Source organism: Mucilaginibacter sp. (assembly GCF_035492695.1).
Lineage (GTDB): Bacteria > Bacteroidota > Bacteroidia > Sphingobacteriales > Sphingobacteriaceae > Mucilaginibacter.
In genome coordinates, this window is the sequence record NZ_DATJJC010000015.1 from 173,015 (window position 1) to 219,568 (window position 46,554).

General features: G+C 44.5%; 54 protein-coding genes and 1 pseudogene (1 of these 55 running past the window's edge). 26 read left to right on the top strand and 29 right to left on the bottom strand.

What is annotated here, in order from left to right:
• The 7 genes from VL525_RS10590 to VL525_RS10620 all read left to right on the top strand — a co-directional run.
• Positions 1-1,037, top strand: partial view of a GlmU family protein gene (locus tag VL525_RS10590; protein WP_325386215.1) — the 3' portion only. The gene continues 148 nt to the left of window position 1, outside the view; the window shows 1,037 of its 1,185 coding nt (coding positions 149-1,185); its start codon lies off the left edge, out of view; its stop codon occupies positions 1,035-1,037.
• A gap of 138 nt (positions 1,038-1,175) precedes the next feature.
• Positions 1,176-1,940: a triose-phosphate isomerase gene (gene tpiA, locus VL525_RS10595; RefSeq protein ID WP_325386217.1), complete on the top strand. Its 765-nt coding sequence runs from the start codon at positions 1,176-1,178 to the stop codon at positions 1,938-1,940.
• A 108-nt stretch (positions 1,941-2,048) separates the two neighbouring features.
• On the top strand, positions 2,049-2,519 hold the full coding sequence (locus tag VL525_RS10600; RefSeq protein WP_325386219.1) for a hypothetical protein: 471 nt from the start codon (positions 2,049-2,051) through the stop codon (positions 2,517-2,519).
• Positions 2,516-3,352, top strand: a complete 837-nt coding sequence (gene prmA, locus VL525_RS10605) for a 50S ribosomal protein L11 methyltransferase (protein ID WP_325386221.1) — start codon at positions 2,516-2,518, stop codon at positions 3,350-3,352. Before VL525_RS10600 ends, prmA begins: the two co-directional genes overlap by 4 nt.
• Before the next feature lie 177 nt (positions 3,353-3,529).
• The gene (locus VL525_RS10610; protein WP_325386223.1) at positions 3,530-4,378 is read left to right on the top strand and encodes a universal stress protein; all 849 of its coding nucleotides are present in this window, start codon (positions 3,530-3,532) and stop codon (positions 4,376-4,378) included.
• Between the two features lie 56 nt (positions 4,379-4,434).
• Positions 4,435-5,790, top strand: a complete 1,356-nt coding sequence (locus VL525_RS10615; RefSeq protein WP_325386225.1) for a UDP-N-acetylmuramate--L-alanine ligase — start codon at positions 4,435-4,437, stop codon at positions 5,788-5,790.
• Between the two features lie 80 nt (positions 5,791-5,870).
• Positions 5,871-6,212, top strand: a complete 342-nt coding sequence (locus VL525_RS10620; RefSeq protein ID WP_147032477.1) for a helix-turn-helix domain-containing protein — start codon at positions 5,871-5,873, stop codon at positions 6,210-6,212.
• 23 nt (positions 6,213-6,235) lie between these two features.
• Here the strand turns inward: VL525_RS10620 and VL525_RS10625 are convergent, their stop codons facing one another.
• The 4 genes from VL525_RS10625 to mqnC all read right to left on the bottom strand — a co-directional run bounded on the left by VL525_RS10625 (position 6,236) and on the right by mqnC (position 9,818).
• On the bottom strand, positions 6,236-7,357 hold the full coding sequence (locus tag VL525_RS10625) for a GNAT family N-acetyltransferase (protein WP_325386229.1): 1,122 nt from the start codon (positions 7,355-7,357) through the stop codon (positions 6,236-6,238).
• An 88-nt stretch (positions 7,358-7,445) separates the two neighbouring features.
• Positions 7,446-7,646 (bottom strand): hypothetical protein, encoded by a 201-nt coding sequence (locus tag VL525_RS10630; protein WP_325386231.1) that lies wholly within the window; start codon positions 7,644-7,646, stop codon positions 7,446-7,448.
• 126 nt (positions 7,647-7,772) lie between these two features.
• Complete coding sequence (scpB, locus tag VL525_RS10635) at positions 7,773-8,333, bottom strand: SMC-Scp complex subunit ScpB (RefSeq protein WP_325386233.1); 561 nt, start codon at positions 8,331-8,333, stop codon at positions 7,773-7,775.
• A gap of 360 nt (positions 8,334-8,693) precedes the next feature.
• Positions 8,694-9,818: a cyclic dehypoxanthinyl futalosine synthase gene (gene mqnC / locus VL525_RS10640; RefSeq protein ID WP_325386235.1), complete on the bottom strand. Its 1,125-nt coding sequence runs from the start codon at positions 9,816-9,818 to the stop codon at positions 8,694-8,696.
• A 147-nt stretch (positions 9,819-9,965) separates the two neighbouring features.
• Here mqnC and VL525_RS10645 point away from each other — a divergent pair, with 147 nt between their 5' ends.
• On the top strand, positions 9,966-11,099 hold the full coding sequence (locus VL525_RS10645) for a glycosyltransferase family 2 protein (protein WP_325386237.1): 1,134 nt from the start codon (positions 9,966-9,968) through the stop codon (positions 11,097-11,099).
• A gap of 11 nt (positions 11,100-11,110) precedes the next feature.
• On the opposite strand, the gene VL525_RS10650 is transcribed toward VL525_RS10645, so the two are convergent.
• Complete coding sequence (locus VL525_RS10650; protein WP_325386239.1) at positions 11,111-12,613, bottom strand: ATP-binding cassette domain-containing protein; 1,503 nt, start codon at positions 12,611-12,613, stop codon at positions 11,111-11,113.
• A 92-nt stretch (positions 12,614-12,705) separates the two neighbouring features.
• Between VL525_RS10650 and VL525_RS10655 the strand changes: the two genes are divergently transcribed.
• Entirely contained in the window at positions 12,706-12,870 is a 165-nt protein-coding gene (locus VL525_RS10655; protein WP_325386241.1) for a hypothetical protein, read from the top strand.
• Between the two features lie 50 nt (positions 12,871-12,920).
• Here VL525_RS10655 and VL525_RS10660 read toward each other — a convergent pair whose 3' ends face one another.
• The 4 genes from VL525_RS10660 to VL525_RS10675 form a co-directional block, all read right to left on the bottom strand.
• The gene (locus VL525_RS10660) at positions 12,921-13,142 is read right to left on the bottom strand and encodes a hypothetical protein (RefSeq protein WP_325386243.1); all 222 of its coding nucleotides are present in this window, start codon (positions 13,140-13,142) and stop codon (positions 12,921-12,923) included.
• A 159-nt stretch (positions 13,143-13,301) separates the two neighbouring features.
• Positions 13,302-13,502, bottom strand: coding sequence for a hypothetical protein (locus tag VL525_RS10665; protein WP_325386245.1), 201 nt, complete (start codon positions 13,500-13,502; stop codon positions 13,302-13,304).
• A gap of 155 nt (positions 13,503-13,657) precedes the next feature.
• Complete coding sequence (locus VL525_RS10670; protein ID WP_325386247.1) at positions 13,658-13,846, bottom strand: hypothetical protein; 189 nt, start codon at positions 13,844-13,846, stop codon at positions 13,658-13,660.
• 128 nt (positions 13,847-13,974) lie between these two features.
• Positions 13,975-14,169 (bottom strand): hypothetical protein, encoded by a 195-nt coding sequence (locus VL525_RS10675; protein ID WP_325386249.1) that lies wholly within the window; start codon positions 14,167-14,169, stop codon positions 13,975-13,977.
• A gap of 124 nt (positions 14,170-14,293) precedes the next feature.
• On the opposite strand from VL525_RS10675, the gene VL525_RS10680 reads away from it, so the two are divergent.
• The 3 genes from VL525_RS10680 (at position 14,294) to VL525_RS10690 (ending at position 16,628) form a co-directional block, all read left to right on the top strand.
• Positions 14,294-14,863, top strand: a complete 570-nt coding sequence (locus tag VL525_RS10680) for a sigma-70 family RNA polymerase sigma factor (RefSeq protein WP_325386251.1) — start codon at positions 14,294-14,296, stop codon at positions 14,861-14,863.
• A 12-nt stretch (positions 14,864-14,875) separates the two neighbouring features.
• Positions 14,876-15,964 carry a trypsin-like peptidase domain-containing protein gene (locus tag VL525_RS10685; RefSeq protein ID WP_325386253.1) on the top strand — a complete coding sequence of 363 codons (1,089 nt, stop codon included), beginning with the start codon at positions 14,876-14,878 and terminating at the stop codon, positions 15,962-15,964.
• 193 nt (positions 15,965-16,157) lie between these two features.
• Positions 16,158-16,628, top strand: a complete 471-nt coding sequence (locus VL525_RS10690) for a hypothetical protein (RefSeq protein ID WP_325386255.1) — start codon at positions 16,158-16,160, stop codon at positions 16,626-16,628.
• Positions 16,629-16,698: 70 nt separating this feature from the next.
• Here the strand turns inward: VL525_RS10690 and VL525_RS10695 are convergent, their stop codons facing one another.
• The 4 genes from VL525_RS10695 to pdxH all read right to left on the bottom strand — a co-directional run bounded on the left by VL525_RS10695 (position 16,699) and on the right by pdxH (position 19,637).
• A complete protein-coding gene (locus VL525_RS10695; RefSeq protein ID WP_325386257.1) occupies positions 16,699-17,145 on the bottom strand; it encodes a hypothetical protein in 447 nt (148 codons plus the stop codon).
• Positions 17,146-17,160: 15 nt separating this feature from the next.
• A complete protein-coding gene (locus VL525_RS10700) occupies positions 17,161-18,363 on the bottom strand; it encodes an NADH-quinone oxidoreductase subunit D (protein WP_414684752.1) in 1,203 nt (400 codons plus the stop codon).
• Positions 18,364-18,492: 129 nt separating this feature from the next.
• Positions 18,493-18,993, bottom strand: a complete 501-nt coding sequence (locus VL525_RS10705) for an NADH-quinone oxidoreductase subunit C (protein ID WP_325386259.1) — start codon at positions 18,991-18,993, stop codon at positions 18,493-18,495.
• On the bottom strand, positions 18,990-19,637 hold the full coding sequence (gene pdxH, locus VL525_RS10710) for a pyridoxamine 5'-phosphate oxidase (protein WP_325386261.1): 648 nt from the start codon (positions 19,635-19,637) through the stop codon (positions 18,990-18,992). Before pdxH ends, VL525_RS10705 begins: the two co-directional genes overlap by 4 nt.
• A 109-nt stretch (positions 19,638-19,746) precedes the next feature.
• Between pdxH and VL525_RS10715 the strand changes: the two genes are divergently transcribed.
• Positions 19,747-20,310 (top strand): YqgE/AlgH family protein, encoded by a 564-nt coding sequence (locus VL525_RS10715; protein WP_325386263.1) that lies wholly within the window; start codon positions 19,747-19,749, stop codon positions 20,308-20,310.
• A gap of 127 nt (positions 20,311-20,437) precedes the next feature.
• Here the strand turns inward: VL525_RS10715 and VL525_RS10720 are convergent, their stop codons facing one another.
• From VL525_RS10720 to VL525_RS10740, 5 genes are all read right to left on the bottom strand, one after another.
• Complete coding sequence (locus VL525_RS10720) at positions 20,438-21,067, bottom strand: flavin reductase family protein (RefSeq protein WP_325386265.1); 630 nt, start codon at positions 21,065-21,067, stop codon at positions 20,438-20,440.
• Entirely contained in the window at positions 21,048-21,758 is a 711-nt protein-coding gene (locus VL525_RS10725) for a metalloregulator ArsR/SmtB family transcription factor (protein WP_325386267.1), read from the bottom strand. The genes VL525_RS10720 and VL525_RS10725 overlap by 20 nt, the downstream gene beginning before the upstream one ends.
• A gap of 182 nt (positions 21,759-21,940) precedes the next feature.
• Positions 21,941-22,441, bottom strand: coding sequence for a 5-(carboxyamino)imidazole ribonucleotide mutase (gene purE, locus VL525_RS10730; protein WP_325386269.1), 501 nt, complete (start codon positions 22,439-22,441; stop codon positions 21,941-21,943).
• Positions 22,442-22,475: 34 nt separating this feature from the next.
• Positions 22,476-23,615: a 5-(carboxyamino)imidazole ribonucleotide synthase gene (locus VL525_RS10735; protein WP_325386271.1), complete on the bottom strand. Its 1,140-nt coding sequence runs from the start codon at positions 23,613-23,615 to the stop codon at positions 22,476-22,478.
• Between the two features lie 89 nt (positions 23,616-23,704).
• Entirely contained in the window at positions 23,705-24,190 is a 486-nt protein-coding gene (locus VL525_RS10740; protein ID WP_325386273.1) for a hypothetical protein, read from the bottom strand.
• A 164-nt stretch (positions 24,191-24,354) separates the two neighbouring features.
• On the opposite strand from VL525_RS10740, the gene VL525_RS10745 reads away from it, so the two are divergent.
• The 3 genes from VL525_RS10745 (at position 24,355) to VL525_RS10755 (ending at position 26,676) form a co-directional block, all read left to right on the top strand.
• On the top strand, positions 24,355-24,789 hold the full coding sequence (locus VL525_RS10745; protein WP_325386275.1) for a hypothetical protein: 435 nt from the start codon (positions 24,355-24,357) through the stop codon (positions 24,787-24,789).
• Between the two features lie 254 nt (positions 24,790-25,043).
• Positions 25,044-25,565 carry a fasciclin domain-containing protein gene (locus tag VL525_RS10750; RefSeq protein ID WP_325386277.1) on the top strand — a complete coding sequence of 174 codons (522 nt, stop codon included), beginning with the start codon at positions 25,044-25,046 and terminating at the stop codon, positions 25,563-25,565.
• A 478-nt stretch (positions 25,566-26,043) separates the two neighbouring features.
• A complete protein-coding gene (locus VL525_RS10755) occupies positions 26,044-26,676 on the top strand; it encodes a hypothetical protein (protein WP_325386279.1) in 633 nt (210 codons plus the stop codon).
• 233 nt (positions 26,677-26,909) lie between these two features.
• Here VL525_RS10755 and VL525_RS10760 read toward each other — a convergent pair whose 3' ends face one another.
• The 3 genes from VL525_RS10760 to VL525_RS10770 form a co-directional block, all read right to left on the bottom strand.
• Positions 26,910-27,809 carry an alpha/beta hydrolase gene (locus tag VL525_RS10760; protein ID WP_325386281.1) on the bottom strand — a complete coding sequence of 300 codons (900 nt, stop codon included), beginning with the start codon at positions 27,807-27,809 and terminating at the stop codon, positions 26,910-26,912.
• A 324-nt stretch (positions 27,810-28,133) separates the two neighbouring features.
• Entirely contained in the window at positions 28,134-28,616 is a 483-nt protein-coding gene (locus VL525_RS10765) for an NADH-quinone oxidoreductase subunit B family protein (protein WP_325386283.1), read from the bottom strand.
• Positions 28,606-29,214 carry an NADH-quinone oxidoreductase subunit A gene (locus VL525_RS10770; protein ID WP_325386285.1) on the bottom strand — a complete coding sequence of 203 codons (609 nt, stop codon included), beginning with the start codon at positions 29,212-29,214 and terminating at the stop codon, positions 28,606-28,608. The genes VL525_RS10765 and VL525_RS10770 overlap by 11 nt, the downstream gene beginning before the upstream one ends.
• Between VL525_RS10770 and VL525_RS10775 the strand changes: the two genes are divergently transcribed.
• Positions 29,213-30,427, top strand: coding sequence for an NAD(P)/FAD-dependent oxidoreductase (locus VL525_RS10775; RefSeq protein ID WP_325386287.1), 1,215 nt, complete (start codon positions 29,213-29,215; stop codon positions 30,425-30,427). The genes VL525_RS10770 and VL525_RS10775 overlap by 2 nt on opposite strands.
• A 20-nt stretch (positions 30,428-30,447) precedes the next feature.
• On the opposite strand, the gene VL525_RS10780 is transcribed toward VL525_RS10775, so the two are convergent.
• The gene (locus VL525_RS10780) at positions 30,448-31,131 is read right to left on the bottom strand and encodes a hypothetical protein (RefSeq protein ID WP_325386289.1); all 684 of its coding nucleotides are present in this window, start codon (positions 31,129-31,131) and stop codon (positions 30,448-30,450) included.
• Positions 31,132-31,199: 68 nt separating this feature from the next.
• Between VL525_RS10780 and VL525_RS10785 the strand changes: the two genes are divergently transcribed.
• On the top strand, positions 31,200-32,213 hold the full coding sequence (locus tag VL525_RS10785) for a GntG family PLP-dependent aldolase (protein WP_325386291.1): 1,014 nt from the start codon (positions 31,200-31,202) through the stop codon (positions 32,211-32,213).
• Positions 32,214-32,300: 87 nt separating this feature from the next.
• Here the strand turns inward: VL525_RS10785 and VL525_RS10790 are convergent, their stop codons facing one another.
• The 3 genes from VL525_RS10790 to VL525_RS10800 form a co-directional block, all read right to left on the bottom strand.
• Entirely contained in the window at positions 32,301-33,326 is a 1,026-nt protein-coding gene (locus tag VL525_RS10790) for an aldo/keto reductase (RefSeq protein WP_325386293.1), read from the bottom strand.
• Positions 33,327-33,466: 140 nt separating this feature from the next.
• Positions 33,467-33,940, bottom strand: a complete 474-nt coding sequence (locus tag VL525_RS10795; protein ID WP_325386295.1) for a GNAT family protein — start codon at positions 33,938-33,940, stop codon at positions 33,467-33,469.
• Between the two features lie 65 nt (positions 33,941-34,005).
• Complete coding sequence (locus VL525_RS10800) at positions 34,006-34,782, bottom strand: NUDIX hydrolase (RefSeq protein WP_325386297.1); 777 nt, start codon at positions 34,780-34,782, stop codon at positions 34,006-34,008.
• A 123-nt stretch (positions 34,783-34,905) separates the two neighbouring features.
• Between VL525_RS10800 and VL525_RS10805 the strand changes: the two genes are divergently transcribed.
• The 4 genes from VL525_RS10805 to VL525_RS10820 all read left to right on the top strand — a co-directional run bounded on the left by VL525_RS10805 (position 34,906) and on the right by VL525_RS10820 (position 39,635).
• A complete protein-coding gene (locus VL525_RS10805; RefSeq protein ID WP_325386299.1) occupies positions 34,906-35,901 on the top strand; it encodes a TIM barrel protein in 996 nt (331 codons plus the stop codon).
• Positions 35,902-36,047: 146 nt separating this feature from the next.
• Positions 36,048-37,796 (top strand): GMC family oxidoreductase, encoded by a 1,749-nt coding sequence (locus VL525_RS10810; protein WP_325386301.1) that lies wholly within the window; start codon positions 36,048-36,050, stop codon positions 37,794-37,796.
• Between the two features lie 18 nt (positions 37,797-37,814).
• The gene (locus tag VL525_RS10815; protein ID WP_325386303.1) at positions 37,815-38,438 is read left to right on the top strand and encodes a gluconate 2-dehydrogenase subunit 3 family protein; all 624 of its coding nucleotides are present in this window, start codon (positions 37,815-37,817) and stop codon (positions 38,436-38,438) included.
• A gap of 111 nt (positions 38,439-38,549) precedes the next feature.
• Positions 38,550-39,635: a DNA topoisomerase IB gene (locus tag VL525_RS10820; RefSeq protein WP_325386305.1), complete on the top strand. Its 1,086-nt coding sequence runs from the start codon at positions 38,550-38,552 to the stop codon at positions 39,633-39,635.
• A 29-nt stretch (positions 39,636-39,664) separates the two neighbouring features.
• On the opposite strand, the gene VL525_RS10825 is transcribed toward VL525_RS10820, so the two are convergent.
• From VL525_RS10825 to VL525_RS10835, 3 genes are all read right to left on the bottom strand, one after another.
• Positions 39,665-40,606 carry a GGDEF domain-containing protein gene (locus VL525_RS10825; RefSeq protein ID WP_325386307.1) on the bottom strand — a complete coding sequence of 314 codons (942 nt, stop codon included), beginning with the start codon at positions 40,604-40,606 and terminating at the stop codon, positions 39,665-39,667.
• Between the two features lie 129 nt (positions 40,607-40,735).
• Positions 40,736-42,604 (bottom strand): M56 family metallopeptidase, encoded by a 1,869-nt coding sequence (locus VL525_RS10830; protein WP_325386309.1) that lies wholly within the window; start codon positions 42,602-42,604, stop codon positions 40,736-40,738.
• A gap of 5 nt (positions 42,605-42,609) precedes the next feature.
• Positions 42,610-42,972: a BlaI/MecI/CopY family transcriptional regulator gene (locus tag VL525_RS10835; RefSeq protein WP_325386311.1), complete on the bottom strand. Its 363-nt coding sequence runs from the start codon at positions 42,970-42,972 to the stop codon at positions 42,610-42,612.
• A gap of 167 nt (positions 42,973-43,139) precedes the next feature.
• Between VL525_RS10835 and VL525_RS10840 the strand changes: the two genes are divergently transcribed.
• The 4 genes from VL525_RS10840 to VL525_RS10855 all read left to right on the top strand — a co-directional run bounded on the left by VL525_RS10840 (position 43,140) and on the right by VL525_RS10855 (position 46,047).
• Positions 43,140-43,970 carry a hypothetical protein gene (locus tag VL525_RS10840; RefSeq protein WP_325386313.1) on the top strand — a complete coding sequence of 277 codons (831 nt, stop codon included), beginning with the start codon at positions 43,140-43,142 and terminating at the stop codon, positions 43,968-43,970.
• 69 nt (positions 43,971-44,039) lie between these two features.
• Positions 44,040-44,876, top strand: a complete 837-nt coding sequence (locus tag VL525_RS10845; RefSeq protein WP_325386315.1) for an SDR family oxidoreductase — start codon at positions 44,040-44,042, stop codon at positions 44,874-44,876.
• 89 nt (positions 44,877-44,965) lie between these two features.
• Entirely contained in the window at positions 44,966-45,460 is a 495-nt protein-coding gene (locus tag VL525_RS10850; RefSeq protein WP_325386317.1) for a c-type cytochrome, read from the top strand.
• An 83-nt stretch (positions 45,461-45,543) separates the two neighbouring features.
• Positions 45,544-46,047 (top strand): GNAT family N-acetyltransferase, encoded by a 504-nt coding sequence (locus tag VL525_RS10855; protein WP_325386319.1) that lies wholly within the window; start codon positions 45,544-45,546, stop codon positions 46,045-46,047.
• A gap of 208 nt (positions 46,048-46,255) precedes the next feature.
• Here the strand turns inward: VL525_RS10855 and VL525_RS10860 are convergent.
• A pseudogene (locus VL525_RS10860) lies at positions 46,256-46,554 on the bottom strand (DUF5009 domain-containing protein); the annotation flags it as partial.

Genomic DNA, 46,554 nt, shown 5'->3' on the forward strand with positions numbered 1-46,554 from the left:
AGGCTTACCTGGCCGAAAAATTCCCACAGAAAACCGAAGATAGAAACCTGTTTATCAATGGGGCCGTTTGCCCCGATGAACAATTGCTTGAAGCCATATATGAATTGCACGGCGACGAGGCATTGAAATATAACGGCCAATTGCTGGCTGTGAAACTTTCTCAGTCGGACGCGGAAAGCTTTGATCCGTCCACCGATTTTGGCAGCGAAGTAAATTATGACGGCGAGCCGCTAATGATCAAATACCCCGAAGATGTATTCAGGCTGAATGATATCGAACTTCGTAAAGATTTTCAATTGCTGACCAAAGGCCGTACAAGCGCCTCCATTAGCAATACCAATACGATATTGGGCAACGATTTTTTTGCAGAGGAAGGGGCAGTTGCCGAATGCTCCACGTTTAACACCGCACGAGGGCCTATTTACCTGGGTGCCGGCGCCGAGGTTTGGGAAGGCTGCCACATACGCGGCGGGTTTGCGCTTTGTGAGCATTCGCAGGTGAAAATGGGTGCCAAGGTATATGGTGCTACTACTATTGGTCCGTATTGCCGTGTTGGCGGCGAGATCAATAATGCAGTTATCTGGGGCTATTCGTCCAAAGGACATGAGGGGTACCTCGGTAACTCGGTATTAGGCGAATGGTGCAATATTGGCGCCGACAGCAATAACTCGAACCTAAAGAATAATTATGCCGAGGTGAAGTTGTGGGATTATACCACGCAGCGCTTTCGTAAAACAGGGTTGCAATTTTGCGGGTTGATCATGGCCGATCATGCCAAATGTGCCATCAACACCATGTTCAATACAGGTACGGTGGTAGGGGTAAGCGCTAATGTGTTTGGGGCGGGTTTCCCGCGTAATTTTGTACCCGACTTTTCGTGGGGCGGCGCACATGGTTATGAGGTATATACCCTGAAGAAGGCGTTTGAGACAACAGAAAAGGTTTTCGAGCGGCGGGACGACAGGGAATTTAACGAGGTGGAGCAGGACATACTGAAGAAGGTTTTTGAACTGACGGAAGAGTTCAGAAGATTTTAATTGTTGATTTACTGAATTATTGATTTATTGAATAAGGATATCGATAATTAATAACAGTGGTCAACAAAAGGTATATTAAGGTAACCAGAATAAACAATCAATAATTCAATCAATCGATAATTCAACAACTAAATACTCATGAGAAAAAAAATTGTTGCCGGTAACTGGAAGATGAACATGGATTACGAAGAAGGTTTATCCCTTTTTTCGGAAGTAGTAAATATGGTACATGATGAAGTTACCGGTAAGCAGCATGTGGTGGTTTGCAGTCCGTTTATTCACCTGCATAGTCTTGCTCAACTGGCAAAATCAAATACAAAGGTGTCCATAGGCGCGCAAAATGCCCACCAGGCCGAATCTGGTGCTTACACGGGCGAAACGTCGGCAAAGATGATCCATTCAACCGGCGCGGAATATGTTATCCTGGGTCACTCGGAACGCCGCCAGTATTTTGGTGAAACAAACGAATTGCTGGCAAAAAAAACGGACACCGCGTTAAAGAATTCACTAAAACCGATCTTCTGTATAGGCGAAACCTTGCAGGAGCGCGAAGCGAATGAGCATTTCGGCATTATCAAAACGCAATTGGCGGAAGGTGTATTTCACCTTGATGCTGCACAATTTGCACAGGTGGTGATTGCTTATGAGCCTGTTTGGGCCATAGGTACCGGTGTTACAGCAACATCGGCACAAGCGCAGGAGATACATGTGTTTATCCGTAAGGAGATCGCGGCGAAATATGGGCAGGAAGTGGCAGATAATACCACTATTCTTTATGGCGGCAGTTGCAACCCCAAAAATGCCGGCGAACTTTTTGCGCAGGGTGATATCGACGGCGGTTTAATCGGCGGTGCTTCTTTGAAATCGCGTGATTTCCTGGATATTGTGAAGGTGTTCAATTAATTTGGATGCGGCACGTGAGATTTGAGATATGAGTTGTAGTACGAAGTCAAAATTGACAATAACGTCCGCTGATCAATCTTATATCTCGAATCTCAAATCTCCTATCAGATGAGAAAGTTCCTGAAAGTTCTGTTGCCACCGTTGATAGGCTTTACAGTGCTTTTTATTGCGGTGAGGTATAGTTCGGAATATTACACGCTGAGAACTGATGAGATGGGCGAAGGGACGGTGAGAAGTTTTATGGCTTACTATCGTTTCTTCTGGCCGTTGTTATTTGTTGTCGGTCTGCTGACTCAATTCCTCATCATTGTCCCGGTTTGGTATAAAGTGAAGATCAAAGGCATTGGGGCGAAGCTGGCCGCTTTTTTCATTTTATGTTTTATTTGCCTATTATTCGCCTTTGGGATTAGTTATATTATATGGGAACAACGTTCGGGCTATTATCATTTACTGAAACTAATCATTTTCATGACGAGTATACAGATCGTTTACTGGGTAATGAATATCCTGGTGATGTCGTTATTAAATGTACGGCTGGACCAGGACGCAGAAAAAAAGGATATTGAACCAACAGAATGAATTACTACGAACTCCATTTTACTTTGATCGAACCCGAAAACTATCAGCAGGACCTGTTGATAAATGAATTGGCCGATATCGGTTTTGACACCTTCGAGGAAGCTGAATTCGGGTTTAAGGCTTATATTTCCGAAGCTGAATTTAATAAGGCATTGATGGACGAGAAGATAGCAGTTTTTCGTCCGCAATTCAGCTTTAGTTATGAGATCAACCTTATCCCGCAAAAGAATTGGAACGAGGTATGGGAAAGCAATTTTGAGCCGATACAGATAAGGGATAAAGTGTGGGTGCGTGCCACCTTTCATCAGCCTAAACCGGAGTTTCCATACGAAATCGTGATCGACCCAAAGATGGCCTTCGGTACTGGTCACCACGAAACCACCTCCATGATGATGGACATGATGCTGGACGCTGATTTCAAGGGTAAGAAAGTGTTGGACATGGGTTGCGGAACAGGTATTTTAGCTATCCTTGCTGAAAAGCTGGGTGCTTCGAGCCTGGCCGCGGTAGACAACGATATTGCTTGTTACGACAGCACGCTGGAAAATGCCCAATTGAACAATTGCGGGCACATCAGGGTATTCTGCGGCTCAAAGGAAGCTATTCCGATAGAACAGTTCGACATCATCCTTGCTAATATTAACCGGAACATCCTGATTGACCAGATGGACCGTTATGCATGGGTATTAAAGCCAGGCGGTGATATTTATTTCAGTGGCTTTTATGAAAGTCCCGATTTGGAGATCATTAAAGATGAAGCGTCCAAATATGGTTTAACGTATGTTAACCATCAACAGACCAAAGACTGGGTAGCTGCAAAATTCAGCAAATAGACCCCGACTTACTGCACATTTTTTCTTATCTTTCTTACTGAAACACAAGTTGCAATTTCTGGCGTTATAATATATGTTATAACTGACAATTGTAAACCGCACCGTCTGTAACGTTTTATATGAATTTACTTTTTGGATAAAATAGCCTGGAGTAAAGTCGACCTAAATGATGTTCTGATGAAAACTTATATTGTACCTGTTGATTTTTCGGCAACATCTGTACATGCCGCCGAATACGCCGCGCTGCTGAGCAGGCAAACCGATGTCAAGCTTATTTTATTGTTGCATTCCTATTATGTTTCGCTTTATCAAAGTGTTTTACCTACGCCTGATATGGTTATCATAACCGAGGAAGAAACAGAAGCGGAGGCAGAAGAAAGGCTTGGCCAATTAAAGCACCTGCGAAGCAAACTGCTCAAAACTGTCAGAGAGGGGGTCGAAATTGAAACCAAAGTCAGCAGGCAACCCCTTACCCGCTCAGTCCTTGAATCATTGGCCGACGATAACATACACATCGTAATTATAGGCAGCAACGGGTCAACCGACGAATGTGAGAGCCATGTAGGCCTGAATGCTATTAATATATCCAAACTAAGCCCTGCGCCTGTTATTGTGGTACCACCGGCTTGTTGTTATGAACCGGTGAAGCGGGTGGTAATGGCTTGTGATTTTCAAAAAATAACAGACAGGTTCCCGCTCGAAGGTTTGCAGCGGCTTTTACAAAGGCACGATGCCGAGCTGCTGGTGGTTAATATCGACCGGCAGGCAAAGCATAAAAATGCAGACCCGGAACAACTTGCCCAGGAATCGGTTTTGCATACGATGCTGAAAGATTATCATCCCAAATACTATTACAATGAGTCGGATGATGTTATCAATGGTATATTGGGGTTTGCTAAAAAGCATGGTGCTCAAATGGTTATTGCTTTGCCGCATAAATACAGCTTTTTCCAGTCGCTGCTTCATGATAGTGTATCCAAGGGTCTGACAGTGAGATCAGCGGTACCGGTGTTGCTGCTGAAATAGGAAAATTGCCATAAACACCGGGAATTTCCTTTTCTTTGTGGCAAGTTATTACCTGCATGAGAATACATTTTATAGCCATTGGCGGCAGTGCTATGCACAACCTGGCGATAGCGCTGCATAAGCGCGGACACGAGGTAAGCGGATCGGATGATGTGATGTTTGAACCCTCGGTATCGCGACTGGTGAAACATGGATTACTACCCGAAAAAATGGGATGGTACCCGGAAAAGATCAGCCCGGAAATTGATGAGATCATCCTTGGCATGCATGCAAGAGCCGACAACCCTGAATTATTAAAGGCGCAGGAATTAGGTATACGCATATATTCATATCCTGAATATATTTATGAATATTCAAAAAATAAGCTGCGTGTTGTCATAGGTGGAAGTCATGGTAAAACCACCATAACCTCGATGATATTGCATGTGCTGAAAAGCGCCGGAAAAGACTTTGACTACCTGGTGGGGGCACAGTTGGAAGGCTTTGATACCATGGTGAGACTATCGGACGAGGCGCCCGTTGTGGTGATAGAAGGTGACGAGTATTTGTCCTCGCCCATTGACAGGAGACCTAAATTTCACTTATACAAGGCCAATATCGGGGTTATAAGCGGTATTGCATGGGATCATATCAATGTATTCCCGACGTTTGATAATTATATTGATCAATTCAGGATATTTATTGATACGATACAGCCAGGCGGTAAACTGATTTATAGCAGAACGGACGAAACGGTAAATAAGATAGTGCAGGAAGCCACATCCGCAATAAGTAAAATTCCTTATGATTTACCGGCTTATAATATTAAATATGGCGTTACTAATATTATAGTTAATGGGAAAGAACACCCGCTGCAGGTGTTTGGCGACCATAACCTTTTGAACCTTGAAGCTGCCCGGCTGGTGTGCGAAAATTTAGGTATAAACGGTACGGAATTTTACAGTTACATAACTACTTTCAAAGGCGCGGCCCGCCGTCTGGAATTAGTTGGAAAAAATGAAAACGCGAACTTTTTTAAGGATTTTGCGCATGCTCCATCCAAATTGAAGGCAACTATTCATGCGGTAAAGATACAATTCCCTGATAGAAAGCTGGTTGCCTGCATTGAACTTCATACGTTTAGTAGTTTAAACCAGGATTTTTTGGATCAATACTCAGGCAGCATGGAAGAAGCAGACACGGCGATTGTTTTTATCGACAAAAAAACGTTTGAGCAAAAGAAAATGTTGCCTTATGGCGCGGAAACGGTCAAAAAAGCATTTTCGCGGGACGATCTCCTGTTCTTTAACACCCCCGGGGAGTTGTTAAACTACCTGGAAAATATTGATTTAAGCGGAAAAAACCTGCTGATGATGAGCTCCGGAAACTTCGGCGGAATCGATTTGGCCTCGCTTTCTGTAAAAATATTATAAAAATTGTAAATAATATTTTTGATATTGATATTTTTAGTAACTTTATTAACTACTGGGAAACCTTATCCAAATTAAACTAAATGAAAGCACTAGGAAAAAAAATCAGGTTACTTCGCCATCAAAAAGGATGGAGCCAGGAAGATGTCGCAAAAAAGCTCGATATCTCTATCCCAGCTTTTTCTAAGATCGAAACTGGAATTACAGATATTAATCTCTCGAGATTGGAACAAATAGCTGTTTTGTTCGACATGACTGTAGTTCAGTTGCTTACATTTAATGACTCGGAACAGGATCAGAAATTTGTGAACGAGTTGGAGTCGGTCAATAAGAAATTACTCGACCGGGAGTCTGAAGTGATCGACCTGCAAAAGAAGGTGATCGAGCTTTTTGAAGAGCTTAGGCACGCTAAGGTTACGGCCTGATAGTCAAATTTCAGCTCTTTTTGTCATTCAAAGATGTAGCGCATGGTGATGTGTTTTTTACCAAAGACACCGCCCATACTATGATGTAACGCGATCATTTTGTCGTTAAAATCCCCCACCCACGACAGCTCTAATTCATCATATTGCTTTAAAGGCAAGACATATTCTTTCACTTTGATAAATAAACCCGACTCAAGGCCGTGCTTTTGATAAGCTTGTTTTGTACCCATTACAATGGCCCGCATGCGTTTTACGCCCCGCCAGCGGTTATAAACAAATTTTAGTTTTCCAATAAGGTTTAACTTGCCGTTTATGCCTTTGATCATTTGGTTGGCGTCGGGCAGGATAACAACAAATGATGCAGGCTCCCCATTTACATAAGCAAACCATATCAGTTTTTCGTCCATCAGTGGCTTCATCTTCCGGAAACTTTCCATGATCGTAGCATGGGTTATCGGCACAAAATTTTCAAAATCGCGCCAACCGTCATTATATATTTCGATAAAATCGGACGCGAATTTTTCGATCTGGCCCGGTTCAAAATGTTTAAACTCGTACCCCGGTTTTTGGGCGACCCATTGTGCTATTTTGGTAAACCTTTCAGGGAAAGGTTTATGCGCGTCCACGTGGTTCGTTATCTGTTCGTACATGGTATGAAAACCATAGTCATCAAAAAACTTTTTGTAATAGGGTGGATTATAATTCATCCCGTATGACGGCGGGACGAAACCCTCGGCAAGCAACCCCCAGAAATTATCATTCTCGCCAAAATTTATCGGCCCGTCCATTGCCTTCATTCCGTTGCTTTTCAACCACTCTTTAGATGTGTCAAATAACAGGAAAGCAGCTTTTTCATCGTCGACCGACTCAAAAAAACCCATACCGCCGGTTGGCTGTTCATAGTTATAGGCTTTCTTGTCGTTGATAAAGGCAGCAACCCGACCGATTAGTTTCCCATTATCATCGGTTAATATCCAGCGCGTGCATTTGCCATGCTGATGAAAATTATTCCTTTGCGGGTCGAAAACAGCTTCAATGTCGTTGTCCAGCGGACATATCCAGTTTTTGTCATCTTTGTAAATGATACGGGCAACGTCAAGAAATGCTTTTCGGGTTTGTTTGTTGTTAACCTCGGTTATTTTCATAGAAATAGTCCTGCTGGATGAATAAAAAAAGCATCCGAAGGGATTGCGGATGCTTTAAGATCGGTTATAGTTATAAATATTATCAATATCAATAGTCGTCGTCATCATCGTAAGTATCAAAGTTTTCGTAGCGGCCCAGGTCGTCCAGGGGCATATCGAAATCTTCGTCATCATCATCGTCGATGATCTTTTTTTTCGCAGGCACATCCGCCGGTTTCTCATCTGGTCTCTTTACGCTGGCGCTCCTGGCACTTGAATCTTTCTTAACTGGTTTCTTCGGCGTTTCCATTGCGGTGAAATTTTCTACAGTCTAAATTAAATTGGGGTCAGTTATTAATGTAATGTTCGTTTAATGGCAGTTTTCTGCTATCCCAAAAATAATTAAAATCAATTTCAAAGAAAATACATTTAAAAATTATTCTGCCTGTTCGCCAATGGACGAGGAATTATCTGTAAAGTCCTTTATCTGTGGTAATTCGCTTAGGCTGTTTATCCCAAAATAATCCATAAACTGCTGGCTTGTGCTATACAGTATAGGCCGGCCGACGGTTTCCGACTTCCCTGCAATGGTTATAAGGTCTTTTTCGAGCAGCTTTTGAATAGAATATTCACTATTAACACCGCGTATCTGTTCTATCTCCAGTTTGGTTACCTGGTGCTTGTAAGCAATAATGGCCAGTGTTTCTAAAGCAGCAGGGCTCAGCTTCTTTTTTGAGCGTTGTAACTGCAATAAATTGATAACGGCATGGTAATCTTTTTTAGTAAGGAACTGGTAGCCGTTGGCAACATTAACCAGTTCGATGGCCAGGTTAGGGTCCTGGTATTTGGTTTTGATATTATCTAAATAAGCGATGATCTCCTCGCGGCTGAAATCGCGTTCGAAAACCGACTGCAGGCAGTAAATTATTTCTTCGGTCCGTATGCTTTGTTCCGATGAAAAAATGAGCGCTTCAATATATAACTCCGGGTTTTCCATTTAGCTTTTTTGGAGTTTTAAAGATGCGGAAAGATAAAGATATTGCCAAAAGATTAAGAAAATGACACCGGAAGATATTAACATTTGGGGAATTTTAGTGGGGAATATATTGTCTGAAAGGAAAAAAGTGGGAAAAAAAGCAACACCTTTCGGAAAAAATTTCCCCGCATAAGTGATATATGTATTAAAAGTTAAGTTTATTTACACTTATAACGGGGTTTTTAGGTAATGGCACAACATTTGGATATATATACATGACCCCCAAAAAGGGCTGTTTTTCATAGGTAGATGTAGAGGCCGGAAACTGCGAGAGTACCCGGCCTTTCTTTTTGCCCTAAATTTTAAGAAAATAATCTTTGCTTAATAGTTTATTACCTGCTCCTCTATCTGGGAAGGTACATCGCGCCATTCATATCTCTGGTTACGCAACTGCGGCTGAAAGCCGGCTTCGATAATGGAATTTTGTATGCCTTTCGCGGTAAAGCGGTGAGGCGCGCCCGCGGCGGAAACTACATTTTCCTCGATCATGATGGAACCAAAATCGTTAGCCCCGGCGTGAAGGCATATTTGTGCCACCTGCTTGCCCACGGTTAGCCACGAGGCCTGGATGTTTTTAATGTTGGGAAGCATGATACGGCTAAGCGCTATCATCCGAATATATTCATCGCCTGATACATTATTGGTTATGCCGCGCACTTTACGCAGCAGGGTGCCATCGTCCTGGAATGGCCAGGGGATAAAGGCAATAAAGCCATAGGCGCCATCCGGCTTTTCGGATTGCACTTCGCGTATCCACACCAGGTGCTCAAAGCGCTCCTCAATAGTTTCCACATGCCCAAACATCATGGTAGCCGAACTCGGCAGGTTTATCTGATGGGCCGCACGCATAACATCCAGCCATTCCCGGCCACCGCACTTACCTTTGGAAATAAGCCTGCGTACACGGTCGTTCAATATTTCGGCGCCTGCGCCAGGCAGCGAATCAAGACCGGCGGCTTTCAATTCGCGCAGCACATCGATATGGCTCATGCCTTCCAGCTTAGCAACGTGGGCTATCTCCGGCGGCCCAAGCGAGTGTAATTTGAGCGTTGGGTATAATTCCTTGAGTTGTTTGAACAGGTCGGCATAGAATTTTAAGCCAAGGTCGGGGTGATGGCCGCCTTGCAATAGCAACTGGTCGCCCCCATAGCGGAACGTTTCCTCTATCTTTTGCTTATAGGTTTCGATATCGGTGATATAACTATCCTCGTGACCGGGGCGACGAAAGAAATTGCAGAACTTGCAGTTGGCAATGCAAACGTTGGTGGTATTTACATTGCGGTCTATCTGCCAGGTAACTTTGCCATGCGGCACCTGTTTTTTGCGCAGTTCGTTTGCTACGAACATCAATTCGGCAGTAGGAGCGTGGTGGTAAAGGTGCACGCCTTCTTCAATTGACAGGAAATCAAATTGTAAAGCGCGCTGCAACAGATCGGCGGTATTCATAAAGGCAAAGATAAGGACTTGGCAGATTGATTGTATTTATATAGCTAAGTTTGACGATGTAATTATGAAGGTTCACGGTTTTTAGATTGGTTTGTCGCCTAAAACCGTTCAACATAAATACCTTTTGTTAGTTTTGGCAAAAAAACAATGCTATTTTTTTACTGCAGTTTAGCCATAAGCCTCATCACTATTACGCTTAATATTTACCTGGTTGTAAGTTTTAGAAAGATCAGGAGTGTAAATGAGCAACCCATTATGGCGGACCTGCCGCCCGTTGCCATTATTATCGCGGTGCGGAATGAGGAGGAGGACCTTGCCAAGGCGCTGCAAAGCGTTTGCCATATTAACTATAGCAATAGCCGTATCATTGTGGTAAACGACCGCTCGACCGACCGTACCGCGGACATACTGCAAGACTTTAAGGTTAGCTACCCGCAACTTACTATAACAACTGTTACGGCGTTGCCTGATGGCTGGCTCGGTAAAAATAATGCCCTTTACCAGGGATATTTAAGCAGCACCGAAGAATGGATGCTATTTACCGATGCTGATATTGTATTTCATACGGATGCTTTAAGCAAGGCGGTAAGCTATGCGGTAGCTAATAAATTGGATCACCTGGCTATTTTACCGAGGGTGGTGTCCCCGTCGCCTGTTTTAAACAGCGTGCTGGCCACCTTTACTATCCTGCTGATGATGCACCTGCAACCATGGGATGCCAAAAAGCCCGGGTCAAAGGCTTATATCGGCATTGGCGCTTTTAACCTGGTCAGGCGTGTGGCCTATGAAAAGGCAGGTACACATGCCCTGATCAAACTACGGCCCGATGATGACCTGCAATTGGGCTTCAAGATCAAATCGGCCGGATTAAGCCAGGACGCATTGATAGGCAATGAATATGTTAGCCTGGAATGGTATAAAAATCTTCGCCAGCTCGGCAATGGACTTTTGAAAAACTCTTTTTCCGTAGCCAATTATAATACTGGCAAAGCCATTGCGAATAGTGTACTGATATTGATATCTGTAGCTTTACCCATGCCGCTGATGTTTATTTTCGGCTCTGCAACTGTACGTTTAATGGCCGGCATTGTGCTTTTAACTCATATAGGTTACATGGCTGTTATTCCGCCCAATAAGTGGTGGTACGCTTTTATGATCCCATTCGCAGGTTTTTTTATGGCTTATACCACGTTAAGAGCCACCTATATCACGCTTAAACAGGGAGGCATCTACTGGCGTGAGAGTTTTTATTCGTTGGATATGCTGAAGGGAAAGCTGTAGCAATGCCCGTTTTATAAAACCACCTCGCCCTTATCCAATTTTAAAAGCTGTGTTACACTATCCGGTATCTCGTGCTGGTAATGCGTAACATAGATCATGGTGACATTACTCAATTGGCAGATGATGTCCACGATGCTTTTAAAATGCTGTTGCTGGTGTGCATCCAGTCCCTGGCAGGGCTCGTCAAAGATCAAAAGGGTTGGATTTTTTACCAGCGCCCGGGCAAGAAGGCATAGGCGTTGGGCACTGGCGGGAATGTTTTTGAGCAATTGCCTGGCGTACTGACCGATCTCCAATGCCTTCATCCATCGCAAGGCTATAGCAGATTTTTTAGCATCGCTTGCTCGGAAGAGGCCCATGGTATCATAAAAGCCGGATTCGATAACCTGCAGGCAGCTGTTATCGGTAGGGAAATACTGGTACAATTCAGGCGAAATAAAACCGGTTTTGCTTTTAATATCCCAAATGCTTTCACCGGTGCCGCGTTTACGGTCGAACAAGACAATATCATTGGCATAAGCCTGCGGATTGTCGGCGTTTATCAAACTCAACAGAGTTGATTTGCCCGCACCGTTGGGGCCGAGCAAAGCCCACCGTTCACCCTGGCGGATGTACCAGTTAACATTTTTTAGTACCTGCTTTTCGCCGTAGGTGATATTTATGTTATCCATCTTCACTATCCAGTCGAAAGCCGGGCTATTTGCACTCAGACTTAACAGGTCGGAAAGCTCCGTTCTGTTAATATGGTCTTCATCCGAACTACTGAAAGCTTTGGCATCAAATTGCGCTGCCTGCATTTGCATAAGTGTGCCATCTTTTAAAACAGCCACATGGGTGATAGCAGGTGGTATTTCGGCAGGGGAGGTTGCCATGATGACCGTAATGCCAGATCGGGTGATGTCGTCAATAATGGTATTAAATTCAGCCCGTGTTTGTACGTCAAGCCCGGCCAGCGGATTGTCCAGCATCAACACAACCGGGTTTTTGAGCAATGCTGCCGCTATCAGCAGGCGTTTGGTTTCTCCGTTCGATAGTTTGATCAGTTGTTTATCCTTTAAAGTTTCGAGGTGCAGCTTTTGCAATACAATCTTCAATGTCCAATATGAAGGTATATCAGCATAAGCTTTTATAGAGCCAAGATATTCTTCGACGGTCTGTGCATCCTCTGAATCGGATGAGTTATAGCGCTGCTGGTAATAGAAGTCGCCGGTATTGGATAAGTTGCGAAAATGATGGCGCGATTCGACCAGCGCGATAAGCTTGTGAAAAGTAAGATGCGCATCCGGATCGGGGTGTAGGGCCAGGAAATCCTCATGAAAATGATACCGCATGCTGCCGGCCGACAGATGGAACTTTCCGGCGATCAGACCGAGCAACGCGCTTTTACCCGAGCCGCTTTGCCCGATTAGCGCCCAGTTTTCACCTTTGTTTACCCGAAAGGTTATGCTGTCAAAAACAAAGTTATTACCCAGTTTTAGAGAAGCGTTATTTGCCGACAACAAAGGAACATCCATGCCGGCCGAAATTAAAAATTCTTTTCGGGTATTATTGCCGGTAAAAACTTTCCCTGAGGTTTTTTGTAGTTAAGCTTACAATAACCAATTAAATGAAAAGCATTAATTTAATATTAGTCGTGCTGGCTGTCACGGCATTGAGCGGATGCTCTGTGATAGGTGGTATTTTTAAGGCAGGATTTGCTGTGGGGATAGTGGCTGTAATTATCGTGATAGCCCTTATTATTTGGATCATCTCGATGTTTACCCGAAAATAAAAAAGCTCCCTGGCATAACCGGGGAGCTTTTTGTTCTGACTTGAAAGAAATTACTTCTTAGTAGAATCTTTCTTAGTGGAGTCAGGAGCCATTTTCATGGTGCTGTCTTTCTTAGTGCTGTCAGAAGAAGCCATCTTAGCTGAATCAGCCATTTTGGTTGAGTCAGCCATTTTAGTTGAATCAGCAGAAGAAGCTCCGCCATTACCTTTACAAGCAGCAGCTGAAACAGCGATAGCTAATGCTAAGAAACCGATTTTGAATGAATTTTTCATTTGAGTTTTTTAATAAGTGATTAATAGTTTTGCTTCTTAATACCGGAAAAAACAAAAGGTAACCCATCATTTTGAAAAAAATTAAGGATTACCTTCGTTTTAAGAAAAAAACTAAAAAATCAACAGATAAAACTAAAATGTTGAGTCTTTTCGGGGTAATTATTTTTTAGTTGAATCTTTTTTAGTTGAGTCTACGGCAACTGTAGTAGAATCTTTCTTAGTAGAATCAACAACAGTAGTTTTGGTTGAATCAACAGTAGTAGTTGAATCGGTAGTAGTAGCAGTAGATGAACCTTTGCAAGCGGCGAAAGATACAGTGATTGCCAAAGCAAGGGCAGCAAATTTGAATGAATTTTTCATGTTTGTTATATTTTGTTTTTTGCATTAATACCTCAAAAAACAAAAGGTAACCCATAAAAGTTAAAAATAATTATACATAATCTACCTTAGTTGTAGTTAATATGTTGTTTACAAAAAGGTAACCCGGCCGTGGTTACCTCGGGCGGTATCAGTTATTAATTTTTTGTTTTAACTGAATCCTTTTTTGCTGAATCGATGCCCGTTTTTTTGACGGTGTCAATTTTTTTCTGCGACGAATCGATGGGAGTTGCTGATTTTACAGTGTCCTTTGATGGCGGGTCGCATGCTACCAGTAAGCCGGCTGTTACCAAAGCCAGGGTACCGATCTTCAATAAATTTTTCATGGTTTTTTAATTAAGTTTTTCATTGATACTGCAAAATTTAAGAAGGTGACCCGTACGAAAAATAAATAAAAAAAGGTAACCCGATGGGGGTTACCTTAATGCTTTTCGCAGAATTAACATCACTGTTTTTAGTGCTGCGTGGTATCTTTTTTGGCCGAATCCATTTTCATTGTCGTATCTTTCTTTGTACTGTCGACAACGGTAGTGTGGGTTGAATCGGTTACTTTAGTGGTGTCGGTGGTGCTGGTTGAACTGGCGCCCTTGCATGCCGCAAAGGACAGTGCTATAATGGCGGCCAAACCTAATTTGCTTATGTGTTTCATTGTGGATTAATTAATAAATGTTGTAAAATTGAAATCTGAATCAAAGTAGGTAACCTCGTACTTTTGATTTTGTTTAATTTTTTTACAATGAGTGGGTTACAATTCGGGATAAATCGTATTAATAGTGAATAAAGAGTTAAAAACTTCGGCGCCTACAGACAGCGAAATTGTTTTTGGTATCCTCAATAACTCGGAAAGTGCTATTAAACGTTTATACGTGGCTTACTTTCCGATGGTACTGCAACTGATAATTAACAACAGCGGCACACCGGACGATGCCAAGGATATTTACCAGGAGGCGATCATAGTTCTTTATAATAAGATAAAAAAGGGCGACTTTGAGCTGAACAGCAAGCTGAAAACATTTTTGTACTCAGTTTGCAGGCGGCTGTGGCTGAAGAGGCTGAGCCAGATGAACCGTTACGGCGGCGATCTGCACGATTTTCAGGATCATTTGCCTGTGGAGGATGATGTGGAGGAGCAGGGCGAGCGGGACATACAGTTCGGCAAAATGCAGGGCGCACTGGGGATGCTGGGTGAACCCTGCAAAACCATTATCGAGGATTTTTATATCCACAACAGATCGATGCAGGAGATCTGTGAGAGTTTTGGCTATACTAATGCGGATAACGCCAAAACCCAGAAGTATAAATGCCTGCAAAGGCTGAAGAAATTATTTTTTCAGCAGAAATAGAAAGAAAAAGACATGAGAGACGAGCAACTTTTAGAAGCGGTAGAACGCTACCTTGCCGGGGAAATGAACCCCGACGAACGCCGCGCTTTTGAGCAGCTTCGTACAGAGAATGCGGAGGTTGACACCCGTGTTATAGAGCACCAGCAGTTTGTTGGTTTGCTTAAACAATACGGCGAACGTGTGGAGCTGGAGAAAAGGCTTAATGCTATCCATGACGAGATCGACGTTCATGCTTTGGTAGAAGAAGTTACCGAGCGTCCATCGTGGATCATCCAGTTGTGGCGCAATCATCACTCCAAGATATCGGTTGCTGCTTCCATCGCTATATTTGCGATACTGGCGACCTTGTTTGTGACGGGTAAGATGGATAATAAGTCAACCTATACTGAACTGAGTTTGACACTTCAAAATCAACGCAGGGATATAAGCAGGTTAGATCATAAATTGGATAACGCCCTGAAGCATGAACCCCGGGTACTGCCGCCAAATAAAAGCAGCGCGACCGGATTTGCATTGACATCAAACGGTTTAATTGCGACAGCCTACCACGTTATTTACCGCGCCGATTCGGTATATGTACAAAACGTTGCAGGGCGCGTGTTTAAAACTAAAGTGATCTATACCGACGCGAAACGCGATGTGGCGATACTGAAGATAAGCGACACCACATTTACAGGTTTGGGTACCATTCCTTATACTTTCAAAAGAACGGAAAGTGATCTGGCAGAAAGTGTTTATACCTATGGCTATCCGCAGGATTCACCGATGTATAACGATGGACGGGTAACTTCCTTAAACGGGATGAACGGAGACACTATAGATTACCAGGTCTCTGTTCCTATAAATGCGGGCAGCAGCGGCGCACCACTGCTTGACAGCAGGGGTAATATCGTCGGATTGGTTAAGGCGAAGGAAACTGGTTTAGAGGGAACTCATTTTGCGTTGAAATCAGACTATTTGCTGGAAGCTATTGACAACATCCCGACCGACTCATTGACAAGAAAGCCGGTTCTGAGTACAAAGAATACATTAACCAACTTAAGCAGGGTTCAGCAGGTGAAGAAACTGCAGAATTATGTGTTTATGGTTAAAGTATATTAATGTAAACCAAACCTGGCCGTATTATAAGGAATTGCCCTGCTTGCAGGGCTTTTTTGTTGGACACGATTGCGGGATATTATGGATTACCATGATCTGAGAGAGCTATCCCGCGCTTTAGTGAATTTACCGACGAAAGAAGCCTACTGACCGAAGAGTTGTAGGGCACAGGTTGCCATGTTACTAATTTGGTAGCATGATGACAACGATATCCATAATATTACTATTACTGACCATTACATTGAGCCTGGGAGGCGGGCTGTACGAAATATTGGTGATCTATCCCAATTGGAAACACAATGTGCACCCGCGCACTTTGCGGGATAAATTGGAATCATCGGGGCAAAACAATGCCGCTAAACGATTTTGGCCTTTGGTATCCCCGGCGCAGGCCTTATTGGCAATGCTCAATATTATAATGGCGTGCTGGCATCATGGCGCGGGTCAGGGTTATTGGCTGGCCGCGGCTATTGTGATATTTGTTACCAGGGTTATTACCTTCAGTTATTTTATCCCGGTTATGGTGCGAAAAATTATGCAGCCGGAGAAATTTGATGCGGTCACCTTGCAGGCTATTGTGAAGCAATGGACCGATCTGAGCCCGTTGCGGTTAGTGCCTGAGTTTGTTGCTTGGGGATTGCTGATAGTTGCTTTGATGAAACTTTAAGGGCCTTTGCGCACATGCTTTCCGTCTATAAACTCAGGAAAGGCTCATTTCAGCATGCCACTTTTTGCTATTAAATGGGATAATGTAGCTTACCAAGATCAAAATCAGATGGTCGGGTAGGGGTGAATAAGATAATAGTCCTTCCTATCGATTTTTCATCAAACAAAGATTCACCTAAAGCTTTTACTTCTGCATCGTTTAATCCATCGAGTTTTCCCTGCCAATCCCAACAATGTTTAGTCTCAAAATCAACGAAAAAACTTCCCAAATAATATTTCTCAAAATCCTGCCCGTAATTGATGATGTATTTATCTGAATTTAAATATTCAGGAAACTCTTGCTTGAGATTTTTCTTATAGTCGTTATCATCAAGTTCACTATAAAAGTATACTTTATGCAAAGTAAAGGTTCCAGATTTAAAATCAGGGTGTGTTTTTGATTGGAGTAAAAACGGACTGATAAATATTTCGCGTTCGCCCCGCTCCGTTTTTATTTTGATGGTAGTTGTATTAAGCATAGGGTTCTGATAAATTTACCTATCCACTTCCCCCAGCACAAAATCTATCGACCCGATAATGGCTATCAAATCGGCGATCATGACGCCTTTGGCTATGGCAGGCAGGACGGAAAGATTACAGAAGCTTGGTCCGCGTGATTTTACACGGAAGGGTATTTCGGATCGTCCGGCAGGGTCGGGGATAAAATAAAAGCCAAGTTCGCCTTTGGCGCCCTCGCCGCGAACGTAATAATCGTTGGGTTTTGGGGTTATTTTACGCGGCATTTTAGCACGCGGATCAAAATCAGGTGTGCGTTTCAGTTCTTTTTGAAGGCGGTCGAGGCACTGCTCAACTATACACAGTGATTGCTCAATCTCATCAACACGTACTTTGTAACGGTCCCAGCAATCGCCTACAGTGCCCATTTCGCCTTTGCCGATAGGTACTTCGAAATCCAGCTCAGGATAGACGGAATAACCGTCAATACGGCGGAGATCCCATTTCAAACCAGAGCCACGCAGCATAGGGCCCGAGCAGCCATAGTTGATGGCTACATCCATTGGTAAAACCCCAACGTTGGCTGTACGACTGATAAATATCTGGTTATCGGTGAGCAAGCCGTTCAGCTCAGCCATTTTGGGTTTGAAATATTCTACAAATTCGCGGCAGCGTTCCTCGAAACCCACCGGCAGATCATAAAATAAACCGCCCACCCATATATAATTATACAGCATGCGCGATCCGGAGGCCCATTCCAGCATACCCATGATATGTTCGCGGTCGCGGAAACACCACAGGAAAGGGGTAAAGGCGCCGATGTCGATGCCATAAGTGCCGATAGCGATCAAATGCGAAGCAATACGGTTCAGCTCACAAACGAGTACCCGTATATACTCAATACGTTTTGGAATGTCTTTATCAATGCCCATCATCCGCTCAACACCCATCGTCCATATATGACTGTTATTCATGGACGCCAGGTAATCCATGCGGTCGGTAAAGGGGATGGTTTGCTGATAGGTAAGCGACTCGGCGTGTTTTTCGAAACAGCGGTGCAGGTAGCCGATATGGGGTATCACCTCCTTCACGATCTCGCCGTCGGTTATCAGTTCCAGCCGCAAAACCCCGTGCGTAGACGGGTGCTGCGGGCCCATGTTGAGCACCATCTCCTCGGTAGAGGCGTCGGCGATCTTTTGCTGATAGCGCTGAAGGGCTTCTTCGTATTTCGAATTCGTGATATTCAATTTAACTAAATATGAGTACCTTATTTAAGTTGGGTGTCATGTTGAGGCTCTCGAAACATGCGGGTAAAGGCCTTACGCTCACCCTTCGAGAGTCTCAGGGTGACACCGCGCTTATCTTCGAAATCAATCAATTTTAATTTCTTTATAATACTTATCTACCGTGGTATAATCTTTTCGTAACGGATAACCTTCCCAGTCATCCGGCAATAAAAGCTTTCGCAGATCAGGGTGGCCTTCAAAAAATATCCCTTCCATTTCAAAAGCCTCACGTTCATGCCAGTCGGCGGTGCGGTAAACGTGGCTAACAGATGGGAATGAAGGTAAATTATCCGGGTCGCGATCGTTCTCCCTGCTTACCTTTAATGTCAGTTGTGTTTGGTAGGGAATTGATGCCAGGTGATATACCACACCAAAACGACCAGCTTCCACGCCGTAATCAACCCCGCTGAGACACGACAGGAAATCAAAATAAGTTTTCGGATTATCGCGAAGCTCCAGGCAAACATCGGCAATACGGGCAGCATCAATCAGCAAAGCTGGCTGTAACCCGCCGGTTTCTTCACCAACGATGACACCATCGCCAAATTTGGTTGTCAATATTGCTTTGATCTCATCCAGACTCATGGCGCCAGGCGAACTTTTTTCCAGGTTTTGTTATCGATCTTTTTATAAACAATCCTGTCGTGCAGACGGCTTCGCCTTCCCTGCCAGAACTCGATCAGGCGCGGTTTAAGGATATAGCCGCCCCAATGTGAGGGTTTGGGTACGTCTTTATCCGCGTATTGTGTTTCGGCATTTTTCAATTTTTCTTCAAGTACCTCGCGCCCTTCTATTTCCTGGCTTTGAGGTGAGACAACTGCCCCTAACTGGCTGGCACGGGGGCGGGTCATAAAATATTTTTCAGACGTTGCCCTGTCCAGCTTTTCAATAGTGCCTTCGATGCGAACTTGTCTTTCCAGCGAATCCCAAAAAAACACAACGGCGCCCAGCGGGTTTTTGGCCAATTCTTTTCCTTTCCGGCTCAAATAGTTGGTATAAAAGGAAAAGCCTTCCCTGTCAAAACCTTTCATCAGCACAATACGGGCAGAAGGGCGTCCGTCATGCGTGGCGGTTGCCAGGGTCATGGCGGTAGGTTCGCTTTGCTCCGATTTCAGCGCCTCATTAAACCATTTGTCAAATTGCTTTATGGGGTCGGCGGCGGTATCTTTTTCGGAAAGGGAAGATGCGGCGTAGTCGCTGCGTATATTTTGTATATCCTGCTGGTTCATTTGTGCAAACTTACAAATTAAATACGCCGTATATTAATGAGGTATTTCATATTTTGATAATATGAACATATTTTTACCTTAGCCGTTATAAAGAAATAAAATTATACGAATGCTTAGTCTTATTGCACCCGATGCCGGCAGGCTGCTGATCTCTGAACCGTTTATGCTCGACCCGAACTTTAAAAGATCGGTGCTGCTGCTTACTGAATATGGCGATGAAGGCGCCATGGGCTTTGTTTTGAACCACGAAAGCGAGTTTTTGCTGGGCGACCTGCTGCCTGATATTCAATATTCTGAGTTTCCGGTGTATGTAGGCGGACCGGTTGGGAACGATACCCTGCACTTTATACACTGCGTCCCCGACAAAATTGAGGGTGGGATAGAACTGGCCGATGGCATTTACTGGGGCGGTGATTTTGAAGCGGTGAAGGAACTGGTTTCTAATTATGGATTGACGGCAGGCGAAATCAGGTTTTTTATGGGCTATTCCGGCTGGGTAGCAGGACAATTGGATGCCGAGATTGGCAGCGATGCCTGGATAGTAACCGATAAATACACCCCGGAGATATTATTTACCCATGAAGAGCAGACCCTGTGGAAGGATGTTGTGAAGAGCCTGGGGCAGCGCTACGCGCATATTGCCAATTTCCCGGAGAACCCGGAATTGAATTAATTTTTAGTCCGAAAGTCCGCATAAGTCCGGAAGTCCGAAAGAGGATGTTTGTGGATTGTGAGCTTAAACCAATTACCACTTAAACACTTTCGGACTTATGCGGACTTTCCGACTTTCGGACTAACATCTAAATCTCCGCTTTAAAGGTTTTTCCAAGGTGTTCGCCCAAAGCATAGTAGTGGCGAAAATTGTAGATGAGGGGTGACCATTTTTCGGGGTTAATATGCTCGGTTCCCGTAATGATATCCTCATGTGCCCTTACATTGATCACTTCCACCGTCATGGCTGCTGTACCCGGATTGCCTTCTTCATCATATTCCAAAATAGTATAATTATCCAGCACAGCCTCTAACTGCAGCGGGCAACCCGCTATGGCCGGCGGACGAACGGTTTGTGCATCCATTTTTGTGAACCCGCCTGCCGAAAATTTGTCCTTTTCGTAGCTGTATAAAGCTTTTTTACTATCCGGAACAGGATATGCGCCGGTTAGCCTGGCTATTCTTTCGATGTTTTCATGAAGATATGCCGAAGGCATATTAACCACGCATTCCTTTTGATTTACCAGGTTGCTGAAAGTTTTGCCGTTGCAGCCGAGACCAAGCACCAGCTTATAACCTAATGCCCAAACCGATGACATGGGGCCGATATTGGCGTTGCCGGATTCATCTATAGTAGTAATTAACGCTACGGGTGTTCCAAAGTATAGTATTTTGGGCCTGATGGTCCTGTAGGTATTATTATCCGTTGCAGTAAGCATTAAAATCGAGATCTATTATATTTTTTAAAGCGGCCTGGCCTGTGTCGGTAACACGGAGTACCCGTTTTTCGTCGTTGCGAACCACCCATTTTTGTTCCATCATAGCCTGGCATAAAGCTGCGCCGATTGCGCCGGCCAGGTGGGGTTTTTTCTCCGTCCAGTCGAGGCAGGCATAAATGTATTTGCGCCGTGCAGAATTGGCCGGCGGCAGATCGACCCCTAAAGCCTGAAAAGTTTTTTCGGCATTGATACCCAGGGACACTTCTTCAGAAAAGTAGGTTGGGCTGGTGTCGGGCGCGTTATACATAATCGCTTCGCGATCTTTCAGTGCGTTAAATACCGACACGCCCAGTTTCCCGGCAACATGGTCGTAACAGGTACGTGCTATCGCTATGTTTTTAATAACGGGCCGGTGCGCGGGCACCTTTTGCATGTTCTGTAGCAGCTCAATCAACTGAGCGACATCGGCCCCGGCTATTTCATAATCATTCCGGCGACCATTGTTTATTTTTCTGATAAGCCCGGCGCGCACAAGTACCGCCAGGTGATTGGAAAGATTGCTTTGCGAAATTTCCAGGTGCTGCTGGATCCCGGCATAGGAGGCACGCCCCCTGATGAGGTAGATCATCACCGACAGCCGTACCGGGTCGGCAATGGCTGAAGTGATGGTGTATATGTTCAGATCGTTCATACCTCGGCAAAGGTAAGACGTTGTGAGGATGGTTATATCAGTGGATGATGAACGGTTGTTGTAGGATAGTCCGAAAGTCCGCATAAGTCCGGAAGTCCGAAAGAAGTTTTTTGTAAAAAGGAAATTTAAATCCGTTTCTATTTAAATACTTTCGGACTTATGCGGACTTTCCGACTTTCGGACTAACTCTCCATCTCCCTTGCCGATTCTTCGACCTTTTGTTTCAGTTGATCTTTGTAAGCAATAAGATTTGCTATAATGCTTTCATCGCCTGTGGAAACGATCTGGGCGGCTAAAATTCCGGCATTTTTAGCGGCGTTAAGTGCCACTGTTGCTACGGGTATACCGTTCGGCATTTGGAGGATGGACAGGATAGAGTCCCAGCCATCGATGGAGTTACTGGACTTTACGGGTACGCCGATAACCGGTAAATAGGTAAGCGAGGCTACCATGCCGGGCAGATGTGCCGCACCGCCTGCACCTGCGATGATCACCTTCAGGCCACGGTCGGCAGCCGATTTGGCATAGCTGAACATACGTTCGGGAGTGCGGTGAGCGGATACGACGGTGATCTCGTACGATACACCTAATTCTTTTAAAACATCAGCGGCGTCCTGCATTACGTTCAGGTCTGACTTGCTGCCCATGATGATACCGACTTTGGGTTGGTTATTTTGGTTCATAGTTTATAGTTGATGGTTCATGATTTCTGTGAACCTAAGCTATCACTTTTAACGTCTTTTGCACAAATCTCGCCTTTTCTATCGCTTTCTCCCGATCGGCATCCACAATGGTTACGTGGCCCATTTTGCGGAAAGGTTTGGTAAGCGCCTTGCCGTATAAATGTATGTAAACACCCGCACATTCCAGTACCTTTTCAATGCCCTGGTAAACAGCGGGGCCCTCGTATCCGGCCTCGCCGAGAACATTGATCATGATGGCGTTGTTAAGGCAGGAGGTATCGCCAAGTGGTTGGTTGAATATCGCCCGTAAATGCTGTTCGAATTGAGAAACCACGTTACCCTCAATGGTTTGATGGCCGCTATTATGTGGGCGCGGGGCCAGTTCGTTCACCAAAATACGGCCTTGTTTATCAAGGAACATCTCGACTGCAAGCAAACCCACGATATTGAGACTTTCGGCTACTTTTTTGGCGATGCGTTCGGCTTCTTCGTGTATCTCAAAAGGAAAGGTAGAAGGGGATATTAAAAACTCCACCAGGTTGGCCTGCGGGTTAAACTCCATCTCGACCATCGGGAAAGCTTTGGTTTCGCCATCGGCATTGCGGGCAACGATGACTGCCAGCTCTTTTTCAAAATCTACCCAACGCTCTATCAGGCTTGGTTCGGTAAAGGCTTTGGCCAAATAAGATTCGTCGATCACCTTATAAACGCCCTTGCCATCATATCCGTCGCGGCGCAATTTTTGGATATAAGGGAAGGGGATATGGCTGCTTCTTAATTGTTCCGGCGATGATATCACCTGGAACTCGGCCGTAGGGATGCTGTTTTCCTTGAAAAACTGTTTTTGCAAGCCTTTATCCTGTATCAGGCGGATGATACGCGGCTGCGGGTAAACCAGCACACCTTCTTTTTCCAATTGCTCCAGCGCATCAACATTCACCTTTTCTATTTCAATGGTGAGCATGTCCACCTTCTTACCGAATTTATAGACGGTCTCATAATCGCCCAAAGAACCGACCACGAATTCGTCACACAGCTTACGGCAAGGCGCCTCGCGATCAGGGTCGAGCACTTTAACCGTTACATTATAATTGATCGCCTGCTGGATAAGCATGCGGCCGAGCTGTCCGCCGCCTAAAATTCCGAGTTTGAGGTCTCCGTAAAACGCTTTCATTCTGAGCAGGCAAATTTAACGGAAAAGTTTGGAAGATCAGTGATCGGTTATGTTTCGGAATATACTATTGGGCAGCAGCAGGTATTGCGTTACACATCGAGTGTCTTTCGCAGCAAAAGTTTCCGGTAATACCTTTCGGCTGTTACAGCAACAGGAATACCAATGGCGATGATCAATGCGAGTATGCCTTCGATGAGCGGTAGGGGTTTAATGCCGCCGGTACGTTTAGGGATATTAGTTAAAGGCAATACCGCCAGGTTCATCACCGCCCATATTACCAGGCCAAAAACCACAGCGACCATGAATTTGTTCCTGATCACTTTTATAAAAGCAGGATATAATAAAAAAAGCAGGATACTGAACACCGAGGCTATGCAATAATGGAATAATAATCCCCAGAAAACCATTACAGCACCACCTGAAAAAGCGGCCTTGCCAAACAAACCACTGGCAATAAATTTAAATATTACAGCAGGCGATACCTTATAACTTATCAATAAAGCTGCGATGGCGTCCAGTGTGCCTGTTACGAGGCATAGGCGCACCAATGTTTTTATTTTATTGTCGGTATTCATTTGCTTCCTCCAGGTTTATAGTTAAACGTAGCCATTTTTTATGAAAAATGGAAAAATAAACGCATGGTAATCAATTAGTTGTATATTATTATAGAACTATGTATTGCATAATACCATGTTAAATACTTATCTTAGCGTAAAATCAAAATTATCAAATTATCGACATGAAAAAATTAATTCTCTCCTTATTGGTGTTTGCAGCAGGCAGCACCATAGCCACCGCACAATGCGACAAAAAAGTCACGTTTACCTCATCAAAAACTGAACACCTGGACGATAAAGGGACTTTACAGGACAGCCAGGATGAAAAAACCACAGTTGAATTTAGTAAATCAGCTATCACCGTTTTTACAGCGAACGATAATGACGGCCAGAAGATGACCGGAGACGTCAAATCCTACACGTGCGATTGGTCGGTTCCTTTCAAAACCGGCAAAACGACGCTGAACGTTACGCTAAAAAGAGACAATGGTGATACCCGCGATTTCACCGTGACAATAGAAGGCAAAGACGGTAAGATCACCCTTTTGGCAGTAAGCCCTGACGAACCCGGCCGGCAGATCCAATTGCCGGGCGATAAATTTGAGGAAAGTAAATAACCTGCTCAATAATTAATTTAGTCATTATATTTTAAAGGCACCTGCTTTGCGCGGTGCCTTTTGTTTTTACCCGATATAAACACTGTAACATATAATTTACAATTATAAAGAGGGTGTTTTAAACTAAAACTTTTTTATTTTTCGCAAACTATTCATCATCGCCGCTGTTTTTGATAATTGTGGCCGATATTTTATAATATTTAAGAATAAAAAGCCGTTTAAATATTTTTTTACCCAAATTACCATTGAATTATATGAAAAAACCAGTTTTAATTATTACCGCTTTACTAACCTTCTGCTTATTTGTAAAAACATCGTTCGCGCAAACGACGACACCACCGGCAACCGTTGTTGATGCTGCTCAGTCGTCGGAACGGGGTGGGGTAGCTGCTTTCCTGATCAAGGTTGCAAATTTGCAGGACGCTTTGGGCGCTGCCGGTCCATTTACAGTTTTTGCCCCTACGAATGATGCTTTCGCAAAGCTATCAACAGCCAAATTGGACAGCTTAGTAAGCGATCCTGCTAAACTGGCTACCTTGCTAAAAGCACATACCGTTGTGGGGAAGTTTGCAAAAGACGATATTGTTAAGGCGCTGAATGCTTCGAAAGACCGTAAGGTAGAATTCAAAACACTTGACGGCGGAACACTAACACTTTCCTACACCGGAAAATTAATACTTACCGATGATAAAGGAAACAAGGCTGATGTGTTATTATATAACCTGCAGGCCGGCAATGGCGTGGTACATGGATTAAGCGACGTACTGCTGAAGTAGACAAAAGACTTTTAGTATAAATGAACGAAACGACCTGGTACTATTAGTGCCGGGTCGTTTTGTTTTAATAGCCCTAAAGCAAACTTTTGGAAATACCTCGTGCTGCTTACTTGCTTGCCTGGTGTACCAGGATGGTTATTACAAAAATGCAAAGAGGCTTTGCCGGTAACGAAATAAAAATTGTGCATTCGCAGGTGCCTTTTGGGCTGTAAAATACCGCCCAGGACTATCCGCTTAGTGTGGAAAGTACAATTGATGTTAATAGGTTGTTAACACAGAAACGCTATGAATATTGAATGTTGAAAAAACGAGGCTTTTTTACAACCAATGGTTGTTAGATATAAATAACTGATAATTAATACGATATAATGAATTTAAGCGTTTTACAATTGACGCTTGAAATTTGTTTTAACAAAAAAGAAATATTTATACACATCTCTTGATTATTAATGGCTGTTTTTCATACATTTAGATGTTAATGACCGACCCCCAAAATACTATTGCTATAACCGGATTGATACAGGAAAGGGTAATCAAAAGGATCGTGTTTGCCCCCAGGGGCTTAACTATTGAGCAACCTTTTGGTATCAGGCAAAGCAAGTTTATAGCGTGCGACAGTATAGCGGCGTTCAGGTTTGGTGTGCGCGAATTACGGGGGTATAAGTTCAGTTTCGGCCGTCAGTATTTTATCGAGATCAAAAATTTCAACTGCGAAATTTACCGTATCAAACTCAACAGTGTATTCGGCATCAAACGTAAAGAGTATTACCGCACATGGGCCGAACTTCTGCAAAACACCTGGGACTTTTACCTGGACAACCAGCTTAATTACTATACCGAATTATATAATATCCAGCAGTTGTTCGAGCTGTCGGGTGTGACATTTCATGCGGATGGCATAAGCTGGGACAAAAATAATCACCTGCCCTGGGACAAGATCGCTATAAAAAGCTATCAGAATTATTTCATGATACACCACACCGACAATGCGCGTCAATACAAATGCTGCGTTTTCTCCATCGACTGGAACGCCGTTGTGCTGCAATCGCTGCTGAAGGAAATTGTGAGGGAGCATTCCAGAAGCAGAAGGACAATGCGCAGGGGGCTGTAAAGCTGGTCCGTAGGTCACTCACCAAGACTTTCCATTTTAATTATTTTCGCCGTGGACTCACCCCTACGTCGCTGCGCTTGTCGACCCTCTCTATTGCAAGCAATAAAGAGGGTTGTTCCAAAACCTCCAAAATCCATTTTTATGCACGGCATAGGACGGTGATTAAAAGTTATTGTTCATGCCCTGTGGATTCACGCCGATCCCTCTCGATTTCACGCATAAAGCGGTTATAACTATTTTAAATACTTACCCAAATAAAAAAATACTCTTTTCCTGATACTTTCCGCATCAAACATTTCGCCGTAATGCGGTGCGCCGGGTACGATGATCAGTTCATTTTTTACGCCGAATGAAGTAAGCGCTGCACTTAAAGATTTTGCCTGTTCGGGGTTTACCGACTGATCTTTTTCGCCTTGTACGATCAGGAACGGCGGGTCGTCTTTATCGATATAAATAATAGGGCTTGCTTTTTTAGCCAGGTCCATTTTTTGGCTTACCGGGCCGCCTAATAATAACGCGACCGGGTTATTAAGGTCCTCGTTGTTGCTCCCGGTAAGGGTAACCAGGTTTGAAGGGCCATAAAAATCGAGCACGAGCTTGATCTTAAAATGCGGCTTTTTTCCATCAGCATAAAAATCTTTTATATCGTTATTGGCTGAAAGGGCAAGTAAGTTAGCGAGGTGACCGCCCGCAGAAAAACCGATCACAGCGAAGCGTTTACGGTCGAGCAGGAACTGTTCGGCATGCTGGTACAAGTACTCGATGGCCTGGTTGCAGTCCTTCACCTGTGCCGGGAAAATGGCCTGCGTGCTCCAGCGGTAATCGATAGAGGCAACGGCGTAACCGCTGTCGATAAATCCCTTGAGCGTTTGCGTCATATAGCCCATATCGGCATATTTATCGTTCGACATCCAGGCGCCGCCGTGTATCCATATCACCACGGGGTATTTATCCTTATGCTGCGGCGGCAGGTAAATATCCAGCAAGTGTTTGTGCAGGGTATCGCCGGCATAAGGGAGGTCATCGTAAAGCAGGGTGCCTTTCGGGAAAATACTCATTACCCGGTTGGTGGCCTGGGCGAATACGGAAAGGGTAGCTATTGAAAGTAAAAGGCTTAGGGCGATCTTTTTCATGAGGACGGTGATTAGTTTGTTATAACGGCACCGTCAAATTTAAGTGTTTAGGTTGATAAAAGTGGTGACAGTGGTTTGTCAGTAGAAAAGGTGAAAGGTAAAAGGCGAAAGGTTATAGTTGGGAGTGGGATATTCTCGTTTTTTGAGTGATCTCCCAATGCCTGATGACCATTGCCCAATCCCCAAAAAACGTGTTCACGAAAATGTTAAAAATGGGGCACTTTTTGGTGTCTGTTATTTTTGGGTAGCTTGATAATCAGGGCTTTCAGATGACGCTGTGTTTGGCAAGCGGCGGCGGCGTGAACACTTAGTGTACCGGGAAAATCAGCCTTTGATGAGCTGTTCGGTTTCGATCTTTTTCTGCAGTTCCAGTATGGCACCAATAAGTGCCTCGGGACGTGGCGGGCAACCCTGTACATACACATCCACCGGTATCACCCGGTCGACCCCCTTAACCACATGATAACCGTGCTGCCAGTACGGGCCACCGCAATTGGAGCAGGAACCCATGGAAATGACATATTTAGGCTCGGGCATTTGCTCGTACAGGCGTTTGATGCGTTCGGCCATTTTGAAAGTGACCGTGCCTGCTATGATGATCACATCTGCCTGCCGTGCCGACGGGCGGGGAAACACGCCGAAGCGGTCCATGTCGTAGGTAGAGGCAAAGGAACCCATCATCTCGATTGCGCAGCAGGCAATGCCAAAACTCAGCGGCCATAGCGATGACAACCTTGCCCAGTTAAGCAGGTCGTTCATTTTGGTGACCACCACACCGCCGCTTTCGTTCATGCTCTCAGGATTCATTGTCCGGCTTTTTGAATGTTGGTTTGAACATGGGTTTTCTTATTGGAGCGGCAGTGGCAGCAGCCGGAGTTGCAGTCTGTTGTGTGGCAACCGGTTCCAGGCTGAAGTCCTTAACCTTGTAGGCACCTTGCTGCTTGTTCAATTGTTGATACAGGGAAACAGGGACCTGCGTATCCGTGGTTGGTATAGCTGGTTTTGGCTTGATCCAGTCGAGGTCGCCCTTTACCCAAACATATATAAGTCCAAGTATCAGTATGCCGAGGAACACGAACATTTCAATGAGAGAAAGCCAGCCCCAGCGGTTATCGATACTCATGATGGTTTTATCGCCAAACACCGTAGCCCAGGGAAGTATAAACACCATTTCGACATCAAACAGCAAGAATATCAATGCTATAACATAGAAGCGGGAGTTGAATGGCAGCCAGGCATTCCCTGTGGGCTCTTCGCCGCATTCGTACGAAGTAAGCTTTTCGGCATTTGGATTATTGGGAGATAACCGCCGCGAAACAAAGAATGCAAATGCCACGGCCAAAATTCCGGTAATTAAAAAGATAAGTATCTTTCCAAATTCAGATATTTGCGAAACCGCCTCCATGAGCACAAATTTAACAAAACAAACCCATTTTGATGCAATAATAATAGGCGCCGGCGCTTGCGGACTTATGTGCGCCGTACAGGCAGGCTATTTGGCCAAGCGTGTGCTGGTGCTGGAAAAGAACGAACAGCCCGGAGCCAAAATATTGATAAGCGGGGGAGGGCGATGTAACTATACCAACCTTTATGCCTCGGCGCAGCAGTTCATATCGCAGAACGAACATTTCTGTAAATCGGCCTTTGCACAATGGTCGGTGGAGGACACCATTAGTTTTTTTGAAACTTATGGTATTACCGGGCAGGAGAAAACGTTGGGGCAGCTTTTCCCGGTAAGCAATAAGGCAAAGGACGTGGTACAGGTATTCACCAATTTATGCGCCGACCTGGGGCAGGAAATATGGTGCGATACCGAAGTTACGGATGTTACCAAGGTTGGAGTGGGGTTTGAAGTTTCAATTATCAGAAACGGAAGAAAAAGCAGCCTGCTGGCCGAAAAAGTTGTTATAGCTGCCGGGGGGCTGCCGATTCCTAAAATGGGGGCGACTGACCTCGGCTTGCGGATAGCACGGAAATTCGGACTGAAAATAACGGACACCGCGCCGGCATTGGTGCCGCTGACTATAACCGGTAAAGATCAGCCCTGGTACGAACAATTATCCGGTAACAGCATTTTTTGCCGGGTGTGGAATGATAAGATAAGTTTTGAAGAGAATATATTGTTTACCCATTGGGGATTGAGCGGCCCCGCTATTTTGCAGATTTCGTCGTATTGGAAGCCGGGCGAGTTTATTTATATCGACCTGCTGCCGCATCAAAATATTATCGACCTGATACAGCAAGAACGCGAAGTGAATGGAAAAAAGATGCTGCTGAATTACTTGTCCGGATTGTTCACCCGCAAATTTGCTGAAGCACTGAGTGACCGGCTGCCTGCCGATAAAAACCTGGCGTCGCTAAACAAAGTTGAACTGGAGAATATCGCTGCCCTGATCCACGAGTTTAAAGTAAAGCCGGCAGGGGATAAGGGTTATGACAAAGCTGAAGTAATGCGGGGCGGGGTGTCAACGGATGAACTTTCATCGAAAACACTGGAAGCGAAAAAGATACCGGGCCTGTTTTTTGGCGGCGAATGCGTGGATGTTACGGGCTGGCTGGGCGGGTACAACTTTCAATGGGCCTGGGCAAGCGGGTTTGTGATAGCGCAGAATATTTGAGCGTAAAGAAAGTCCAAAGCTCAGTTCGGAGTGCTTTCGGCTTTCTGCTTTTGGCTTTCAGCTTCTTTTACTTGTTTAAAATAAGCGATCAGCTTTTGGATATTCCCCAGGCCAAACTGGTGGGCGCGTATCTTGTCGACAACTTCCTGTTCATCGCCCATGATGTCGCTCATCACGTCTTCGAAGTTCATGGGTGTAAGCTGGTCCATTTCAGCAGTATTGGTACCATAGTAATAAGTTGCCTGGATCGGCCCCCGCCTGCCGCGACCGCCGCCAACGTCAATTGAAACTCCGCCATAACCTCCCCCGTAAGGGCCGGTACCAAAACCCACACCTCCCGTTGGGCGCACACCTATACCCTTTCCTCCGCCTGAAACTGCGCCTACGTCGGCCATGTACAATTTAGTTTCTTCGTCCAGTTCAACTTTAACAAAATCAAGTTCTTTTTTGGTCCAGTTGGAGTTATGCGGTGCATGGGCTACCACAAAGCTATCCTGCCCAACCATATACGACTTCAGGTCGCTGGCACTAAGTTTATAAGGATTAGCTTTACTGTCGTCTTTGAATTCGATAAATCCTTCGTCCTTGATAGGGCCTTTGCCGCCAGGATTATCATGAATAAGGCCGCTCACCTTATTGCCTTTAAGGTCGGTAAAGGAACCTTTTTGCCATTTCTGTGATTTTGCTGATACAGCCACCAGCATGAAAAATAAAATGATTAAAATTGGGCGCATATTGTTCAATACAAAAATAACGCAAATTTCCTTTATATATGATAACTGTCGATCTGCGTAGCGATACCGTTACCAAACCCACCCCCGGCATGCTGGAAGCCATGTGGGAAGCCAAAGTGGGGGATGATGTTTTCGGTGAGGATGAAACTGTAAACGCACTTGAAGCCAAAGCTGCTGCCATATTTGGTATGGAAGCAGGTCTGTTTTGTCCTTCGGGGACAATGACTAACCAGATAGCTATCAAATGCTTTACCCAGCCACTGGATGAGTTGATAGCCGATCAAACCTCGCACGTGTACCGGTACGAGGGCGGGGGCATTGCGTTCAATTCGGCGGTATCAACAAGGTTGCTTAATGGGGACAGGGGCAGGATCACTGCGGGAATGATAGCGCCTGAGATCAATGCTGAGAATGTGCATTACCCCCGCACAAGCTTAGTAGTGCTGGAAAATACCGTGAATAAAGGGGGCGGCAGTTGTTATAAACTGGAAGATATAAAGCCGATAGCTGTGCTATGCAAAGAAAAACGCTTGAAGCTGCACCTGGATGGCGCGCGGATATTCAACGCGCTTACGAATACCGGTGATGCTGCTATCGATTATGGCAAATATTTTAACGGAATATCTGTTTGCCTGTCAAAAGGATTAGGTGCGCCGGTTGGCTCGGTGCTGTTGTCTGATAAAGAAACCATCAAATATGCACGCCGGGTACGCAAAGTATTGGGCGGGGGTATGCGCCAGGCAGGTTTTTTGGCCGCGGCCGGAATTTACGCGCTCGACCATCATGTCGAACGCTTGAAAATAGATCATGCACATGCCCGAATATTGGCCGATACGCTGCAAGCCCAAAGCTGGGTGAAATATGTAATGCCAGCTGATACCAACCTGGTATTGTTCGATACCATTGCCCCGGCATCAGAGGTTCTTCAAAAATTGCTTGTAAAAGGCATCAAAGCCAATAGCACCGACACACACCGGATCCGTTTTGTGACGCATTTGGACGTGCACCCGGAGCAGGTGGAATATGTGGTTAAAATTCTGAACGAACTTTAACAGTCCGGAAGTCGGAAAGTCCGCATAAGTCCGGAAGTTTATCCCGGTCATTTCTTTCGGATTTTCCGACTTATGCGAACTTTCGGACTATTTAATCTCCCTGTCAGCCGCCTGCCGTTCCACCATCCAGCCCGGATATTCACGCGGCAGGGCGCTTACTTCGTTTATCTTTTTCAGATCATCTTCCGACAAAATAACGTCGGTTGAATTAACATTATCCTTTAGCTGATCGACATTCTTTGCGCCGATGATGGTACTGGTAATCCCTTTTTGCAGCCGGACCCATGCAAGCGCCACTTGCGCTGCCGATACATTATATTGCTTACCTATTTCCATTATCACGTCGATGATGTTGTAAGCTTTCTCTTTGTTCACCGGAGGGAAATCAAAAACATCACGGCGCGAGTCGCCAGCTTTCTCATTATTGCGTGTGTATTTTCCCGACAGGAAACCACCTGCCAGCGGGCTCCACGGCATAACAGCCAGGTTTTGGTCGATGGCCAGCGGCAGAACTTCGCGCTCGATATCGCGGCTGGTCAATGAATAATAATATTGCAGGCCGATAAATTTGTTCCAGCCATGCTTTTCAGCTATGCCGATAGCTTTCATCACCATCCAGGCGGGCCAATTGCACACAGCTACGTAACGAACTTTGCCGGTAAGCACCACATCGTTCAAAGCTCTTACGGTTTCCTCAACAGGTGTTTTCGGGTCGACACCATGCACATAAAGTATATCCACATGATCCATTTGCAAACGCTGCAGGCTTTCGTCTATCGACTGGAAGATATGAAAACGGGAGAGGCCAACATAATTTTTGCCTTCACCCATGCGACCACGTACTTTGGTGGCTATCACCAACTCATTGCGGTTAATGCCAACATCCTTTAACGACTGCCCCAAAAGTTTTTCTGATAAACCATAAGAATAAACGTTTGCCGTGTCGATGAAGTTGATGCCGGAATCCACTACGGTTTTCATCAATTCGTTTACCGCGTCCTGCTGAAGCTTGCCGATGTTCCCCCAGATGCCGCCCTCGCCTCCAAAGGTCATAGTACCAAAGCAAAGTTCGGATACCACCACACCGGTGTTCCCTAAAAAATTGTATTTCATAAGTGTTTGTGATTTTGAATTGATGTAAAGTTGTGAAGATTGAAAGAAATCAACGGTCACATAAAGGTCAATTTAGGCTGAAACAGACAGATAGCATTATTTTAATCGTCCCATGAATGGGACGGCAATGAATAATAGAACTAAAAGCCCCTCTCTACCGGAGAGGGGTTGGGGTGAGGCTCCTGATACTCCCATTCCCAAACTTCGCCCTCGTCTTCGTCCATTGCAGTCCCAATGATCACAAAATTATTTTTGCGGAGTATTTTTGTGGAGTAGTTTTCCTCCATTAAAGTTTGCGCGGTTACCCTCACCGATGGGTCAGTCTCCAGGGCCAGTTGAATCAGGGTGGCAGCTATTTTAGTGCCAATGCCTTTATTTTGATAAGCATCGAAAGTACCGTAGGCTATCTCGACCTTGTTTCCAACAGGTTTTCCTTTAAATGCTGCTGCCGCTACTAATTGCCCGTCCTGTTCCACATAATAACATATCCAGGGTGGGTTAAAGCCAACCCGTTTGTAAAAATCAATACACATGCCTAAACTATCAATGCAATCAGGGTGACCAACAAATTTCGGATTTTCATAGAGATGCTCTTTGATGGGTAACAGCTTCATTACCAAATGTAATGAAAGTAGTCCGTAAGTCAGCCAAAGTCGGCAAGACCGAAGATGATTACTATTTAACTCAATACCAGCCCCTCTGTAAGAGCCTCTTCATACCGCGCTTTGTCAAACATATACAAATGCGGCGAACGGTGGGCGCCTATGCTCCGTTTTTCATCCAGCTTTTTTAGTAGGCCCAGTGCGATCAGTTTTTTTGGAAAATTGCTGATGTCCAGTTTTTTGCCAAGCAGGGTTTCGTATAATGCGTGTATCTCTGTTAAAGTAAATTTTTCAGGCAATAAATTGTACCCGATGGGGTAATGGTATAATTGAACGCGCATGGTATGCAGGGCCTCTTTCACCATTTCATCATGGTCAAAATCCAGCTTTGGCAGGTTATCGATATCAAACCAGGTGCATTGCACGGCAAGCATATCTGATTGCGGCTCGGTTCGCGAAAAATCGGTTATCGCGTAAAATCCGATGGATATAGTCTGGTCGATCAGCCAGTTGGTTTTGTCAATTCTTACGCCCATAGCCTCTAACCAATTGTCCTCATCAAACTGGCTAGTCCGGGCGCGGTCAGGGTCACCGAACGTCTTGAACTGCTGCAGGAAAAGATTATCGATACCGGTCCGTTCCTTCACATTCCGGTTAGCGGCTTCAACCAGGGTTTCGGTCCGTTTGATATAACCGCCTGGGAGGCACCAATCTTTTATGGCTTTGTGTTTTATAAGCAACAGCTTAAGCTGCTGTGAATGATAACCAAAAATGGCGCAATCGAGCGACACATGCGGTACATAAGTTAGATGTCCGTTCAGTATAAAATCTCTTAGTTGCTCTTCGGTTTGCATGGGATAAAAATACACTTAACAAACTGTGTATAAAAATTATTTAGTAAATTTCACTAAATGAAAAATTAATCACTACCTTCATTTTGTAAAACCTACTAAATAAAACCAATTACACTTATTATCATGACCAGAATAGACAGAAGATCGTTTCTTAAAAAAGCTGCTATAGGTGCAGCCGGGGTAGGCATAGCCGCCAGCTTGCCCGAGTTTTTATATGCGAATGCGGAGAAGGACCTGTTTTTCAAGATAGCTATTTCGCAATTTTCATTTGCGGGCGAATTTTGGACCAAGCAGCTCGATCCGCTCGACTTTGCCGCCAAATCCAAAGAGTTGGGTATACTGGGACTGGATTATTGCTCTATGTTTTTTGCTGATAAGGCCAAAGACACCCAATACCTGGGCGAACTAAAAAAGCGTGCAGCGGATAATGGCAGCTATAACCTGCGTATCATGATAGATGGCGAGGGAGTTTTGGGTGATCTTAATGATGCGGTACGTTTGAAAGCAGTAGAAAATCATTATAAATGGATGGATGCTGCAGCTACCCTTGGCTGCCCGATGATACGGGTTAATGTGGAAGGTGACGGCGACCACGAGGCGGTAGCCAAAGCCGCAGTAGATAGTTTGGGCAGGCTGATAGAATACGGGCGCAAGCAAAATATTGATGTTATCGTCGAAAATCATGTGGGTATATCCTGCAACGGCGCCTGGCTGGCAGGGGTTATGAAACAGGTAAATAGTCCGCATTGCGGAACGCTGGCAGATTTTGGGAACTTCTGCATTAACCGGACAAAACCCGAAACGCAGGACATTGCCGGGTATATGAAAACCAAATGTTTAGAGGAATATGACCGCTATAAAGGTATAGAAGAACTAATGCCCTATGCTAAAGGTATCCACGTAAAATCACATGTTTTTGATGCCAATGGCGACGATACCGAAACGGATTTTTACCGGATGTTTAAGATCATCAAAAAATCGGGCTTCACCGGTTGGGCTAGTATCGAGTACGAAGGCGGCCTATTTAAAATGTATACCAAGGACAGTAAATACCTGGACGATTACGCGGGCGTTACTGCCACCAAAAAACTGGCAATCAAAGCCGGAATGATGGCGTAAGACAATATACTATGTCGTTGCGAGGAGGAACGACGAAGCAATCTCTTCGATATATGTGAACGCTGTGGTTGGCGACGAGATTGCCGCGCTATCGCTCGCAATGACTTCTTTTTTTGACTATGAATTTGTCTTAAACTCAATAAAACATGGAGATAAAAAGATCATCAGCCGTGTATGACGTGGTCATTATCGGTTCGGGTGCCGGGGGAGGTATGGCCGGTTATGTACTTGCCAACGCCGGTATAAAAGTACTCATGCTGGAAGCAGGGCCATTTTTCGACCCGGCGAAGGATTCCGATCAGTTGAAATGGCCGTACCAGTCGCCGCGCAGGGGCGGCAACGCCACGCGGCCAATGGGCGATTTTGACGCATCATACGGCGGCTGGGAATTGGAAGGCGAACCCTATACCCAAAAAGACGGTTCCGATTTTCAATGGTACCGGTCACGCATGCTGGGTGGCCGCACCAATCACTGGGCGCGTATTTCGTTACGCATGGGGCCAAAAGATTTCAAATCAAAAACGGCCAATGGCGTGGGCGACGATTGGCCGATAACCTATAACGAAATAAAGCCTTATTATGATAAGGTTGACCGGCTGATAGGTGTCTATGGCTCGATGGAAGGTATGGATAACGATCCGGACGGAATATTTTTGCCGCCGCCAAAGCCACGCCTGAATGAATTATTTGTAAAGAAAGCCGCCACTGCTGCAGGTATTAAGGTAATAGCCGGGCGCGGATCGGTATTGACAGCGCCGCTGCCTGGTAATACCGACAGGCAAGCCTGTTTCTTTTGCGGGCAGTGCAACCGCAGCTGTAAAATATATGGTGATTTTTCATCATCATCGTGTTTGGTTATTCCGGCTATTAAAACCGGCAATTTGAAGGTGGTGACTAACGCCGTTGTACGTGAGATACTGACCAACAACGAAGGCGAAGCCAGTGGTGTTTCCTATATCCTGAAGGACGATATGCAGGAATACCAGGTTAAAGCCAAAACGGTGATATTGGCGGCTAGTACGTGTGAGTCGGCCAGGATATTGCTTAATTCAAAGTCGGTGCGCCACCCGAATGGATTGGCCAACAGCAGCAATGCAGTTGGTAAATATCTGCACGACTCGACGCAAGGTGGTGGTGCAGTCATCATCCCACAACTGATGGGCCGAAAACGGTTTAATGAAGACGGCGTAGGCAGCCTGCACTTGTATGCACCGTGGTGGCTGGATAACAAAAAACTGGATTTTTCAAGAGGCTATCACCTGGAGATATTCGGCGGAATGATGATGCCGAGCTATGGCGGCTATTTCGGTTTCGAAGGCGCATTTGTGCCGATGCTGAACGGCTACCTGCCCGGTGCGGATGGCAAAATGAAACCTGGCGGCGGTTATGGTTTGGCGCTTAAAGACGATTATCGCAGGTTTTATGGTACAATGGCAGGTTTTGGATGCCACGGCGCATCCACTGCAAGGGAAGATAACTATTGCGAGATAGACCCGAATGTAGTGGATAAATACGGTACGCCGGTGCTTCGCTTCCATTACAAATGGAGCCAGGACGATGTTAACCAGGCTAAACACATGGCCGAAACCTCGGCGGAGATATTAAAGCTGATGGGCGGTATCCCGCTGATGAGGCCGGCGACGGCCGAAAACAACTACGGGTTGGATAAGCCGGGCAAAGGTATTCATGAGGTTGGGACGGTACGTATGGGCGACGACCCGAAACGTGCGCCGTTAAACAAATGGGGCCAGGCGCATGATTGTAAAAATCTGTTTGTAACGGACGGTTCGGTATTTACCCAGCAATCGGAAAAGAACCCAACCTGGACGATACTCGCGCTATCCATGCGGACTGCCGAGTACCTGATAGATCAGCGTAGAAAACAGAATGTTTAAGATCAATAATAGAAAATCATGAACAGAAGAGATAGTTTAAAAGCATTGGGTATAGGCACCTTATCTGCAAGTGCGGTATTGGCCGGTTGCCACCCAAAAACAGGGGAGGAAAGCGGTAGCGAAGCTGCTGCCGTTGACACCACCGGCAGGCAGCCATTCGAGGCTGAGCGTGATAAAGCCCTTTTGAAGGCAACTTATTTCGATACGCACGAAATGGCTACGATAGCCGTGTTAGCGGACCTGATCATTCCGAAAGATGCTCATAGCGGCAGCGCAACGGATGCCAAAGTACCCGACTTTATCGAATTTATTGTGAAGGACGAACCGCAGCACCAGTTGCCTATGCGCGGCGGTTTGAAATGGCTCGACGTGTATTGCCTGAATCATTACAATAATGCATTTAAGGATTGTAAGCCGGACATTCAGAAAACTGTGCTGGACCAGATAGCTTATCCTATGCAAGCGAGGCCTGATATGCAGCAGGGTGTTGCATTCTTCAGCAAGATGCGTGACCTGACGGCCATCGGCTTTTTTACCAGTAAAATGGGAATAGATGACCTGGGCTACAAGGGCAATGCACCCGGAAAATGGGAAGGTGTGCCTGCTGATGTATTAAAGCAATACGGATTGGAAGGAGTGTGAGGGGGTCAATAGTCAATAGTCAATAGTCAATAGTCAATAGTCAATAGTCAATGGCCAATAGTTAAAATGGCGACTGTGAAAACTTAAAGTATTTGCTGCTGTTCTGTTTACGTGAACAGGCTTGTCAAAAAACTGGAAAAGATCGGGCGCGACCCGGTGATCACCGCCAAGGCAGCGGGGCTGCGCTACGTGGCTGATTCAACGCCGGGATATACCCGTAAAAGATCAGGCAAAGGATTTACTTTTTATGATGCTGATGGCAAGCAGGTTAAGGACAAAGACCTGATCCGTCGCTTTAATCAGTTGGTAATTCCACCGGCCTATACCAATGTGTGGATATCGCCGCTGGAAAATAGTCACTTGCAATTTACGGGTACGGATGCAGCTGGCCGTAAACAATACCGCTATCATCCCGGCTGGAATAAATTACGTAATCAGTCCAAATACCATCGCCTGCAATTATTTGCCGAATACCTCCCTGCCATACGCAAACAGGTTGATAAAGATATGGCCCGCCCCAATCTCGACCACGAGAAGGTTCTGGCGCTTGTGGTTCGCCTGATGGAACTAACGAGTATCAGGATAGGCAATGAGATGTACAAAAAACTTTATGGGTCCTTTGGCCTTACCACCCTTCAGGATAAGCATGTTAAGATAAACGGCGCTGATCTTAACTTTCAATTTAAGGGAAAAAAAGGTGTTTATCATAAAATATCGCTTCACAGTAAAAAACTGGCGCAACTGGTAAAGCAATGCCGCGATATACCGGGGAAGGAGCTTTTTCAATATTATGATAAAGAAGGAAAGCGGCACTCTATCGGCTCGGGTGAAGTAAATGATTACGTTAAAAATATCACCGACGAAGACTTTACCGCCAAAGATTTCCGCACCTGGGCAGGTAGTGTTAGTGCTTTATATGCCTTTAAGGAAGCAGGGGAATTTGAAACCATTACCGAATGCAAAAAGAAGATCGTAAGCGTATTGGATGAGGTTGCCATCAATTTAGGCAACACCCGAACCGTTTGTAAAAAATATTATGTGCATCCGTCGGTGATCAAAAGCTATGAGGAGGGTACGATATTTAAATATATTAGCAAACTGGAAGGGGAAAAGCAAGTAGACGTTATGGAATTAAACACCGCTGAAAGGGCTCTGCTTGATCTGTTAGCGAATGAAAAATTGGCCGAGGCTAGTTAGGTTCAGTGAAATATTGGTCGGGGTTAATCTTATTCATATTCTTTGTCAACAATAGTCATTACTTCAAAAAGCTTCCTGGCTCTGTCGTAATCGGATTTCTTTTTGGTGTCACGTGATAATACCTTCTCAATTGTATTCGGATGCCAGCAGATAGTAAAACTGGCCGCGCCTTCTTTCGATATCCGGTAGCAATCCTCTGCTTTCCTGAAGATGTCGTCGAATGAGTCCCGCGGATCAATCTCAACAATCGCACAATGGAACGAAAGATCAAGATTTTCGCCTAATATCTGCAATGTTTTTTTGGATATCTCTTCAAATTGGGCCACAAGCCTGTTCGAAAAACCAATAGCATCTGCCTGGTCACCCTCTATGACAAAGGCAAATTCGTCGCCACCCGGGTATACGCGATAAAAATTCTCTTTTTCATGCTTGTTAAGCACATCGCCAACCGAGTATTTATACATGTCCTCATTCCGCCGCATGCGTTTGTAAATGGTTTGGGCGACGGTGCGTAAAAGATCATTCGTTTTATTAAAGCCGAATTTGCTGTTAACTTTTCGAAAATCCTTCAGGTCGATGAAAATGAATTGCATTTTCTTTCCGGAACGATTTGCGAAATACTCATCAATATCTTTTTCGAGGCTGCGGCTGTTGGGCACGCCGGTAATAACGTCAGTCAAACGTTCATTTTCAGATATCTTTAATGCGTCTCTCAGGTTATCGCGGTCCTTTTTTGTAAGCTCGTGCCCATCAAATTCTTTTTGCCAAAAATGGTTCATGATAAACCAGACAATAATGACTGCCAAAAGTAGAATGAAGAATACAAAGCGCCAATTGAGAAAAATACCACCAGGAACAAAGAGCTCATAAAACTCTTTCCATTTGGCAAACGTACCGATGATCGCTGTAGCGATGACAATTAACCCGATGATCAGCCCGAATTTAAGTTCAACAGCAACTGGTTTTGCCATAAGCATGGAGACGGGATATTCGTACAGCCCATCCGACTTCTAATTTACATTTTTTATAGGTTATCAAACAAAAATGGCCGACGCGTATTTCAGGTCGGCCATTTAACGGGCAGAAACTATTAACTGATCTTACTTTTTCCCTTTTTTGGTGGTTATAACGATAACGCCATTTTTGCCTTTTTCACCATAAGTATCTTTTGCATGTTTGTCTTTTAGCACCACGATAGATTCGATATCATCCGGGTCCACTTTTTTGATACTCTGCACTGTCTTGCCATCCACAACTATCAGGGGTTCAGTGCCACTTTCACCTGTGGCATCTCTGACCACGTATGTTATACCGGTAGATTTTTTGTCCTTACCGGTGATATAAACTTTGTCCGCAACCTTAGGGGCAATCGTATAAGTTCCGTTTGCTGTAACAATTGTATTAGCAGAGCTAGTTACGTAAACCTTATTTTTGACTGCTGATTTGGCATACCCCTCTACTTTTACAGGCGCTGCTTCAGAACCGGAAACATTTTTAGTGTAAACCGTCACTTCGGGTGCCACGTCGGACGATGAAGTTGAAGACGAGCCTGACACACCCGAAGCAGAAGATGCTGCTGCAGGTGCAACATCAGAACTTTCAACTGTTGTTGCCGACGCCATATTTCTTGCATGCGCGAGCGTGCCCCCACCCATGGCATTATCCAATCTTTCTTTCAAATATTTTCCTTTTTCAGAGTCGTCTGTAGTAATAAACAGCACTTCCGGTTTATCCAGCATAAAATCGACAAATTGCCTTGCATCAGCAACCGGTACCATATCCAGGCTTTTTACTTTATCCGGGTTCAGCGCTTTAACTTCTTCCCTGCTCGCTTTAGCTCCGTTAACGACAAGTTCAACCGAGTCAACGCTTTTATCGCTTGTTATCAGCATATTCTTTCTGCCGTTTTTCGATTTTCCGGCATAAATGGTGTCGGTAATACTTGTTTGCGGTTTAACTTTGACCCTGACTACGGGAGCAATTTTTTCCTTCTGTAACACTGGGTGATTGATCGGCCTGTCGTCGCCGCTGATGGCTACGCTTTTAATAGCTGCCGAAAGAGACGACTTGATGCTAACTAATCCTTTTTTGGCAATATCAGCCTTAGATATGCTGAAGATGAGCAGCAAAGCGACAACAATAGGCGCTACCAATATATAGGTGCTCAGTTTTATTCGGGATGATCTTTTAGTGTTCATCATGATAATTCGTTTTTTAATTGTTGAAATATTAAAATTGTTAACTATGGTATTTGGTGTACCCGCCATGCTCACGTTCAGCAGGCTGTACTGGTATTGCTTACTGTCTATACCTTTTTCAAGTATTTTTCGGTCGGTAATAAACTCGATATTCTCGCGCACAGCTTTTTTCATCAGCCATACCCCCGGATTGAACCAATAGAACACTGTGCTCAATTCGGCAAGCAAAATATCGAGGGTGTGCCATTGACTTACATGTACCTGCTCATGTTCCAAAACCTTTGCAAGGTCGTTAGGCGCCAGCATGGCCGGGTTGACGAATATGCTGCGCCAGAAGGAAAAAGGACTGACGTCACCGTCTATCAGCCGAACCGGATAATTATTTACATGACCAGGCGTCGACCTACGATAAAGCTTGTATAGCGAAAATAATTGCATTCCGAGCCTCAGCGCAAATAATATGACGCCTGCCCAAAAGACAACTTCGGCCCATTGCCAATAGTCGGGCTGGTTAAGCGGTATGACGAAGTTTTCGGCCGGGGTTTTCCATTGCAGTATCACCTTTTGTACCGGGGCGGCCAGTTGCTGATGCCGTTGCAGAAAGTTGTTGATATTGATAAACGGATAAACGGTGGAAAACAGGATGGCCGTTACCAGGTATATCCGGTTGATCGTATAAAAGGTAAGATGTCGTAATACAAGATAGTAACCAATGCAAAAAAGCACCAGGGCTATGTTGACCTTAAACAGGAATATGAACAATGCAGGCATGGCGTTTACTTTTTAGGATTTTCGATCAGTTTGATGATTTCTTTAAGATCGCTTGCGCTGATCTTCTTTTCATTGGCGAAAAATGTGACCAGGTCTTTGTATGAGTTCTGGAAATAGTCGCTTACAAAGCCATTCATGAACTTCTTTTTATATTCCTCTTCCTGTATAGACGCACTGTAACGATAAACGTTCCCAACCTTTTCGCTGGTAAGAAAGCCTTTGCGCTCAAGGTTTTTTACGGTCGACGCCAGCGTAGTATATGGCGGCTTGGGCTCACTCATCTGCTCAAGAAAATCTTTTACTGATCCCGAGCCGTATTGCCATGCGGCCTGCATTGCGTCTTCTTCCTGTTTCGTTAATTTCTCCATGTTGTTACGATTGTTTCGTAAATCTACGAACATTTCGTAGAACTCCAAATTATTTTACATTTTTTAACATTTTATTTTTAAGGTGGAGGTTTGAGTTCAGTTATTATTCGGATTTTGAATAAGTTCTACCTGTAAAAAAGACATACTTATAATTACCTTTAGTAACTATGAGTAAAAATATCAACCGTAAGCCTCACACAAAGCCTATTGAAAAAGGGGTAAAATCTAAATCAGATGTAAAGCATAGATATTGGTTATTAAAGCACAAATACCTAATTGTTTTAATACCGGCAATCATAGCTGGAATATTTGGCTTCCTTAATAATTGGTTTGGAAGGAGTTCAAAGACTGAGCCTCACATAGGTATTAATTCAAATAAACAAAAGGTAGTCAATCAGAAGAACCCCAACCACAGCCCTGTTATAATGGGGGATCAAAATAATTTTAACATTGTTGAAAAAAGAGAGGACAATTTTGAAGCCTTCAAGCCTAATATTATATCCAAGAGTATATATCCAGCCAAATATCCTATGTATGTTGGGAGAAATGTATATAGAAATTCTGATTCTTTATATTTCTTAATTAGTTTAGTTAATAATGGAAAAGGCGAGGCTTATAATTTGGTAGACGAAGAAGATTGCTTGGAGGTAAATCACAACAAGAGTATAGCAGACAAATACTTTTGGATAGGCGAAAATTATAGTAGAACTTTTAGCAAAAATTTAATAGTTAAGTCCGGCGAGAGTAAACTAATCGATTACTCCTTTCCATCGTATCTTCTAAATGACACAGTCTTCATTTATTTTAAACTTACATATACGGATAAAAATAAAAAGAAGGGAGTGCCGATAGAGGCGGTGTTAGAATTTCGCAAAGGCAATATTGAGAATAACTTGCCTTTTGCTTCTAGTGAAGATTATGATGATGTGTTAAAATGGGTAAAAATCTTTAAGGCAAGACATGCAAGATTTTTGCAGAAAAATCACAAAAATCAGTAGGTTTTCGATGGGAAAATGTTCTGCAAAACATTTATCTCTCTATCTTGTCCATCAATTAATTGCAGTAATATGGCAGCCATAACAACGGTTATTACAGGTTCAACATCGGGTATAGGAAAAGTTACAGCGCTTGAATTGGCTAAAAAAGGGCACGCAATCTATATGCTTGTTCGCAATACGCCTAAGGGCGAAAGGGTACGGGAAGAGATAGTGACCCAAACGGGTAATAAGAATATCTATGTCATCCGGTGCGATGTTTCCGACCTGCAAAGCGTACGCGAAGCTGCGGCAGAATTAAAGGAAAAATTGTTCGGCATCAATATCCTGATCAACAACGCCGGGAGCGCGTTCCAGGAAAAGCAATTGAGTAAGGACGGTTTCGAGATGACGTTTGCACTCAATCACCTGGGCCATTTCCTGTTGACGATGAGTTTAATGCCCTTGCTTGAGCGGGGCCAGGCGCGCATAATCAATGTAAGTTCAGAAGGGCATCAGCGTGCAAAACCAAATTTTGACGACCTTAAGTGGGAGCATACGCCTTATAAAGTGATGAAAGCCTATGGTATCAGTAAATTATACAATATCTATTTTACTAAATCGCTCGCGGAAAAATATAAGGATAAGGGTATCGTATCTTATGCTTTGCACCCGGGCGTAGTAAATACCAATATTTGGGATGGTGTTAAGGGGGTGGCCAGGTTTTTTGTATGGGTATTAAAACTATTTATGATAACACCCGAAAAGGGTGCCGAGACCGTAATTTACCTTGCAACACATGCAAAACTGGAAAAGAATAGCGGCAAATACTTCATTAAATGCAAAGTTGCCAAAAACTCAGTGATAGCGGATAATGCGGAAGCACGGAACAAGCTATGGGCTATCAGCGAAAAGTTGGTAAAAATTTAAGTACAATTACATGTTGTAACCACTTTTTTTCGTTTGAGTCATGGAATTGTCATTCCAGTCACTATATTAGTTACCTGATTTAATACCTTATGATGATCAACAAAAAAATAGTTATTGCCGCTGGCTTGTTCGGCGCCGTGGCCCTGAGCATTGCAGCGTCAATGCCGCAGGAGCGACAAGAACCCAAATTGGTTAACCTGAAGGTTTTCCCCAAAAATATACCTTATAAGGTATTGGATCACACCATGGATGTTTGGGCCGCCTCGCTGGGCGTACATTGTAATTTTTGCCATGCGCGTAACGAGCAAACCAATAAAATGGATTTCGCCAGCGACGCAAAGCCTGAAAAAAATATGGCCCGCGAAATGTATAAAATGGCGGCTAAGATCAATAAGAAATTTTTTAAAGCTCAAAAAGATTCGCTCGGTATGGTGATGGAAAGCAGTGTCAATTGCTATACATGCCATAATGGGACAGCGCATCCCGAGGCAAAAATACCCGAAAGAAGACGCGGACCTGGTGGTCCGCCTCCTGGTACGAATCCAGGCCCCCCTCCGGGCAACCCGCCATCAGGAGGGCAATAATATTGAAAGGCGTTCCGGCTCATTGGGACGCCTTTTTTATTTGGTTTAAACCCTATAAATTGCGTGCTCATAGTTATTTCATTATGTCGTCACCAACAACAATTATCCGCAATGCGACAGAGCATGATATAGCCGGAATACTGGAAATATATAACCATGTGATCCTGAATACAACCTCTGTTTACAGCGAACAGCCGCATACTTATGAAATGCGGCTGGCCTGGTACACCGATAGGGTGAACAATGGTTTCCCTGTTTACGTGGCTGAATCCGGTGATAAGGTGATCGGCTTCAGCAGCTTCGGGCACTTCCGGGTTTGGCCATGTTACCGGTTCACAGTCGAGAATTCTGTGTATGTGCATACAGACCATCGGGGCAAGGGTATAAGCAAGTTATTGATACAGCCTTTGATAGACCGGGCACGTGAAATGGGCTTACATGCTATGATAGCCGGTATAGATGCTGACAATCAGGTTAGCTTTAACCTTCACCGATCATTCGGGTTTGTTGAGGTTGCACATTTTAAAGAGGTAGGTTACAAATTTGGCCGCTGGTTAGATCTCAAGTTTATGGAATTGATAATCTGATTATTATAGACTATTGGTTAAAGTTGGTTAATTGTAAATTAATGTAACATTACTGATAGGAAAGTATTTTGTGGAAAAATCGTGATAACCTTTACAACGACCAGGCGTAAAAGTACCCGATCTGTTATAGGTAAGATTAATAACATATACGTTCTTTACCCAATCTAAAGACCCTGTCCATAAGCGTGCGGACGGGGTTTCTTTTTTATCAGACCTTCAGTTTGATCTTCTTTTTTTTCAAAAATCCCCCGATGATCACCACGATAAAAGCAACAGCCCACGAACGGAGAAATCCCCCGATCCCGTAATCAAGAAAATGCGGGTAGCGAAAATGGAAAAGATCAAAAAATCCAACCTGCAAATAAGGGATCAGGTAACAAGTCAAAGTAGCGGTGCCCGCGGGCCATCTCAGGTTGAACCAGGTCTTTTTGCCTTTGAAATCGACCAGGTAGACCATGATTTCGAACGCGAGTATGCTAATGCCCGAACAGATCAATACCCACGCGG

Bases quoted from the DNA above. Each gene is read 5' to 3' on its own strand.
- VL525_RS10825 (WP_325386307.1), bottom strand. From the start codon at position 40,606: ATGGCAAAACCAGTTGCTGTTGAACTTAAATTCGGGCTGATCATCGGG.
- VL525_RS10750 (WP_325386277.1), top strand. From the start codon at position 25,044: ATGAAAAAACCAGTTTTAATTATTACCGCTTTACTAACCTTCTGCTTA.
- VL525_RS10765 (WP_325386283.1), bottom strand. From the start codon at position 28,616: ATGAATCCTGAGAGCATGAACGAAAGCGGCGGTGTGGTGGTCACCAAA.
- prmA (WP_325386221.1), top strand. From the start codon at position 2,516: ATGAATTACTACGAACTCCATTTTACTTTGATCGAACCCGAAAACTAT.
- VL525_RS10695 (WP_325386257.1), bottom strand. From the start codon at position 17,145: ATGCTTAATACAACTACCATCAAAATAAAAACGGAGCGGGGCGAACGC.
- VL525_RS10725 (WP_325386267.1), bottom strand. From the start codon at position 21,758: ATGAACGATCTGAACATATACACCATCACTTCAGCCATTGCCGACCCG.
- VL525_RS10795 (WP_325386295.1), bottom strand. From the start codon at position 33,940: ATGAAGCTGTTACCCATCAAAGAGCATCTCTATGAAAATCCGAAATTT.
- VL525_RS10670 (WP_325386247.1), bottom strand. From the start codon at position 13,846: ATGAAAAATTTATTGAAGATCGGTACCCTGGCTTTGGTAACAGCCGGC.
- VL525_RS10615 (WP_325386225.1), top strand. From the start codon at position 4,435: ATGAGAATACATTTTATAGCCATTGGCGGCAGTGCTATGCACAACCTG.
- VL525_RS10685 (WP_325386253.1), top strand. From the start codon at position 14,876: ATGAGAGACGAGCAACTTTTAGAAGCGGTAGAACGCTACCTTGCCGGG.
- VL525_RS10835 (WP_325386311.1), bottom strand. From the start codon at position 42,972: ATGGAGAAATTAACGAAACAGGAAGAAGACGCAATGCAGGCCGCATGG.
- VL525_RS10620 (WP_147032477.1), top strand. From the start codon at position 5,871: ATGAAAGCACTAGGAAAAAAAATCAGGTTACTTCGCCATCAAAAAGGA.
- VL525_RS10845 (WP_325386315.1), top strand. From the start codon at position 44,040: ATGGCAGCCATAACAACGGTTATTACAGGTTCAACATCGGGTATAGGA.
- VL525_RS10630 (WP_325386231.1), bottom strand. From the start codon at position 7,646: ATGGAAACGCCGAAGAAACCAGTTAAGAAAGATTCAAGTGCCAGGAGC.
- purE (WP_325386269.1), bottom strand. From the start codon at position 22,441: ATGAACCAAAATAACCAACCCAAAGTCGGTATCATCATGGGCAGCAAG.
- mqnC (WP_325386235.1), bottom strand. From the start codon at position 9,818: ATGAATACCGCCGATCTGTTGCAGCGCGCTTTACAATTTGATTTCCTG.
- VL525_RS10690 (WP_325386255.1), top strand. From the start codon at position 16,158: ATGATGACAACGATATCCATAATATTACTATTACTGACCATTACATTG.
- VL525_RS10855 (WP_325386319.1), top strand. From the start codon at position 45,544: ATGTCGTCACCAACAACAATTATCCGCAATGCGACAGAGCATGATATA.
- VL525_RS10770 (WP_325386285.1), bottom strand. From the start codon at position 29,214: ATGGAGGCGGTTTCGCAAATATCTGAATTTGGAAAGATACTTATCTTT.
- VL525_RS10600 (WP_325386219.1), top strand. From the start codon at position 2,049: ATGAGAAAGTTCCTGAAAGTTCTGTTGCCACCGTTGATAGGCTTTACA.
- VL525_RS10760 (WP_325386281.1), bottom strand. From the start codon at position 27,809: ATGAAAAAGATCGCCCTAAGCCTTTTACTTTCAATAGCTACCCTTTCC.
- VL525_RS10720 (WP_325386265.1), bottom strand. From the start codon at position 21,067: ATGCTTACTGCAACGGATAATAATACCTACAGGACCATCAGGCCCAAA.
- VL525_RS10675 (WP_325386249.1), bottom strand. From the start codon at position 14,169: ATGAAACACATAAGCAAATTAGGTTTGGCCGCCATTATAGCACTGTCC.
- VL525_RS10785 (WP_325386291.1), top strand. From the start codon at position 31,200: ATGATAACTGTCGATCTGCGTAGCGATACCGTTACCAAACCCACCCCC.
- VL525_RS10645 (WP_325386237.1), top strand. From the start codon at position 9,966: ATGCTATTTTTTTACTGCAGTTTAGCCATAAGCCTCATCACTATTACG.
- tpiA (WP_325386217.1), top strand. From the start codon at position 1,176: ATGAGAAAAAAAATTGTTGCCGGTAACTGGAAGATGAACATGGATTAC.
- VL525_RS10805 (WP_325386299.1), top strand. From the start codon at position 34,906: ATGACCAGAATAGACAGAAGATCGTTTCTTAAAAAAGCTGCTATAGGT.
- VL525_RS10790 (WP_325386293.1), bottom strand. From the start codon at position 33,326: ATGAAATACAATTTTTTAGGGAACACCGGTGTGGTGGTATCCGAACTT.
- VL525_RS10715 (WP_325386263.1), top strand. From the start codon at position 19,747: ATGCTTAGTCTTATTGCACCCGATGCCGGCAGGCTGCTGATCTCTGAA.
- VL525_RS10745 (WP_325386275.1), top strand. From the start codon at position 24,355: ATGAAAAAATTAATTCTCTCCTTATTGGTGTTTGCAGCAGGCAGCACC.
- VL525_RS10780 (WP_325386289.1), bottom strand. From the start codon at position 31,131: ATGCTGGTGGCTGTATCAGCAAAATCACAGAAATGGCAAAAAGGTTCC.
- pdxH (WP_325386261.1), bottom strand. From the start codon at position 19,637: ATGAACCAGCAGGATATACAAAATATACGCAGCGACTACGCCGCATCT.
- VL525_RS10830 (WP_325386309.1), bottom strand. From the start codon at position 42,604: ATGCCTGCATTGTTCATATTCCTGTTTAAGGTCAACATAGCCCTGGTG.
- VL525_RS10850 (WP_325386317.1), top strand. From the start codon at position 44,966: ATGATGATCAACAAAAAAATAGTTATTGCCGCTGGCTTGTTCGGCGCC.
- VL525_RS10650 (WP_325386239.1), bottom strand. From the start codon at position 12,613: ATGGATGTTCCTTTGTTGTCGGCAAATAACGCTTCTCTAAAACTGGGT.
- VL525_RS10705 (WP_325386259.1), bottom strand. From the start codon at position 18,993: ATGAGTCTGGATGAGATCAAAGCAATATTGACAACCAAATTTGGCGAT.
- VL525_RS10625 (WP_325386229.1), bottom strand. From the start codon at position 7,357: ATGAAAATAACCGAGGTTAACAACAAACAAACCCGAAAAGCATTTCTT.
- VL525_RS10655 (WP_325386241.1), top strand. From the start codon at position 12,706: ATGAAAAGCATTAATTTAATATTAGTCGTGCTGGCTGTCACGGCATTG.
- VL525_RS10660 (WP_325386243.1), bottom strand. From the start codon at position 13,142: ATGAAAAATTCATTCAAAATCGGTTTCTTAGCATTAGCTATCGCTGTT.
- VL525_RS10775 (WP_325386287.1), top strand. From the start codon at position 29,213: ATGAGCACAAATTTAACAAAACAAACCCATTTTGATGCAATAATAATA.
- VL525_RS10810 (WP_325386301.1), top strand. From the start codon at position 36,048: ATGGAGATAAAAAGATCATCAGCCGTGTATGACGTGGTCATTATCGGT.
- VL525_RS10755 (WP_325386279.1), top strand. From the start codon at position 26,044: ATGACCGACCCCCAAAATACTATTGCTATAACCGGATTGATACAGGAA.
- VL525_RS10740 (WP_325386273.1), bottom strand. From the start codon at position 24,190: ATGAATACCGACAATAAAATAAAAACATTGGTGCGCCTATGCCTCGTA.
- VL525_RS10610 (WP_325386223.1), top strand. From the start codon at position 3,530: ATGAAAACTTATATTGTACCTGTTGATTTTTCGGCAACATCTGTACAT.
- VL525_RS10665 (WP_325386245.1), bottom strand. From the start codon at position 13,502: ATGAAAAATTCATTCAAATTTGCTGCCCTTGCTTTGGCAATCACTGTA.
- VL525_RS10840 (WP_325386313.1), top strand. From the start codon at position 43,140: ATGAGTAAAAATATCAACCGTAAGCCTCACACAAAGCCTATTGAAAAA.
- VL525_RS10815 (WP_325386303.1), top strand. From the start codon at position 37,815: ATGAACAGAAGAGATAGTTTAAAAGCATTGGGTATAGGCACCTTATCT.
- VL525_RS10735 (WP_325386271.1), bottom strand. From the start codon at position 23,615: ATGAAAGCGTTTTACGGAGACCTCAAACTCGGAATTTTAGGCGGCGGA.
- scpB (WP_325386233.1), bottom strand. From the start codon at position 8,333: ATGGAAAACCCGGAGTTATATATTGAAGCGCTCATTTTTTCATCGGAA.
- VL525_RS10800 (WP_325386297.1), bottom strand. From the start codon at position 34,782: ATGCAAACCGAAGAGCAACTAAGAGATTTTATACTGAACGGACATCTA.